Below are 56,247 nucleotides of genomic sequence, written 5' to 3' on the forward strand. Positions count from 1 at the left end.
TGGGGTGCGGTGGTTGGCTGCCTACGATGGTTGAGAGTGGTGGCAGTCCCAGCACGAAGCGTTTGGCGGTCGAACGCAGCTCCCGGACATTGCCCAGCCATGGGTGGCACAGCAGCTGTTGCAACAGTCCGCCAGAAGGAGGCGGTGCAGTGCAGTTGAATTGTTCGGCCTCCTGCTGAACCATCTCCTTGAACAGCGGGATGATGCGCTCGCGTCGATCCCGCAAGGTCGGGAGTTGCATACTGACCACGTTCAGGCGGAAGTAAAGATCGCGCCGGAAAGCGCCTTGCTCGACCATGATGTGCAGCGACTGCTGAGCCGACGCTATGACGCGCATATCCACGGAAATGAAGCGGGTCGAGCCCAAGCGCTCTACGCCACGCGACTCTAGTACGCGTAATAGTTTGGCCTGCAGGCTCAAGGGCATGCTGTCGATCTCGTCGAGGTACAGGGTGCCCAGGTGGGCAGCTTCGACAAAGCCGGCCCGTGATTGCATCGCCCCGGTATAGGCACCGCTGTTGACACCGAACAACTGGCTTTCGGCCAGACTTTCTGGAATAGCGGCGCAGTTAACGGCGACAAAGTTGCCTCTGCGTCCCGATAAGCGATGAATTCGTTGCGCCAACGTATCTTTACCGGTGCCGGTCTCACCCAGTAATAAAATGTCAACGTTGAGGGTTGCAGTGCTGTTAAGCGTGTTTTCTATCTCATGGCCTTCGATGAGTGAGACGTCTGTTTTACTATCCGTATGGACGGAGGCCGACATCGACTGGTACTCCATGTTCACTATTGCTTCACTGTTTAAAAGCGCAGTGTTTGAGCGCCAGTCAAGTAGAGCGCAGAATATAAAAGTTGTCATGCTTTCTTGATGCAGGATAAGTACCAAAATGGTGTGAGAGCATGACTGTTGTTTAATGATATGGAATTACATATTTTTTTGAGCTTGAATGCGATTAAGTAAATAAGAATAGTCTGAATGGGGGTTCAGCTTTGATGGTTTTTTTTTGGATTATTATTTAAGTTGCCGCCCGCAAAAAAGCCGATGCAGTGCATCGGCTTTTTGATTACTTAGGGTGTTGCAAGTGATACTTACACGTTAAAGCGGAAGTGCATCACATCGCCATCCTTGACGATATATTCCTTACCTTCCAGGCGCCACTTACCGGCTTCCTTGGCACCGGCTTCACCCTTGTACTGGATGAAATCGTTGTAGGCGATCACTTCGGCACGGATAAAGCCTTTTTCGAAGTCGGTGTGGATCACGCCAGCGGCTTGTGGCGCTGTGGCACCGACCTTGACAGTCCAGGCACGGACTTCTTCGACACCGGCGGTGAAGTAAGTCTGCAGGTTGAGCATTTCATAACCGGCGCGGATCACGCGGTTCAGGCCAGGCTCTTCCAGGCCCAGGGCCTCAAGGAACATGTCTTTTTCTTCGCCGTCATCAAGCTCGGCGATTTCCGCTTCGATCTTGTTGCACACCGGAACCACGATGGCGCCTTCTTCGTCGGCGATGGCCTTGACGACATCGAGCAACGGGTTGTTCTCGAAACCGTCTTCGGCAACGTTGGCGATGTACATCACAGGCTTGGTGGTCAGCAGATGGAAGCCCTTGACCACGGCCTTCTCGTCAGCGCCCATGGTCTTCATCAGGCTGCGTGCCGGCTTGCCCAGGGTGAAGTGGGCGATCAACTGTTCCAGCAGGCCTTTCTGGACCACTGCGTCCTTGTCGCCACCCTTGGCGTTGCGCGCGACTTTCTGCAGTTGTTTCTCACAGCTGTCGAGGTCGGCGAAGATCAGTTCCAGGTCGATGATCTCGATGTCGCGTTTCGGGTCGACGCTGTTGGAGACGTGAATCACGTTCTCGTCTTCAAAGCAGCGGACCACGTGGGCGATGGCATCGGTTTCGCGGATGTTGGCCAGGAACTTGTTGCCCAGGCCTTCACCTTTCGACGCGCCGGCTACCAGGCCTGCGATGTCGACGAATTCCATGGTGGTCGGCAGGACGCGCTTGGGATTGACGATGGCTGACAGTGCATCCAGGCGCGGATCCGGCATCGGCACGATACCGCTGTTGGGTTCGATGGTGCAGAAGGGGAAGTTCTCCGCCGCAATACCGGACTTGGTCAAAGCGTTGAACAAGGTGGATTTGCCGACGTTGGGCAGGCCGACGATGCCGCAATTGAATCCCATGGTGTTTCCCCTCGGAAAAAAGTCAGGCCTTCTGGCTGTGCAGGTTTTTCATCGCGCGGTTCCATTCACCGGCGAAGATATCCGGCAGCACGCCGAGGGCAAAGTCGATGCTGGCATCGAGTTTTTCCTGTTCGGCGCGTGGCGCACGACCCAGGACGAAATTTGAAACCATACTGGCGACACCTGGGTGGCCAATGCCGAGCCGCAGGCGGTAAAAATTATTCTGATTGCCCAACTGCGCGATGATGTCGCGCAGGCCATTGTGCCCGCCATGCCCGCCGCCGAGCTTGAGCTTGGCAACGCCGGGTGGCAGGTCCAGTTCGTCATGGGCCACCAGGATTTCTTCGGGTTTGATCCTGAAGAAGCCCGCAAGCGCCGCGACAGCCTGGCCGCTGCGGTTCATGTAGGTGGTGGGAATCAACAGACGAACATCCTGACCCTGATGCGAGAAGCGTCCGGTCAGGCCAAAATATTTGCGATCGGCCACCAGGTTTACACCTTGGGCGTGGGCGATGCGCTCAACAAAAAGGGCCCCCGCGTTATGCCGGGTCTGTTCGTATTCGGCGCCTGGATTTCCCAGGCCAACGATCAGTTTAATGGCAGTCACGACAGGGGCCCTTCCTTTGGAGTTGTGGATAACATCGTCTGACCTGAGTGCGGCGAAAGTGGACGACAGGAGCTAACTTATCCAGAGATAAACTTCGCGTTATCGCCCGCTTTCTCGCTACGTTTCGGTCCGCGATGTTTCCTCAAGCTCCGGCAATACAGAGTGAATTACTCTGCAGCGCCTTCTTCAGCTTCTGGAGCAACGCGTGGAGCGTGTACGTTTGCAACAGCTTTGTCATCACCGTGAGCCAGTGCGACAAACTCAACGCCTTTAGGGGCCTTGAGGTCGGACAGGTGGATGATTGTGCCGATTTCCAGAGCCGACAGGTCGACTTCGATGAACTCAGGCAGATCTTTCGGCAGGCAAGTCACTTCGATTTCGTTCAGGACGTGAGAGATCTCGCCGCCTTTCTTGATCGGAGCTTCTTCACCAACAAAGTGCACAGGCACGATAGCGGTCAGTTTCTGGCCGGCTACGACGCGTACGAAGTCAGCGTGCAGAACGTGACCCTTGGACGGGTGACGTTGCAGAGCTTTGATGATCACGTTTTGCTTAGTGCCACCAACGTTCAGTTCGATAACGTGGCTGTAGGCAGCATCGTTTTCGAGCAGCTTGGCAACTTCTTTAGCCAGCATGCTGATGGATTCAGGGGCTTTTTCGCCACCGTAAACTACAGCTGGAACCAGGCTTGCGAGACGACGCAGGCGGCGGCTCGCACCTTTCCCCAGGTCGGAACGCACTTCAGCATTCAGAGTAAAATCGTTCATGTTGTATCTCCAAAATAACCACATTCGCCCCAGCGTTTGCGACCAGCGCTAAAGGCGATATGGGCAAAAAAGCCCCGCCCCAACAGTATGCTGGGGCGGGGCGCTTTTCGTCAGTGAGGTGTTCCGAAGGTTTGACCCTTAGCGGAACATCGCGCTGATCGATTCTTCGTTGCTGATGCGGCGAACCGCTTCGGCAACTACCGGTGCGATATCCAGTTGACGGATACGCGCACAGGCTTGAGCTGCTGCGGACAACGGGATGGTGTTAGTCACCACCAGTTCGTCCAGCACGGAATTCTCGATGTTCTCGATCGCTCGGCCCGACAGCACAGGGTGTGTGCAGTAGGCGAAGACTTTAGCTGCACCGTGCTCTTTCAAGGCTTTGGCCGCGTGGCACAGGGTGCCGGCGGTGTCGACCATGTCATCAACCAGAATACAGGTACGCCCTTCGACATCACCGATGATATGCATCACTTCAGAGTGATTGGCTTTCTCGCGGCGTTTGTCGATGATCCCGAGGTCCACGCCCAGGGATTTGGCAACCGCCCGTGCACGCACGACGCCACCAATGTCCGGGGACACGATCATCAGGTTTTCAAAGCGCTGGTCTTCGATGTCATCCACCAATACTGGGGAGCCGTAGATGTTATCTACTGGAATATCGAAGAACCCCTGGATTTGGTCAGCGTGCAGGTCAACCGTGAGAACACGGTCAATGCCTACCACGGTCAGCATGTCAGCAACGACTTTCGCGCTGATAGCCACACGTGCGGAACGCGGACGGCGATCCTGACGGGCATAACCAAAGTAAGGGATTACAGCTGTGATTCGAGTCGCTGAGGAGCGGCGGAAGGCATCAGCCATCACGACGAGTTCCATCAGGTTATCGTTGGTCGGAGCGCAGGTCGGCTGAATAATGAAGACGTCTTTACCGCGGACGTTTTCATTGATCTCGGCTGTAATTTCGCCGTCGGAGAACTTACCGACAGAGATGTCACCGAGAGGGATATGCAGCTGACGTACGACACGTCGAGCCAGATCGGGGTTGGCGTTCCCCGTAAAGACCATCATCTTGGACACGCGCAGTACCTAGAGGCTGAGGGTAACCTGGATGAGTATTAGAAAATGGCAGGGGCGGCTGGATTCGAACCAACGCATGGCAGGATCAAAACCTGCTGCCTTACCGCTTGGCGACGCCCCTGTATCTGTTGCAACGAGTACCCAGTACTCGATTCCTTTTAGAGCAGACTTTGCAGCTTGCGATGCAACATCGAAACGTTGCTTCCCTTTGCTACAAACCCTGTAAGGGTCTCTGTAAGAAGGGCCGAGACTTTATCAGCTTCAGCTTTGCTTGGGAAGCCCCCAAACACACAACTTCCAGTTCCGGTTAATTTTGCTTCGGTAAATTTACCTAACAAATTCAAAGCGTTACGTACCTCTGGATAACGCCTTGCTACAACCGGTAAGCAGTCATTTCGACTGTTTCCCTTGGGAACGGGGCGCACTTTAATGGGAGGAGAGTTACGTGTCAACAGTGGATCTGAAAAAATTTCTGCTGTACTTACAGATACTTGCGGGACAAGCACGACATACCAAGGCTCTTCGGGGTATTCCGGGGTGAGTTTTTCCCCCACGCCTTCAGCAAAAGCGGCGTGTCCATGCACGAAAACCGGGACGTCGGCGCCCAGCGTGAGGCCCAGCGCAGCCAGGCGATCATGGTCCCAACCCAGTTGCCACAAGTGGTTCAGCCCCAGCAGTGTGGTCGCGGCATTTGAACTGCCACCCCCGATTCCGCCCCCCATGGGCAAAATTTTATCGATCCATATATCGATGCCCTGCGAACAATCGGACTGCTCCTGAAGTTTTTTGGCCGCCCTCACGATCAGATTGTTGTCGTGGGGCACGCCTTCGAATTCAGTGTGCAGCTGGATCACACCATCGTCGCGTAGGGCGAAGGTGAGCTCATCGCCGTAGTCGAGAAATTGAAACAGTGTCTGCAGTTCGTGGTAGCCGTCTTCACGGCGACCGAGAATGTGCAGCATCAGATTGAGTTTGGCAGGTGAGGGCAGGGTCAGTTTTTCTACGGTCACGTTATTGCCCCAGCTTGCGCGGTTGCCAGTCCTTGATTACCAGCGTGACGTCCAGGTCGGTGCCGTGCAGCTTGATGCGCTCTGGTAGCCAATAGCCGCCCTGTTCCACGTAGCTGAGGTACTCCACCTGCCAGCCATCTTGTTCCAGGGTGGCCAGGCGGCTGTCACCGTTAAGGCTCAGGCGGCTCTTGCTGTCCGGTGCGGGCAAGCCACGGACCCACCACACCAGGTGCGAGACCGGCAGTTTCCAGCCAATCTGCTCTTCCAGCAGTGTTTCGGGCGAGGTGGCCTCATAGCGGCCCTGATTGGCCACTTCGAGGCTGACTTGTCCCGGGCGACCGGTCAGGCGGGCGGCGCCACGGCCCAAAGGGCCGGACAAGCGAATGTCGTAGTAGTCCTGGCGTTGCAGCCAGAACAAGGTGCCGCTGCCGGAGTCTTTCGGCGCGCGCACACCCACTTTGCCTTCGATCTGCCAGCCGTCGATGCTGGCGAGCTGATCCTTGTGCTGCTTCCATTGCGCCGGGTTGCCCTGGCCTTCAACGGATTCACGGCTGCCTATGCCCGCGCAACCGGCGAGCAGGGCGATAAGACTGAACACTACAACGTGGCGCAAGAACATAAGCTTAAAGGGTCTCGGATCCGGTCAGGCGCTTGATGGTGCCGCGCAGGATGGGGCTTTCGGGTTGTTCCTTGAGGAATTTTTCCCAGATTTGGCGGGCTTCGCGCTGCTTGCCATTGGCCCACAGCACCTCGCCCAGGTGTGCAGCGACTTCCTGATCGGGGAAGCGCTCCAGCGCCTGGCGCAGCAAGCGTTCGGCTTCGTCGAGGTTGCCCAGGCGATAGTTCACCCAGCCCAGGCTGTCGAGTACGGCCGGGTCTTCCGGGTTGAGCTTGTGCGCTTGTTCGATCAACACCTTGGCTTCGTCGTAACGCGTGGTGCGGTCGGACAAGGTGTAGCCCAAGGCATTCAGGGCCATGGCGTTGTCCGGGTCGCGCTTGATGATCAGGCGCAGGTCTTTTTCCATCTGCGCCAGGTCATTGCGTTTTTCCGCCTGCATGGCGCGGGTGTACAGCAGGTTCAAATCGTCGGGGTATTGCAGCAAGGCTTGTTGCAGTACCTTCCAGGCGCGCTCACCCTGATTATTGGCGGACAAGGTCTCGGCCTGGATCAGGTAAAGCTGTATCGCGTAGTCCGGTTCCGCATCCCGTGCAGCGGCCAGGCGTTTTTCTGCCTCGTCGGTGCGACCGTTGCTCATCAGGATGTCGGCCTGGCGCAGTTGGGCCGGCAGGTAGTCGTTGCCTGGGCCGACTTGTGCGTATTCGAGCAGGGCGGCCTGTGGGTCGCTGCGTTCTTCTGCGATGCGGCCCAGGTTCAGGTGTGCCGAGTCGACATGACTTTCACGCTCGATCAGCTCTTCCAGATAACCCTTGGCCTCGTCCCAGGCCTTGGCTTCCAGGCACACCAGCGCCAGGGAGTAACGCAGTTCATCGTCATCCGGGTATTGCTGGAGCAGGTTGGCGAACTGCACTTTGGCGTCCTCCATGCGGTCCTGCTCCACCAGCGTGCGTGCATAAGTCAGGCGCAGGCGCTTGTCGTCCGGGTATTTCTTGATGCTTTTTTCCAGCAGTGGAATTGCTTCCTTGCCGCGATTGAGGTTCTGCAGCAGGCGCGCGCGCAGAAGAATCGGCGCGATCTCGCCCTCTTCCGGCGGGTTCTGTTCCAGCAGCTTCAGTGCGGCTTCGGCTTCATCATCCTGTTGCAGTAGCAGGGCCTTGCCGAATACCAGTTGGCTGTTCTTCGGGTGTTTTTGCAGCAGGCGGTCGAAACTCTTCATCAAACCGTTGCGCGTGTCCTGGTCGGTGTCGGCAGCCGACAGCGCAAGAAAGTCGAAATGGGTGTCGCCCTTGCCTTGCAGGACTTTCTCCATATAGACCATGGAGTCGTCATAACGCCCGGCCCGCGCCAATTGGATGGCTGCGGCCCGCTGGGCTTCCAGATCGTCCGGCGCGTTCTTCGCCCAGATCAGCGAGGTGTCCAGCGCGGCCTGATCGGCCCCCAAATACTCGGCAATGCGGAACGCCCGCTCGGAAATTCCCGGGTCTTGAGTGTTGATAGCCTGGGTTACATAGTTATCCAGCGCAATATCGAAGCGATTGCGCTGGCCAGCCAGTTCGGCGCTCAGCAGGCTGAAGATCGTTTCTTCACTGAACGAGGAATAAACCTTGGGCTTTTCAGGGGCGGGAGTACTGTCTTCCACCGGCGGCGTACCGTCCGGCGACGCGGGGGCCAAGGCCTGGCAGCCGCTGAGGAAGACAAAAGCAAGGAGCAACGCGGAGGATCTATTCATATAGGAAGAGGACGACTAACCTGCGGTCGGATCATCATGACACAAGCCTTCGGCCAAACATAACCGTGTAGGCGCGAGCTTGCTCGCGAAAAGCCTGAGGACAACGCGTTTTCTCAGGAGGCCGCGTCATGGTTCACGACCATCGCGAGCAGGCTTGCGCCTACAGATGGCCTTTTTATAGGCATAAGCTACTAGGACAATAGACGACGGTGGTTGTTCTGAATCTTTCGAAGTAGGACAATTGTCGGCTTCCCGACATCATCAGCGATATTGAATGGCCTTCCTCGCACTCGGTATTAACCACAAGACTGCCTCCGTAGACGTGCGCGAGCGCGTGGCGTTTACGCCAGAGCAGTTGGTTGAGGCCTTGCAGCAGCTCTGCCGTCTCACCGACAGCCGCGAAGCTGCGATCCTTTCGACCTGCAATCGCAGTGAGCTTTATATAGAGCAGGAACATCTTTCAGCGGATGTCGTACTGCGCTGGCTGGCTGATTATCACCATTTGAGCCTCGAAGACCTGCGCGCGAGCGCCTATGTGCATGAAGACGATGCGGCAGTTCGTCACATGATGCGTGTGGCATCCGGTCTCGATTCGCTGGTGTTGGGCGAGCCGCAGATCCTGGGCCAGATGAAATCCGCCTACGCCGTGGCGCGCGAGGCCGGCACCGTCGGTCCGCTGCTGGGCCGTCTGTTCCAGGCCACCTTCAATTCCGCCAAGCAGGTGCGCACCGACACCGCCATCGGTGAAAACCCGGTGTCCGTGGCGTTTGCCGCCGTCAGCCTGGCCAAGCAGATTTTCAGCGACTTGCAGCGCAGCCAGGCGCTGTTGATCGGCGCCGGTGAGACCATCACCCTGGTGGCTCGCCACCTGCATGACCTGGGCGTGAAGCGCATCGTGGTCGCCAACCGTACCCTGGAGCGCGCCAGCATCCTCGCCGAGCAATTCGGCGCCCATGCGGTGCTGCTGTCGGACATCCCGGCCGAACTGGTACGCAGCGATATCGTCATCAGCTCCACTGCCAGCCAGCTGCCAATCCTCGGCAAGGGCGCAGTCGAAAGCGCGCTGAAACTGCGCAAGCACAAGCCGATCTTCATGGTCGATATTGCCGTTCCCCGGGATATCGAGCCCGAAGTCGGCGAGTTGGACGACGTTTACCTCTACAGCGTCGACGATCTCCATGAAGTGGTTGCCGAAAACCTCAAGAGTCGCCAGGGCGCTGCCCAGGCTGCTGAAGAGATGGTCAGCATCGGCGCCGACGAATTCATGGTGCGCCTGCGCGAACTGGCGGCGGTGGACGTGCTCAAGGCGTATCGTCAGCAGGGCGAACGCCTGCGTGATGAAGAGTTGATCAAGGCCCAGCGCCTGCTCGCCAACGGCAGCAGCGCCGAGGAGGTGCTGATGCAACTGGCCCGCGGCCTGACCAACAAGTTGCTGCATGCGCCCAGCGTACAATTAAAAAAACTTACCGCCGAAGGCCGCCTCGATGCGCTGGCCATGGCCCAGGAACTCTTTGCCCTCGGTGAGGGCGCGCCCAGCTCTTCGGATAAAAAATCGCAATGAAAGCGTCACTGCTCAATAAACTGGACGTGCTCCAGGACCGTTTCGAAGAACTGACCGCCTTGCTCGGCGACGGTGAGGTCATCTCCGATCAGACCAAATTCCGTGCCTATTCCAAGGAATACGCCGAAGTTGAGCCCGTGGTGGCTACCTACACGAACCTGCTGAAAGTGCAGGCCGACCTCGAAGGTGCCCAGGCGCTGCTCAAGGACAACGACCCGGACATGCGTGAAATGGCCGTGGAAGAAGTCCGCGAAGCCAAGGAAAAGTTGGCCGAGCTGGAAGGCGACCTGCAACGCATGCTGCTGCCCAAGGACCCGAACGACGGTCGCAATGTGTTTCTCGAAATCCGTGCCGGCACCGGCGGCGACGAAGCGGCGATTTTCTCCGGCGACCTGTTCCGCATGTATTCGCGTTATGCCGAGCGTCGCGGCTGGCGGGTCGAGATCCTGTCCGAGAACGAAGGTGAGCACGGCGGCTATAAAGAAGTCATTGCGCGGGTCGAAGGCGACAACGTCTACGGCAAGCTGAAGTTCGAGTCCGGTGCCCATCGCGTGCAGCGCGTTCCTGCGACGGAATCCCAGGGCCGCATCCACACCTCGGCATGCACCGTGGCCGTGTTGCCCGAGCCGGACGAGCAGGAAGCCATCGAGATCAACCCGGCCGACCTGCGGGTCGACACCTACCGCTCGTCGGGCGCCGGTGGTCAGCACGTCAACAAGACTGACTCGGCGATCCGCATCACCCACTTGCCGTCGGGCATCGTGGTGGAGTGCCAGGAAGAGCGCTCCCAGCACAAGAACCGTGCGCGGGCCATGTCCTGGCTGTCGGCCAAGCTCAATGACCAGCAGACCAGCGCCGCCGCCAACGCGATTGCCAGCGAGCGCAAATTGCTGGTGGGCTCGGGCGACCGCTCCGAGCGCATCCGTACCTACAACTTTGCCCAGGGCCGGGTCACCGACCACCGGGTCAACCTCACCCTTTATTCCCTGGACGAGATTCTCGCCGGTGGCGTGGACGCGGTGATCGAGCCATTGCTCGCCGAATACCAGGCCGATCAACTGGCGGCGATAGGTGAATAAATGACCATCATCGCCAGCCTGCTGCGCGCCGCCGACCTGCCCGACTCGCCCACCGCGCGCCTGGATGCCGAGTTACTGCTGGCGGCGGCCTTGGGCAAGTCCCGCAGCTACCTGCACACCTGGCCGGAAAAAATCGTCAGCAGCGAACACGCCCTGGCTTTTGCTGGCTACCTGCAACGCCGCCGCGCCGGTGAGCCGGTGGCCTATATCCTCGGCCAGCAAGGTTTCTGGAAGCTGGACCTGGAGGTTGCACCCCACACGCTGATCCCGCGTCCGGACACCGAGCTGCTGGTGGAAGCGGCCCTGGAATTGTTACCGGCCACACCGGTCAAGGTCCTCGACCTCGGCACCGGCAGCGGCGCCATCGCCCTGGCCCTGGCCAGCGAGCGTCCGGCCTGGCACGTCACGGCCGTCGATCGCGTGCTGGAGGCCGTGGCACTGGCAGAACGCAATCGCCAGCGCCTGCACCTCAATAACGCCACGGTGCTCAACAGCCATTGGTTCAGCGCCCTGGCAGGTCACGCCTACGACCTGATCATCAGTAACCCGCCCTACATCGCCGACAACGATCCGCACCTGGTGGCGGGCGATGTGCGTTTCGAGCCGGCCAGCGCCCTGGTGGCAGGCCATGATGGTTTGGACGACCTGCGCCTGATCATCGCCCAGGCCCCAGCCCATCTGAACGCTGCGGGCTGGCTGCTGCTGGAGCACGGTTACGACCAGGCTGGCGCGGTGCGCGACCTGTTGCTGAGCCAAGGCTTCGAGCAAGTGCACAGCCGTATTGACCTGGGCGGTCATGAGCGCATCTCCGTGGGACGCCGGCCGTGCTGACCGATCAGGAGCTGTTGCGCTATAGCCGACAGATTCTGTTGCAGCATGTCGACATCGATGGCCAATTGCGCCTGAAAAACGGCCGTGCGTTGATCATCGGCCTCGGTGGCCTGGGCGCCCCGGTGGCCATGTACCTGGCCGCCGCTGGCGTCGGCGAATTGCACCTGGCGGATTTCGACACCGTCGACCTCACCAACCTGCAACGCCAGATCATCCATGACACCGACAGCGTCGGCCAGGCCAAGGTCGACTCGGCCATCCATCGCTTGAGCGCCCTCAACCCCGAAGTCAAATTGGTCGCCCATCGCGTCGCGCTGGATGCCGATACCTTGGCGGCGGCGGTGGCAGGCGTGGACGTGGTGCTCGATTGCAGCGACAACTTCTCCACCCGCGAGGCGGTCAATGCCGCCTGCGTGGCGATGGGCAAGCCATTGATCAGCGGCGCGGCGATTCGCCTCGAAGGGCAACTGTCGGTATTCGATCCGCGTCGCGCCGAAAGCCCGTGCTATCACTGTCTATACGGGCACGGCAGCGACACTGAACTGACCTGCAGCGAAGCGGGCGTGGTCGGCCCTCTGGTGGGCCTGGTCGGTAGCCTGCAAGCCCTGGAAGCCTTGAAGTTGCTGGCGGGTTTCGGCGAGCCGCTGGTGGGGCGCTTGCTGCTGATCGACGCATTGAGCACACGCTTTCGCGAATTGCGGGTCAAGCGTGATCCCGGTTGCAGTGTCTGCGGGACGCGACATGGGTAAGGACGCGCCGATCGGTGTGTTCGATTCCGGCGTCGGCGGCTTGTCGGTGCTGGATGAGATTCAGCAATTGCTGCCCCATGAGTCACTGTTGTACGTGGCCGATTGCGGGCATATCCCCTATGGCGAGAAAACCCCGGCGTTCATTCTTGAGCGTTCCCGTTCGGTTGCCGAGTTTTTCCGCGAGCAGGGCGCCAAGGCTTTTGTGATTGCCTGCAACACCGCAACCGTGGCGGCCGTCGCGGATTTGCGCCAGGACTACCCCGACTGGCCGTTGGTGGGTATGGAGCCCGCGGTCAAACCCGCTGCCGCTGCCACTCGCAGTGGCGTGGTCGGGGTGCTCGCCACCACCGGCACCCTGCAAAGCGCCAAGTTCGCCGCGTTGCTCGACCGTTTTGCCACCGATGTGCGGGTGATCACCCAGCCGTGCCCGGGCCTGGTGGAGCTGATTGAAACCGGTGACCTCGACAGCCTGGCCCTGCGTCATTTATTGCAGGGCTATATCGACCCGCTGCTCAGCGCCGGTTGCGACACCATCATCCTCGGCTGCACCCACTATCCTTTCCTCAAGCCGCTTCTGGCGCAGATGCTGCCCCCCAGCATCATCCTCATCGACACCGGCGCTGCCGTCGCGCGGCAGCTCAAGCGTTTGCTGGGCGAGCGCGATCTGCTGGCCCTAGGCGATCCTGAGCCTGCACAGTTCTGGACCAGCGGCGATGTGTATCACCTAAGAAATATCCTACCGACACTATGGAAACATTCTGGAGTTGTGCGAAGCTTCGGGTCGTGAAAATTTCGTGAAATGTCGCTGAACTTCTGAATGTGCGTCAGCTTCTATAGCGAGATGGCCTGTAAAAAATCATACAACTTCGTTTTCAAAGGACTGTTTCTTATGAAGCGCTTGTTCTGTTTAGCCGCGATTGCGGCTGTAGTGGTGGGACACTCTGTTTCGACCCAGGCCGCAGGCCTGGAATTTGGGGTGGGCAGTACCAGCGATTCGACGTTGACCTATCGACTGGGCTTGACCTCGGATTGGGACAAAAGCTGGATGCAGAGCGACGTCGGTCGCCTGACCGGCTACTGGAGCGGCGCCTACACCTATTGGGACGGTGATGAGCGTGCAGGTGCCAGCAGCCTGTCGTTCTCGCCGGTATTTGTGTATGAGTTTGCCGGCCAGTCGGTCAAGCCCTACATCGAAGCCGGGATCGGCGTGGCGGTGTTTTCCCGTACCAAGCTGGAAGACAACAACATCGGCCAGGCTTTCCAGTTCGAAGACCGCCTGGGTTTCGGCCTGCGCTTCACCGGTGGGCATGAAGTGGGCATTCGCGCCACGCACTACTCCAATGCCGGGATCAGCAGCAGTAACGACGGTGTAGAAAGCTACTCGCTGCACTACACCATGCCGCTGTAATTCCCAGGAACGCTGCAGAACAATGTGGGAGTGGGCAAGCCCCTCCCACATTTTGATCGTCATCAGTCTTTAGATCAGCGGTAGGCCGTGGCGATTCCTTCGCGTTCGGTCAGGCACTCCGGTGCGCCCATCTCGAACTCCCGGCAAATCAGCGGCCGACGCTCGTAGATCGTGCACATCATCGTGTCGCGATCCAGCGCCGCGCACCAGCCGTCGTCCAGGCGCAGCATCACTTCACCGCCCCAATCGTCAGTGTCGATATAGCGCTCCGGCACGCCGGTGTCGGTGATCAGCATCACTTCCAGCTGGCAGCAGCAGGCCGCGCAGGTCGAGCAGGTGACGGCGGGTTCGGTGATTTGAATGTGGGGGATGTTGGTCATGGGCGGCAGCTTCAAGCTTTAAGCTGCAAGCTGCAAGTAGAAGCCGACCAGCTTCATCTTTTGCCGGTCGCGGCGCGTGCCAGGAGTGAGAACACTACGGTCCAGAGAACGGCCAGCCCGGCCATTGTCGGGCCCAGGCCATAGCCAAACTGTACGCCGGCCAATTGGCTGCCAGCGTAATAGGACAACGGCCCACCCACCGCGCCCAGTAGTGCGGCGCGCCACCAGGGCCGGGCGCTCCAGGCCAAGCAATGGCGCAAAGTAGTCGCCAGCAGCCCCCACAGCAGCATCAGCCAGAACGGAATCAATGGCCCCGGTTCGCTGAACTGGAAAACCCCTGCGGCGCGCAACAGCGTGTCCAACGCCGTGCCCGCCAGTATTACGCTGATGATCAGCGCGCCGTCCTGGGCCCACGAACTTATCCACAGCAGGTGGATTGCCAGCACCGCCAGCCCCACCAGCAACCAGGGGCTATCGCCACCGAGTACGCAGGCAAACCACCCGCACTGGAACAGTATGGCGTTGGCCAGTGGTTTAAGCACTGAAGCGCCCGAGCAACGGAGGGTTGATGGCCGACGGTTTGGCCAGCAGCAATTGCGCAGTGCCAATGGTGCGCTCCATAAAGCCACCCTCGCAGTAGCACAGGTAAAACTCCCACAGCCGCAGGAAATATTCGTCGTAGCCCAACTCCGTCAGGCGGCCGTGGGCGTGGCGAAAGTTCTCGTGCCACAGGCGCAAGGTTCGCGCGTAGTGCAGGCCGAAATCCTCCATGTGCAACAGGTTCATGTCGGTGTCGCGGCTGACGATGTGCAGCATGTTCTGCACACTCGGCAGGGCGCCGCCGGGGAAGATATAGCGCTGGATAAAGTCGACGCTGTTCTTCGCCTGCTCAAAGCGTTGCTCACGGATGGTGATGGCTTGCAGCAACATCAGGCCATCGCGCTTGAGCAGGTGCGCGCACTGTTTGAAGTAGGTCGGCAGGAAGCGATGGCCCACCGCTTCGATCATCTCGATGGACACCAGCTTGTCGTACTCGCCGGTCAGGTCGCGGTAGTCCTGCAGCAACAACGTGACCTGGTCTTGCAAGCCCAGGGCCGCGATGCGTTTTTCGGTGTAGGCGAACTGCTCTTTGGACAAGGTCGTGGTGGTGACCTTGCAGCCGTAATGCTGCGCGGCATACAGGGCCATGCTGCCCCAGCCGGTGCCGATCTCCAGCAAGTGGTCGGTAGGTTTGAGCGCGAGCTTCTGGCAGATGCGTTCCAGTTTGTTCAGTTGCGCCTGTTCCAGGGTGTCGTCGGGCGTCAGGAACTGCGCGGCCGAATACATCATGGTCGGGTCGAGGAATTCTTCGAACAGGTCATTGCCGAGGTCGTAGTGGGCGGCGATGTTTTTCTGCGAGCCCTTGCGCGTGTTGCGGTTGAGCCAGTGCAGGCCTTGGGTGAACGGCCGCGCCAAGCTCGCCAGGCCACCCTCCATTGCGTCGAGCACATCCAGGTTACTCACCATCACCCGCACCACCGCCGTCAGGTCCGGGCTGGTCCAATAACCGTGGATAAAGGCTTCGCCCGCGCCGATGGAACCGTTGGCCGCCACCAGGCCCCAGACCGCCGAATCGACAATCTGGATTTCCCCCAGCAAGTGCGCTTCCCGTGCGCCGAATACCTGGCGCTCGCCGTCCTCGATCACTACCAACTGGCCATGGCGCAGTTGGCTGAGTTGGCGCAGCACACCCTTGCGCAGCAGCGCACTGGTCATGCCGTTGACGTTCAGGCGGTTGGTCTTGACCGATAAGCTAGGGGATTTCATGGCGACGATCCTTGGTGTACCCGACAGCTGTGCGAGAGGCGCCGTCGGCGGCCTGATGGGAAAAAATCGGTGTGCGCTTGAGCAACAGGCGCAGGGCCTGCCAATAAATGGCCAGGCAGGTCTTGGCGGTCATCCACGGAAAGCGCCACAGGTAACGGTGCAGGCTGGCGCGGTTGAGCGTTTCTTTGTGCAGGCTCAAGGTGGCGTCGAAGACTTTCACGTCGCCCTGCCAATCGGCCATGTGCACGCCGAGCTTGGCGGCGGGCGGGCTGAAGCTCATGCGGTATTCCAGGTCGCGCGGCAAAAACGGCGACACGTGAAACGCCTTGGCCACGGCGAAGTGCTGGTGCTCATCCGGGCCGAGGGCCTGGGCCGGCAGCACGTAGTGATAGCGCTCGCGCCATGGGGTGTTGGTCACTTCGCACAGGATCGCGGCCAGTTGCCCATCGGCCTCGAAGCAGTAGAAGAAACTCACTGGGTTAAAAGCCAGGCCCCAACTGCGGGCCTGGGTCAGCAGGCAGATAACGCCCAGGGGTGTATGCCCCAGGGCCTTGCCGACTTCCTGGCGCACGGCATCGGTCAAGCTCATGCCGTGGCGCGTGAATTCACGCAGGTAGTCCTGCTGGCGAAAACCGAAGGGTGCCAGGCGACTCGCGCCGGCCAGGGGCGAGAGCCCGAGCACTTCGTCTTGTTCGCTGAGGTCCAGGTACAGCAGGCCGATGCGGTAGCGAAAGGCGTGGGCCTTGGGTGCAAACCGTCGATGGGCGATCCAGCCGCTGTACAGGGCGCTGTTCACAGGCTTTCCCCAAAGGCTTCGGCCACGCGCAGGGCGCTGACGACACCATCTTCATGGAAACCGTTGGCCCAATAGGCACCGCAATACCAGGTATGTCGGGTGCCGTTCAATTCTTCCCAGCGTGCTTGCGCGGCCACGGCGGCCAGGCTGTATTGCGGGTGGGCGTAGGTGTAGCGCGCGAGGATCTTCAGCGGGTTGATCATCGGCGTCTGGTTGAGGCTGACGCAGAAAGTGGTGGCACTGTCGATGCCTTGCAGGATGTTCATGTCATAGGTGACAGCGGCCTGGGTCTGCGCGTCGCCGCTGAGCCGGTAGTTCCAACTGGCCCAGGCCAGTTCGCGGTCGGGCAGCAGGCGTGTGTCGGTGTGCAGCACCACGTCGTTGTCGGCATAGGGCAGGGCGCCGAGGATCTCCTGCTCGGCCTGGCTCGGGTCGCCGAGCAAGGCGAGTGCCTGGTCGCTGTGGCAGGCGAACACCACCTTGTCGAAAGCTTCGGTGCCGGCGGCGCTGTGAATGATCACGCCCTCTGCGTCGCGCTCGACCAGGTGCACGGGGCAGTCGAGGCGGATGTGCTCACGAAAGCTGCGGGTCAGCGGTTCGATATAACGGCTGGAACCGCCCTCGATCACGCACCACTGCGGCCGGTTGTTCACCGAGAGCAAGCCGTGGTTCTTGAAGAAGCGCACAAAGAATTGCAGCGGAAAGTCCAGCATGTCCGCCAGGGACATCGACCAGATCGCCGCCCCCATCGGGACGATGTAATGCCGGATAAATCGCGGCCCGTAACCCCCGGCTTCGAGGTAGTCACCCAAGGTCATCTCGGCGCTGATGCGCTGCTCTTGCAGGTCCAGCGGTGCCTGGCGATTGAAGCGCAGGATGTCACGCAGCATGCCCCAGAAGCCCGGCGACAGAATATTGCGGCGCTGGGCAAACAGGCTGTTGAGGTTGTTGCCGTTGTACTCGAAGCCGCTGCTCTGGTCGCACACCGAAAAGCTCATTTCGGTGGGTTTGAAGGTGACGCCGATCTGCCCCAGCAGGCGAATGAAGTTGGGGTAGGTCCAGTCGTTGAACACGATGAAGCCAGTGTCCACCGCATAGGGTTTGCCCTCGACGGTGACGTTGACCGTGTGGGTATGCCCGCCGATACGGTCGCCCGCCTCGAACAGCGTGATGTCGTGACGGCGGCTGAGCAGGTAGGCGCTGGTCAGCCCGGCGATGCCGCTGCCGATAATGGCGATCTTCACAGGTCGTCCTTCTTCGGTGGCGGGCTGCGCAACATGCGTTTGCCGATGATCAATTGCGCGCGGCTCGGCAGTTTCGACAGCGGCCACAGCGTGGCGATAAACACCGCCGGGAAGGCGATCTCCAGCGGGCGTTTTTCCAGCTTGGCGAAGATATGCCGCGCGGCCTTGTCGGCCGGCCAGCTCAGGGGCATCGGGAAGTCATTGCGTTCGGTGAGCGGGGTGTCGACGAAGCCCGGGCTGATCACCGTGACATCGATGTTCTCGGGCGACAGGCTGATGCGCAGGGATTCGAACAGGTAGCGCAGCCCGGCCTTGGACGCGCCATACGCTTCGGCCCGTGGCATCGGCAGGTAGGTCACGGCGCTGGCGACGCCCACCAGGTGTGGCGTGCGCCCGGCGCGCAACAACGGCAGCGCCGCTTCAATGCAGTAACTGCTGGCCAGCAGATTGGTGCGCACCACGTGTTCGATAATCGAGGAATCGAATTGCTTGGCGTCGACATATTCACAGGTGCCGGCGTTGAGGATGACGGTGTCGACCGAACCCCAGGCCGCGCCGATGTGTTCACCGATCTCGCGCACTGTCTGGCTATTGGTCAGGTCGCCGGCCACCACCAGCACCTGGCCGGGGTACCGTTGGGCGAGCGCTTCCAGCGGGCCTTTGCTGCGCGAACTGAGGGCCACGTGGGCACCGCTGTTGAGCAACTCCACGGCCAATGCGGCACCGATGCCACTGCTGGCACCGGTCAGCCAATAACGACGGGGCGGCAGTGCGTTCATCCCACTCTCCTTTTCAACCAACTGACGACCCCACCCAGCACGGGAAGGTGTTCGTACAACAGGGCGCCGGCATCGAAGTAATCGCGGTGGCGGTACACCTTGTCATGCCACATCAAATGCGAGCAGCCCTCCACGCGGATAACCTTGCCTTTGCCCAGGCGCGGGTGGCAGAAACTCATTTTCCAGCGCAGGTAACCTTCGCCCTCGGCCACCTGGTCGAAACCGTGGAAGTCGAAGCGCAGCTGGCTGACGTTGCTGTACAGCTCGGCGAAATACGTGTGCAGCGCAGTCAGGCCATGGATTTCATGCAGTGGGTCGGTGAACGCGATGTCCTTGCTGTAGAGGCTGTCGAGCAGCTGCAGGTTGTGCTTGTCCAGCGAGGCAAAGGTCTGGGCAAAGCGGCGCAGGAAGTCACTCATGTTCGGCGACCTCCTGGCGTGAAGGCAGGTTGCGAAAGGCCGCCAGGGCGCGTTCGCGGGATTTTTTCAGGTCGACAATCGAGCGCGGGTAATCCGCCACGCCAAACAAACCGCCAAGCGCTTGCGGGTTGTGCACTTCCTTCTTGTTCAGCGTGGCCAGTTCCGGCAGCCAGTGCTTGATAAATACGCCTTCGCTGTCGAATTTTTCCGACTGGCTCAGCGGGCTGAAAATCCGGAAATACGGCGCCGAATCGGTGCCGGTGGATGAACTCCATTGCCAGCCGCCGTTGTTGGCCGCGAGGTCGCCGTCGATCAGGTGACGCATGAAGAAGCGCTCGCCTTCGCGCCAGTCAATCAACAGGTTCTTGGTCAGGAACATCGCCACCACCATGCGCAGGCGGTTATGCATCCAGCCGGTTTCCAGCAGTTGGCGCATCGCGGCATCAATGATCGGCAGGCCGGTTCGGGCTTGCTGCCAGGCGGCGAGATCCCTGGGCGCATCACGCCAGGCCAGGGCTTCGGTCTCGGGACGGAAAGCGCGGTGACGGGAGACCCGTGGGTAGCCGACCAGAATGTGTTTGTAGAACTCACGCCACAGCAGTTCGTTGATCCACGTGATAGCGCCGATGTCGCCGCTTTCGAACTCGCCCTGGTTGGTTTGCAGTGCGGCGTGCAGGCATTGGCGCGGCGAAACCACGCCGGCGGCCAGGTAGGCGGAGAGCTGGCTGGTGCCGGGCTTGGCCGGAAAGTCGCGTTCGTCTTTGTAGTAGCTGATCTGCTGGTCGGCGAAGGCATCAAGGCGGCGGCGGGCTTCGTCTTCGCCGGCGGGCCAGAGGGCGCGCAGGGTCTCGCTGGGTGGTTCGAAGCCTTCGACCTGTTCGGGAATCGGATCGCGCTTGAGCGTGAACGGGGCTTGGGCCTTGGGCGTTGCGACCAGGCGCGGCAAGGCGCTGTGCAGGCGCGCGTAGCAGACCTTGCGGAACTGGCTGAACACCTGGAAGTAGGTACCGGTCTTGGTCAGCACGCTGCCCGGTTGGAAAAACAGTTGGTCCAGGTAGCGGTGGAACGTCACGCCGTCGGCTTCCAATACCTGGGCGACGGCGGTATCGCGACGGCTTTCGTTGATGCCGTATTCCTCGTTGACGTGCACCGACTCCATGGACAGTTCCCGGCACAATTGGCTCAACACGGCGGGGGCTTGGTCCCAGGTGGCGGCGTGGCGGATCAGCAAGGGAATGTTCAGTGCGCCCAGGGCCTGACTCAAGTGCTGCAGGTTGCGCAGCCAGAAATCCACTTTGCACGGCGCATCGTCGTGGGCCAGCCATTGCTCCGGCGTGATCAGGTACACGGCCGCCACCGGGCCGCGCTGGCAGGCGGCGGCCAGGGCGGTGTTGTCGTGAAGGCGCAAGTCGGTGCGCAGCCAGATCAAGTGCATTTAAATAAGTCCACGTTGGATCAGTAGCTGGTGGGCCGACAACGGGTCTTCGGCCACGAACAATTGCGCAATGTCTTGGGTTAATACGGCCAGCTCGGCCTGGTGGATGCATACCGTCGGTCCGACGATCAGTTTTGCGCAACCGACCCCGCCCAGCAGCTTGGTAAGTGCCGGCAATTGCAGGGCCTTGCTCGAGTACAGGAGCACGGCGCGCGGTTGCAGGTGTTCCGCCGCCAGGGCCAACTCGCCGGCGGGCAGCGGCCAGTCGAAGACTTCCACCGGGCAATCGGCACTGCTGGCCAGCCAGGCGCTGAGCCACAGGTGCGGCTCCAGGGGCAGGTCGGAGTGGTTGACCAGCAACAACGGCGCGCCGTGCAACTGACGATTATTGTGGTAGATACGTGCACCGAACTTGCTGCGCAGCCAGGACAGGAAAAACACCCGCTCCATCTGTGCGCCAAACTGGCCTTGCCAGCGTTGCTCCAACTCCTGCAGCAACGGCAGCAGCAGCTGCTCACACAGGGTGCGCGGCGGGTACAGCGCCATGGCCTGGTTGAATACATCGTCCACCCGGCGTTCGGCCAGCTCGCTGACGGCCTGTACCAGGTTCTGGCGCAAGGCTTGCCACTCGTTCTCTACCGAGTCGGGAAGGGCTTGGGCAGAATCGAGCAGGCCTTTGACCTGGCTGACCGGTACGCCGCGATTGAGCCAGGTGAGGATGGTGTGGATACGTTGTACATGCTCGGCGCTGAACAGCCGATGACCCTTGGGCGTGCGCTGGGGCACGATCAGGCCATAACGGCGTTCCCAGGCGCGCAGGGTCACGGCGTTGACGCCGGTCTGGCGCGCCACTTCACGAATCGGCAGCCAGCCGTCTTCGAGGGCTTGGGCGATGTCTGCGCCGGATTCGTCTTGCAAGACAGCGGTCATGACGCTTTTCATGGTTTAGATCGCATTACGCAGGCTGAGATTTTCCGGGTGCGGCTGCAAGTAGGCCTGCTGCGCGATGTAGCGATCCGGGTGTTGGCGAAAGTGATGCTTGAGCAGGGTCAACGGCACTACCAGCGGCACGATGCCCTGCTGGTACTGGCCGATGACCGTCTGCATTTCCTGTTTGTCATCGGCGCTGATGGCCTGCTTGAGATAGCCACTGATGTGTTGCAGCACGTTGGTGTGGGTGCCGCGGGTGGCGCACTTTTTCAGGCCGGTCATCAGGTCGCTGAAATAGCAGGCGGCCAACTCGTCGAGATTGACGTCCTTGGCCATGCTGCCGAGGCGGTGGCCCAGGCTCTTGTAATGCATCAGGCTGTGGGCCATCAGCAAATACTTGTAGCGCGAGTGAAAAGCCAGCAAGCGGTGGCGGGTCAGGCCCTCGGCCAACAGTTGTTGCCAACTGGCGTAGACGAAGACGCGGGTCAGGAAGTTTTCCCGCAGTACCGGGTCATTCAGGCGGCCATCTTCTTCAACCGGCAGGTTCGGGTGACGCGCGCAGAACGCCTGGGCGTAGATGCCACGCCCGCCGCCATCCACCGGCGCTCCGTTTTCACGGTAGACCTTGACGCGTTCCAGGCCACAGGACGGCGACTTCTGCATGAAGATGTAGCCGCACAGGTCGGTGTGCTCGGCGGCCATTTTGCGACCGTATGCATCCAGTGGCGCGGTGACATTCAGCTCGCGGTGCACGGTGCCAACGGCCTGGGGCTGTTCGGCGTCGCCCACCAGGCGAATGGTTTCACGGGGAATACCCAGGCCGATCGCCACTTCCGGGCACAGCGGCACGAAGTCGAAATACTCGGCGAGTACCTCGCTGCATAGCTGGGATTGCTTGTGACCGCCATTGAAGCGCACGTTCTCGCCCAGCAGGCAGGCGCTGATGCCAATCTTCGGCTTGATGGGCGGTGTGGTGGGCATGGCCAAACCTCTGCAAGATTCCTGTACAAGATTTAAAATCTGTACAACTAAGTCTCATCATAGGTTTGATGCTGTACAAGTCAAATGTTTTGTATAGGTATTTGCGAGGAGGCTATTTCCAGCCGATTTGCCAATCCTCGGCATTTTGCAGGGTTTGCCAGGCCAGGCGTTCAGCGCGCCTGGTCATCACGGCTTGCAACTCGATCTCCAGCAGAGTGCCTTCCTCGTCACGAAACAGCTCGGTCACCAGGAAGTGTTTTTCTTTATTGCGGGGCCGGGCTGCCGTCCACTTCGACAGCAGCAATTTGGCGGGGTTGATGCGGTTCATTGCAGGTGCTCGATCAACCGTCGCGCGGCTTCCTGGCCACTGAGCCATGCCCCTTCCACCCGGCCCGAGAGGCACCAGTCGCCGCACACGTAAAGGCCCAGGTCGGCGTCGGCCAGCACACCGAATTCATGGGCGCTGGAGGGGCGTGCGTAGAGCCAGCGGTGCGCCAGGCTGAAGGACGGTGCGGGCATGGCGCTGTGCAGCAATTCGGCGAAGGCCCCGTGCAGGTGTTCGATCACCGCTTCCTTGGACAGGTCCAGGTGGGCCTTGCTCCAGGTGCTGGTGGCGTGCAGCACCCAGGTGTCGAGGGTGTTGTCGCGCCCGGGTTTGCTGCGGTTGCGCGCCAGCCAGTCGAGCGGGCTGTCTTGCACGAAGCAGCCTTCCATTGGCGTATCCAGGGGCTTGTCGAAGGCCAGGGCAATGGCCCAGGTCGGGTCCATCTTCACGCCGGCGGCAGCACTCGCCAATTTGGGCGCTGCCGCCAGCAGCGCAGTGGCCTGGGGGGCAGGCGTGGCGACGATCACATGGCTGAACGGGCCGTGATTGCCGCCGTCGGCATCCAGCAGGTTCCAGTGTTGCTTGCCTTGGAACACTTCGGTGATGCGGCAACCGAACTCCACCGGCAGGTCGTCGAGCAGTGCGCGGGTGATTGCGCTCATGCGTGGCGTGCCGACCCAGCGGATTTGTTCATCGGGGGAGGGCGTGAGCTGGCCGGACTTGAAGTTGTACAGCTGCGGCTTCCATTGCTCGGCCCAGCCGTTGTTTTGCCAGCGCTGCACTTCGTTGACGAAGCGTCGGTCGCGGGCGGTGAAGTATTGAGCGCCCATGTCCAAGGCGCCAGCATCGCTGCGCTTACTGGACATGCGGCCGCCGCTGCCGCGGCTTTTATCGAACAGTTGTACAACGTGCCCGGCGTCTTGTAACGCTCGGGCGGCGGAGAGACCGGCGATGCCGGTGCCGATGATCGCGATGGGGACAGTCATGGGAGGCCTCGTTTTACCGTTGGGTACAGACTACGCCGACACCAATAGCTGTACAATATTGTTTTTTGGTATAAGTTTTGGCGTACCTGATCGCTTGGCGTGGCCTATGGTTAACCATGAGGCTTAAACAAAAGTCACGCCCGATTACAAATTGATCCCTGCTTATAAAATAGACTAGTGATCGGCGGCGAACGTTACATGAGGAGCGTCCCATGCATATTTTGCTGACCGGCGGTACCGGACTGATCGGTCGCCAACTCTGCCAACACTGGATTGCCGAGGGGCATCGCCTGACGGTGTGGAGTCGCCATCCTGAAGACGTCGCCCGGTTGTGCGGTGCCACGGTGCAGGGTGTTGGCCGTCTGGAGGACGTGACCGACGCGGTGGACGCGGTGGTCAACCTGGCTGGCGCGCCGATCGCTGACCGTCCCTGGACCCACAAACGCAAGGCGTTGTTGTGGAGCAGCCGCATCGGCTTGACCGAAACCCTGTTGGCCTGGCTCGACGGCCTGGCGCAAAAACCGGCGGTGCTGGTTTCCGGTTCGGCGGTGGGTTGGTACGGCGACGGTGGCGAGCGCGAACTGACCGAGGCCAGCGGCCCGGTACAGGACGATTTCCCCAGCCAACTCTGCATCGCCTGGGAAGAAACCGCCCAGCGCGCCGAAGCGATGGGCATTCGCGTGGTGCTGGTGCGTACGGGGTTGGTGCTGGCGGCCGAGGGCGGCTTTTTGTCGCGCCTGTTGCTGCCGTTCAAACTCGGGCTGGGCGGGCCTATCGGCAAGGGGCGGCAGTGGATGCCGTGGGTGCATATCAAGGATCAAATCGCCCTGATTGATTTTCTTCTGCACAAGGATGACGCCAGCGGTCCTTATAATGCCTGCGCGCCGCACCCGGTGCGTAACCGCGAGTTCGCCAAGACATTGGGCCAGATGCTGCACCGCCCGGCGTTCATGCCGATGCCGGCCTTTGCATTGAAGGTGGGTTTGGGCGAGTTATCGGGGCTGTTGCTGGGCGGGCAGAAGGCGATCCCCGAACGCTTGATGGCCGCCGGTTTCATTTTCCAGTTCACTGAGTTGCATGCGGCTTTGGATGACTTGTCCAGCCGCCTCTAAGAGATAGGAAGTTGCATGACGGATCACGCGTTGTTACTGGTCAACTTGGGTTCACCGGCCTCCACTTCGGTGGCCGATGTGCGCAGCTACCTCAATCAGTTCCTGATGGACCCTTATGTAATCGACCTGCCGTGGCCGGTGCGGCGCTTGCTGGTGTCGTTGATCCTGATCAAGCGCCCTGAGCAATCTGCGCATGCCTACGCCTCTATATGGTGGGACGAGGGTTCGCCGCTGGTGGTGCTCAGTCGTCGCCTGCAACAGCAGATGGCCGCGCAGTGGACCCAGGGGCCCGTGGAGTTGGCGATGCGTTATGGCGAGCCTTCCCTGGAAACGACGCTCACGCGGTTGGCCGCCCAAGGTATTCAGAAAGTGACTCTGGCGCCCCTGTACCCGCAGTTTGCCGACAGCACCGTGACCACGGTGATTGAAGAAGCCAAGCGGGTAGTGCGCGAGAAAAAGCTCAACGTACAGTTCTCGATCCTGCAGCCGTTCTACGACCAGGCGGAATACCTCGACGCGTTGGCAGCCAGCGCCCGACCTTATATAGATGCGCATTACGATCACTTGCTGCTGAGTTTCCACGGCTTGCCCGAGCGCCATCTGAAAAAGCTCGACCCTACGGGCGCGCATTGTTTCAAGGATGCGGACTGTTGCAAGAACGCCTCGCCTGAGGTGCTCGCTACCTGCTACCGCGCGCAATGCTTCAGCGTCGCCCGGGATTTCGCCGCGCGCCTGGGCTTGCCCGACGACAAATGGTCAGTGGCGTTCCAATCGCGCCTGGGCCGCGCGAAGTGGATCGAACCCTACACCGAGGCACGCCTGGACGCGCTGGCCCGGCAAGGGGTGAAAAAGCTGCTGGTGATGTGCCCGGCGTTTGTTGCCGATTGCATCGAGACCCTGGAAGAGATCGGTGATCGTGGTCGGGAGCAATTCCGCGAGGCGGGCGGTGAGGAGCTGGTGCTGGTGCCGTGTTTGAATGACGATCCACAGTGGGCAGCGGCGCTCAATGCTCTCTGCGAAAGAGCACCGCTGTCACTGTAGGAGCGAGGGGGACGCCTAGTTCTTGCTCGCGAAGGTCGTTAACGATAACGCAGTGCATCTGGGGTAACGCGGCGCTCTCAGGTGCTTCGCGAGCAAGGGGGGATTAGAGGTTGAGAGTCAGGCTGACGGTGAGATTGCGCGGTTCGCCGGGATTGACCCAGTAATTGCTGTAGGACCGCTCGTAGTACTTTTCATCGAACAGGTTGTTGAGGTTCAGGCCCACGGTGACGTTCTGCGTGGCCTTGTAATGGGCCAGCAAGTCGACGGTGTGGTAGGCGGGCAGTTCAAAGCGGCTGCCCGCTTCACCCGAGCGATCCCCTACATAGGTGAACGCCGCGCCCAGGTCTGAACCGCGTAACGCACCTTCCTGGAATTCATACACCCCCAACAGACTGCCGCTGCGCTTGGCCACGCCGAGAATGCGGCTGCCCGCCGGAATGGCTTTATCACCCTTGGTCACTTCGGCATCGATGTAGGCAAAAGCGCCGATTATCCGTACGGCATCCGTTAGCTGTCCTGTCAGTTGCAGGTCGAAGCCCTGGCTGCGTGCCTTGCCCATGGCGCGGTTGGTATTGGTGGCCGGGTCCAGGGCCAGCACGTTTTCCTTTTCGATATGGAAGGCGGCTAGGGTGGCGCTGAGTCGGTCGTCGAACAGCTCGCTCTTGATCCCCACCTCATAGCCCACGCCTTCTTCGGGCTTGAAGGTTTTACCGGTGGCGTCCAGGCCGCTGTTGGGCTTGAACGAGGTGGAGGCGTTGGCGAACACCCCTACCTCAGGTGTCAGTTGGTAGAGCAGGCCAGCGCGCTGGGTGAGTGCGTCGTGGGTTTGCCGACTCTTGGCGTGGTTGCGGGTGAAGTCGTCGGTGCTTTGTTCGAAGTGCTCGAGGCGCGCGCCGACCATGCCGCGCAGGCGGTCGGTGAAGATGATCTGGTCTTGCAGGTTCAGCGCCTGGCTTTTGGTCTGTTCGAAGAAGTCGGTGCCGGAGCTTGCGCCATTGGGTTTGGGCTGGCCGTAGACCGGGTTGTAGAGGTCGATGGCGTAGGGGCTGCCGGCAATGGCGGTGACGCGTTCTTTCTTGCGGTAATCCTCGTACTCGGTGCCGACCAGCAGTTCGTGCTGCCAACTGCCAATGTCGAACAGACCGCGCAGTTCCAACTGGGTGATGCTGTCGTGCCAACCCATGGAGCGTTCGCGGTAACGGCGGTCGAGGGTGTGGCCGTCAGCGTTCAGTGCGCGGTTTTCCGAGGCGTCGCCCCACAGGCTGCCCTGTTTGTAATGGCTGGCCAGGCGCAGTTTCCAGGCGTCGTTGAGGTGATGCTCAAGGGTGGCCTGGATGCGGTTGTTGTGGTTATCAATATCACCGTCGTTGGGCTCGCCGAGGAAGGTGGCGCGCGATACGCCTGGGGCGTCGACGATGCCCCGGTCGAAGGTGGAGCTGTGGCGTACGAATTCGCTTTCCACCAGCAGGCGGGTGTCCGGGTCCAGCTGCCAGCTGAAGGAGGGCGCGACAAATACGCGCTTGCTCTCGACGTGGTCGCGGAAGCTGTTGTTGTCCTCCACCGCCAGGTTGACCCGTGACAGCAGGTTGCCCTCACTGTCCAGCGGCGTATTGACGTCGACGGCAGTGCGATAACGGTCCCAACTGCCGGCGCTGGTTTGCAGGGTGGTGAAGGCTTCAGGCTGAGGCTTTTTGGTGACGATATTCACGGTGCCGCCGGGATCGCCACGGCCGTAAAGGCTGGCGGCCGGGCCTTTGAGCACTTCGATGCGTTCGATATTGGCCGCGTCCGGCGTGCTCGGGTAGCCCCGGTTGGCGCTGAAGCCGTCCTGGTAGAACTCCGACGTGGTGAAGCCGCGCACGCTGTATTCGTAGAGCGTGAGGCCGCCAAAGTTGTTCTGCTTGGACACGCCGCCGGCAAACTCCAGGGCGCGTTCCACGTTGGTGCTGCCCAGGTCCGTGAGTACCGAGGCAGGAATCACGCTGATGGACTGTGGGATGTCGCGCAGGGCGGTGTCGGTTTTGGTCGCACTGGCAGAGCGCGTGGCGCGGTAGCCTTTGACCGGGTCGGTGGCCGATTCATAGGCGTCGGTGGTGACGCTGATGGCGTCCAGCTCAACGGTGTTGTCTTCGGCAAAGGCGGGGTCCAGCAGCAAACCCAAGGCCAGGCCAGCCAAGGGGGCAAACTTTCGAGACGGCATGATAGAGCGTTCCAATAACGATATTGAAACAATATAACATGTCTAATGAGAATGAATTTGCTTTGAAATATGAGCTTACAGGTACCCGCAAACGGGTACCTGGCGCGGTGGTTTATTCTTCTTCCTTGACCGGTGCAGGCGGTGGACGCAGGCCGATTTCCGCCAGCAGCTTGATTTCTTTACCGTTGCGCATCACCTGGATCGCCACCTTGTCGGTCGGCTTGATCCGCGCCACTTGGTTCATCGATTTGCGACCATCACCGGCCGGTTCGCCGTTGATGCTGAGGATCACATCCCCCAATTGCAGGCCGGCTTTCTGCGCCGGGCCATCGCGGAAGATCCCGGCGACCACGATGCCAGGGCGCCCGGTCAGGCCAAACGATTCGGCCAGTTCCTTGGTCAACGGCTGTACTTCAATCCCCAGCCAGCCGCGAATGACCTGGCCGTGCTCGATGATCGACTTCATCACTTCCATCGCCAGCTTCACCGGGATCGCAAAACCGATGCCCTGGGAACCGCCGGACTTGGAGAAAATCGCCGTGTTGATACCGGTCAGGTTGCCATTGGCATCCACCAGCGCACCGCCGGAGTTGCCCGGGTTGATCGCCGCGTCGGTCTGGATGAAGTCTTCGTAGCTGTTAAGCCCCAGCTGGTTACGCCCGGTCGCGCTGATGATGCCCATGGTCACCGTCTGGCCCACCCCGAACGGGTTGCCGATGGCCAGTGCCACATCACCCACCCGCAGCCCATCGGAGCGGCCGAGGGTGATGGACGGCAGGTTTTTCAAATCGATCTTCAGTACCGCGAGGTCGGTTTCCGGGTCGCTGCCCACCACACGGGCCAGGGTCTCGCGGCCATCGCGCAGGGCCACCACAATCTGGTCGGCGCCGGTGGTCACGTGGTTATTGGTGAGGATGTAGCCTTCGGGGCTCATGATCACCCCGGAACCCAGGCTGGACTCCATGCGGCGCTGCTTGGGCCCATTGTCACCGAAATAGCGGCGGAACTGCGGGTCTTCAAACAACGGATGCGCCGGCTTGTTGATGACCTTGGTGGTGTACAGGTTGACCACGGCCGGAGCGGCGATGACCACCGCGTCCGCGTAAGTCACCGGGCCTTGCACCACCGCGCTGGTCTGCGGCGCCTGTTGCAGGTTGACATCAAGGCTGGGTAAGCCCACCAACTGGGGATAACGCTGAATAATCAGCATCGCGATCAGCACGCCAGCCAGCAATGGCCATCCAAAAAAACGCAGTGCCTTGAGCATCAAGTAAGTCCTGACAGGTTGCAGGGGGCGGGAGAGCGCCCATAATGTCGCGCATTATACGAGGCTGCGAGCGCCTCGGAACGGGATATTTAGGAGTCTTTTATGGCCGTCCCCCTTACCACCCTCGTCGAGGAAGCGGACCGCTACCTTGGCAGCGCAAAAATTGCCGATTATTGCCCCAATGGCCTGCAGGTCGAGGGCCGGCCGCAAGTGATGCGCATCGTCAGCGGCGTTACCGCAAGCCTTGCCCTGCTGGACGCGGCCGTCGAAGCCCAGGCCGATTTGATCCTGGTGCACCACGGTTATTTCTGGAAAGGCGAAAATCCCTGCATCACCGGCATGAAGCAACGCCGCCTGAAAACCCTGCTCAAACACGACATCAGCCTGCTGGCCTACCACCTGCCACTGGACCTGCACCCTGACGTTGGCAATAACGTGCAACTCGCCCGCCAGCTGGACATCACCGTCGAAGGTCCGCTAGACCCGAGCAACCCCAGGATCGTCGGCCTGGTTGGCTCGCTCGCCGAACCGCTGTCACCCCGCGACTTCGCCCGCCGCGTACAGGACGTGATGGGCCGCGAGCCGCTGCTGATCGAAGGCAGCCAGATGATCCGCCGCGTCGGCTGGTGCACCGGCGGTGGCCAGGGTTACATCGACAACGCCATCGCCGCCGGTGTCGACTTGTTCCTGAGTGGCGAAGCTTCCGAGCAAACCTTCCACAGCGCGCGCGAAAACGACATCAGCTTTATCGCCGCCGGCCACCACGCCACCGAGCGCTACGGCGTACAGGCGCTGGGCGATTACCTGGCGCGGCGCTTTGCCCTGGAGCATCTGTTCATCGATTGCCCCAACCCGATTTGACTGCCAAACCTTGGGGCATATTGATATACCGTTTCGATCTAGATGGCGCCCTGAATAGAAGCAGGTGCTGTGCTAGCATGCCCCGCTCGAACACGGCCCGCTGGCCGTCCATAAGATCGTTTTTCCGTGAGTAACCATGGTCGACAAACTGACGCATCTGAAACAGCTGGAGGCGGAAAGCATCCACATCATCCGCGAGGTCGCCGCCGAGTTCGATAACCCGGTGATGCTCTACTCGATCGGTAAAGACTCCGCCGTGATGCTGCACCTGGCGCGCAAGGCCTTCTTCCCGGGCAAGCTGCCGTTCCCGGTGATGCACGTCGACACCCGCTGGAAATTCCAGGAGATGTACAAGTTCCGCGACAAGATGGTCGAAGAACTGGGCCTGGACCTGATCACCCACGTCAACCCGGACGGTGTGGCGCAGGGCATCAACCCGTTCACCCACGGCAGCGCCAAGCACACCGACATCATGAAGACCGAAGGCCTCAAGCAGGCCTTGGACAAGCATGGTTTCGACGCTGCCTTCGGCGGTGCCCGTCGCGATGAAGAGAAATCCCGTGCCAAAGAGCGCGTGTACTCGTTCCGCGACAGCAAGCACCGCTGGGACCCGAAGAACCAGCGCCCGGAGCTGTGGAACGTCTACAACGGCAACGTCAACAAGGGTGAGTCGATCCGTGTGTTCCCGCTGTCCAACTGGACCGAGCTGGACATCTGGCAGTACATCTACCTGGAAGGCATCCCGATCGTGCCGCTGTACTTCGCCGCCGAACGCGATGTCATCGAGAAGAACGGCACGTTGATCATGATCGACGACGACCGCATCCTCGAGCACTTGTCCGACGAAGACAAAGCCCGAATCGTCAAAAAGAAAGTACGTTTCCGTACCCTTGGCTGCTACCCGTTGACGGGCGCGGTGGAGTCCGAAGCCGAGACGCTGACGGACATCATTCAGGAAATGCTCCTGACGCGAACTTCCGAGCGCCAGGGCCGTGTCATCGACCACGATGGTGCAGGCTCGATGGAAGATAAAAAACGTCAAGGCTATTTCTAAGGGGCTGTCATGTCGCATCAATCTGATTTGATCAGCGAGGACATCCTCGCCTACCTGGGCCAGCACGAGCGCAAGGAAATGTTGCGCTTCCTGACCTGCGGCAACGTCGACGACGGCAAGAGCACCCTGATCGGGCGCTTGCTGCACGACTCCAAGATGATCTACGAAGATCACCTGGAAGCCATCACCCGCGATTCGAAGAAGTCCGGCACCACTGGTGACGACATCGACCTGGCGTTGCTGGTCGATGGCCTGCAGGCCGAGCGTGAGCAGGGCATCACCATCGATGTCGCCTACCGCTACTTCTCCACCGCCAAGCGCAAATTCATCATCGCCGACACCCCCGGCCATGAGCAGTACACCCGCAACATGGCCACCGGTGCCTCCACCTGTGACCTGGCGATCATCCTGATCGACGCCCGCTACGGCGTGCAGACCCAGACCCGTCGCCATAGCTATATCGCCTCGTTGCTGGGCATCAAGCACATCGTGATCGCCGTCAACAAGATGGACATCAATGGCTTTGACCAAAGCGTGTTCGAGTCGATCAAGGCGGATTACCTGAAGTTCGCCGAGGGCATCGCCTTCAAGCCGAGCACCATGGCATTCGTGCCGATGTCGGCGCTCAAGGGCGACAACGTGGTGAACAAGAGCGAGCACTCGCCCTGGTACACCGGCCAGTCGCTGATGGAGATCCTCGAGACCGTCGAGATCGCCAACGACCGCAACTACACCGACCTGCGCTTCCCGGTGCAGTACGTCAACCGTCCGAACCTGAACTTCCGTGGGTTTGCCGGCACCCTGGCCAGCGGCATCGTGCACAAGGGCGATGAAGTCGTGGTGCTGCCGTCGGGCAAGAGCAGCCGCGTCAAATCCATCGTCACATTCGAAGGTGAGCTGGAGCACGCCGGCCCAGGCCAGGCCGTGACCCTGACCATGGAAGACGAGATCGACATCTCCCGTGGCGACCTGTTGGTGCATGCCGACAACGTGCCGCAAGTGACCGACGCCTTCGACGCCATGCTGGTGTGGATGGCCGAAGAGCCGATGCTGCCGGGCAAGAAATACGACATCAAGCGCGCCACCAGCTATGTGCCGGGTTCCATCACCAGCATCGTGCACCGTGTGGACGTGAACACCCTGGCCGAAGGCCCGGCGAGTTCGCTGCAGTTGAACGAGATCGGCCGGGTCAAGGTCAGCCTCGACGCCGCCATCGCGTTGGATGGCTATGACAGCAACCGCACCACCGGTGCGTTTATCGTCATCGACCGCTTGACCAACGGCACCGTGGGCGCCGGCATGATCATCGCACCGCCGGTCACTCACGGCAGTGCGGCCCATCACGGCAAGTTGGCCCATGTCGCCACCGAAGAGCGCGCCCAGCGTTTCGGCCAGCAACCGGCCACTGTGTTGTTCAGCGGCCTGTCGGGCGCGGGCAAGAGCACCTTGGCCTACGCGGTCGAGCGCAAGCTGTTCGACATGGGCCGCGCGGTGTTTGTGCTGGATGGCCAGAACCTGCGTCACGACCTGAATAAAGGGTTGCCCCAGGACCGTGCCGGGCGTACCGAGAACTGGCGTCGTGCCGCTCACGTAGCGCGTCAGTTCAACGAAGCCGGCCTGCTGACCCTGGCCGCGTTCGTCGCTCCGGATGCCGAAGGCCGTGAACAGGCCAAGGCGCTGATTGGCAGCGACCGCCTGCTGACCGTGTACGTGCAGGCCTCGCCGCTGGTGTGTGCCGAGCGTGATCCGCAGGGCTTATACGCTGCCGGTGGGGACAACATCCCTGGCGAATCCTTCCCGTACGACGTGCCGTTGAATGCCGATCTGGTGATCGACACCCAGGCCCTGTCGCTGGAAGACAGCGTCAAGCAAGTGCTGGAACTGTTGCGTCAGCGCGGCGCGATCTAAACCTCGCGGCCACAAAAAAGCCCGCCCCCGAGTGATCGGTGGCGGGCTTTTTTACATCTTCAAGATCGGGCTCGGTCAAATGTGGGAGGGGGCTTGCCCCCGATAGCGGTGGATCAGTAACAGATGTGCTGACTGACACACTGCTATCGGGGGCAAGCCCCCTCCCACATTTTGGTCATCGTTTGCCTGGGAAGTCTGTGTGCAGCTTGTCCAGCAACGCATCCTTGGCTTCCCACAGTTGGTTAATCCACCCCTGGAACGCCAACCGATATTCCCCATCCTGTTCATAATTCTTACCGATAAACTCGGTCGGAATCTGCACCTCTTCAAACTGCACCACCACGTCCTGCACGTTCCCGCACAGCAAATCCCAATACCCTGGGCGTCCGCCAGGGTAGTGAATGGTCACGTTGACCAGTGATTTCAGCTGTTCCCCCATGGCGTCCAGCACAAACGCGATACCACCCGCCTTGGGCTTGAGCAGGTAGCGAAACGGCGACTTCTGCTGTGCGTGCTTGTCCGGCGTAAAGCGCGTGCCTTCGGCAAAGTTGAAAATCCCCACCGGATTGTCGCGAAACTTCGCACAGGTCTTGCGGGTGGTTTCCAAGTCTTTGCCTTTCTTCTCCGGGTGTTTTTCCAGGTAGGCCTTGGTGTAGCGCTTCATGAAGGGAAAGCCCAGCGCCCACCACGCCAAGCCAATCACCGGCACCCAGATCAACTCCTGCTTGAGGAAGAACTTCAGCGGGCGAATGCGTCGATTGAGCACGTATTGCAGGACCATGATGTCAACCCAGCTCTGGTGGTTGCTGGTCACCAGGTACGAATGCTGGTAGTCCAGGCCTTCAAGGCCTTTAAGGTGCCAACGGGTGCTGCGCACCAGGTTCATCCAACCCTTGTTGTTGGTGACCCAGGCTTCATGGGTGTGGTTCATCAGCCATTCGCTGAAGCGCTTGGCGAAGGGCAGGGCCTTGAACAGCGCCACGATGAACAGGAATGAGCACAGCAGGATCGTGTTCAGCGCCAGCAACAAGGACGCGATCACCCCGCGCACGGCGGCAGGTAGAAAATCCAGCATTTAGATATCCATAGGTCGGTTGGCGGCTTGGATCGCAGTCAGTGCGATGGTGTACACGATGTCGTCGACCTGGGCGCCGCGTGGCAGGTCGTTGACCGGTTTGCGCAGGCCTTGGAGCATCGGCCCCAGGCTGACGCAATCGGCACTGCGTTGCACGGCCTTGTGGGTGGTATTGCCGGTGTTCAGGTCCGGGAACACAAACACAGTGGCTTTGCCGGCGACCAGGCTGTCGGGGGCCAGTTGGCGGGCGACGGTTTCGTTGGCGGCGGCGTCGTATTGCAACGGGCCGTCGATCAGCAGCGAGCTTTGCTGTTCGTGAGCGAGCAGGGTGGCTTCGCGGACTTTTTCCACTTCTTCACCGCTGGCTGAATCGCCACTGGAGTAGCTGATCATCGCCACGCGCGGGGTGATACCGAAGGCGGCGGCCGAGTCGGCGCTTTGCAAGGCGATTTCCGCCAGCTCGGCGGCGCTTGGGTGCGGGTTCATCACGCAGTCGCCGTAGACCAGCACCTGCTCGGGGAACAGCATGAAGAACACCGACGACACCAGGGTGCAGCCCGGCGCGGTCTTGATCAGCTGCAGGGCCGGGCGAATGGTGTTGGCGGTGGAGTGGATAACCCCGGAGACCAAGCCGTCCACTTCATCCAGTGCGAGCATCATGGTGGCGATCACCACGGTGTCTTCCAGTTGCTGCTCGGCCATCGGCGCATTCAGGCTCTTGCTCTTGCGCAGGGCGACCATGGGCTCCACGTAGCGCTGGCGAATCAGGTCCGGGTCGAGAATCTCCAGGCCCTCGGGTAATTCGATGCCTTGGGCGCGCGCGACGGCTTCCACGTCAGCCGGCTTGGCCAGCAGCACGCAGCGCGCGATACCCCGGGCCTGGCAGATGGCGGCGGCTTGCACGGTCAGCGGCTCACTGCCCTCGGGCAGCACAATGCGTTTGTTGGCGGCCTGGGCGCGTTGGATCAACTGGTAGCGGAACACCGCCGGCGACAGGCGCATCTCCCGTGGCGTGCCGCAGCGCTGGTGCAGCCAGCGCGCATCGAGGTGGCTGGCGACGAAATCGGTGATGATCTCCGCGCGCTCGCGGTCATCGATCGGGATTTCCTTGTTGAGGTTGTTGAGCAGGTTGGCGGTTTCGTAGGAACCGGTACTTACCGACAGCACCGGCAACCCGGCCTGGAACGCGCCGCGGCACAGATCCATGATGCGCGGGTCGGGCAGGGTATCGCTGGTCAGCAGCAGGCCGGCCAGGGGCACGCCGTTGATCGCGGCCAGGCTGACGGCGAGGATGATGTCGTCACGGTCGCCAGGGGTCACCACCAGCACGCCGGGCTTGAGCAGTTCCACGGTGTTACGCATGGTGCGGGCGCAGATGATGATCTTGGTCATGCGCCGGGTTTCGTAGTCGCCGGCGTTGAGGATCTGCGCGCCCATCAGGTCGGCCACGTCGCGGGTGCGAGGGGCGTTGAGTTCCGGCTGGTAAGGAATGCAGCCGAGCAGGCGGAAATCGCCGCTGCGCAGCAAGGGCGAATGCTCCTTGAGGCGTGCCGAGAAGGCTTCCATGCTTTCGTCGGTGCGCACCTTGTTCAGGATCACACCGAGCACTTTCGGGTCTTTCGGCCCGCCGAACAGTTGGGCCTGCAGTTCCACGCGGCCGGAGAGTTCGGTGAGCACTTCGTTTTCCGGGGCCGAGACCAGGATCACTTCCGCATCCAGGCTCTTGGCCAGGTGCAGGTTGACCCGTGCCGCATAGCTGGCGCTGCGGGTCGGTACCATGCCTTCGACGATCAGCACGTCCTTGCCCACGGCGGCTTGCTGATAAAGGGTGATGATTTCTTCGAGCAGTTCGTCGAGCTGGCCGTCGCCGAGCATCCGCTCCACGTGAGCCAGGCCTAGGGGCTGTGGCGGCTTGAGGCCATGGGTGCGAGCCACCAGCTCGGTGGAACGCTCGGGGCCGGTATCGCCAGGATGTGGCTGGGCAATCGGCTTGAAAAAACCGACTTTCAGGCCGGCTCGCTCAAGGGTGCGCACCAGCCCAAGGCTGATGGAGGTCAGACCCACACCAAAATCGGTGGGCGCGATAAAAAAAGTCTGCATGCGAATTCTCTGGAGGTGCATGGCTTCGGTGGCGCTCTATGGTTGAGTGTCTACCGGGAATCAGGCGCCAAGGTTATCGTTATTCGGGCGCTTGCGCACACCAGCCGCAGGCAAAGGGCTGACCTATTTTTTCCAGGCGCTGCGCGGCGTCGAGTACCCAGGCGCGCGACTGCCACGGCGGCAGGTGGCGCAGGTGCTGGGTATGGCCGCAAGACAGCGCGGCAACCCAGTGACCCTCCTCGTCCTGGTGGAAACCGATGATCAAGGATGCCGTTGATCGGCCCCGTCCGTCCGGGTTCTGTTCGCTTTCGGGCAAATCCTTGTTTAGACTTGTCCGTTCTTCATTCTTATGCAAAAGGTCTCGCCCCATGACGATCGCCGCTAACAAGGCTGTCTCCATCGACTATACCCTGACCAACGACGCTGGTGAGGTCATCGACAGCTCAGCCGGCGGCGCGCCGCTGGTCTACCTGCAAGGCGCGGGTAACATCATCCCAGGCCTGGAAAAGGCTCTGGAAGGCAAGGCTGTCGGCGATGAGCTGAAAGTGTCCGTAGAACCTGAAGATGCCTACGGCGAATACTCCGCCGAGCTGGTCAGCACCCTGAGCCGCAGCATGTTCGAAGGTGTTGATGAGTTGGAAGTGGGCATGCAGTTCCACGCTTCCGCGCCGGACGGTCAAATGCAGATCGTCACCATCCGTGACCTGGACGGCGACGATGTCACCGTCGACGGCAACCACCCTCTGGCTGGCCAGCGCCTGAACTTCCAAGTGAAGATCGTTGCCATCCGCGACGCTTCCCAGGAAGAAGTGGCCCACGGTCATGTCCACGGTGAAGGCGGTCATCACCATTGATTGATGTTTTGATCAAGTGGTAGCAAAAACGCCCCGACTGGTTCGGGGCGTTTTTTTGGGTCTGAAAATGTGGGAGCAGTGGTGTTTTTCAGGCACAAACAAAAATGCCCCAGACCTTTCGGTATGGGGCATTTCTTAACTGTTTCGCAACCGGGGTTGCGTTGCAGTTGCTACCACTTAGGCTGCAGCAGGAACGCTCAGAGCCTTGATGTGGCCATTCAGGCGGCTCTTATGACGAGCGGCCTTGTTCTTGTGGATGATGCCTTTATCGGCCATACGGTCGATAACTGGCACAGCCAGAACGTAAGCTGCTTGAGCTTTTTCAGCGTCTTTGGTGTCGATGGCTTTAACTACATTCTTGATGTAGGTACGAACCATGGAACGCAGGCTGGCGTTGTGGCTGCGACGCTTCTCAGCCTGTTTTGCACGTTTTTTGGCGGAAGGTGTGTTGGCCACCGTCGAGCTCCTCGAAAGACTTTTTAGGAAATAGCAAACAAAATAGGCCGCGAATCATGCCGATGACTTGATGTGTTGTCAAGGCCGGCTGATGCGAACTGCTGAGTGGTCGATCTGAAGAGGCGGGTGATTTATTTCCGGCGCTTGACCTGTAAACTCGCGAGCTTTGGCGCTGTGCTGTTGCAGGCGCGCAGTATCGCATAAGTGGGCGCTTAGTTCGCCTGCTCTTTATCTATAGGCGCAAACTCTTTCAATGAATCTGCTCAAATCGTTGGCTGCCGTCAGCTCTATCACGATGATCTCCCGGGTTTTGGGGTTTGTGCGTGACACCCTGCTGGCGCGTATTTTTGGCGCGAGCATGGCCACGGATGCGTTCTTTATTGCGTTTAAACTGCCGAACCTGCTGCGGCGGATCTTTGCCGAGGGCGCATTTTCCCAGGCGTTCGTGCCAATTCTGGCCGAGTACAAGACCCAGCAGGGGGAGGAGGCGACCCGTACTTTCATCGCCTACGTCTCGGGCCTGCTCACCCTGGTGTTGATGCTGGTGACCATCGTCGGCATGTTCGCCGCGCCTTGGGTGATCTGGGCCACGGCGCCGGGTTTTGCCAATACCCCGGAAAAATTCGCGCTGACCACTGATCTGTTGCGGGTGACCTTTCCTTATATATTACTGATCTCGCTGTCATCCCTGGCGGGTGCGATCCTCAACACCTGGAACCGTTTCTCGGTACCGGCGTTCGTGCCGACGCTGCTTAACGTCAGCATGATTATCTTTGCGCTGTTCCTGACCCCTTACTTCGATCCGCCGGTCATGGCCCTTGGCTGGGCCGTGCTGGCCGGTGGCCTGGCGCAGTTGCTCTACCAGCTGCCGCACCTGAAAAAGATCGGCATGCTCGTATTGCCGCGCCTGAACCTCAAGGACACCGGCGTCTGGCGCGTGATGCGCAATATGCTGCCGGCGATCCTTGGCGTATCGGTGAGCCAGATTTCCCTGATCATCAACACCGCGTTCGCCTCGCTGCTGGTATCCGGCTCGGTGTCATGGATGTATTACGCGGACCGCCTCATGGAGTTACCGTCCGGTGTGCTGGGCGTGGCCCTCGGCACCATTTTGCTGCCGACGCTGGCGCGCACCTATGCCAGCAAGGATCGCCAGGAATACTCGCGCATCCTCGATTGGGGGCTGCGCCTGTGCTTCGTCCTGGTATTGCCGTGCGCACTGGCCTTGGGGATCCTGGCCGAGCCGCTGACAGTGTCGCTGTTCCAATACGGGCAATTCGATGCACATGATGCGTTGATGACCCAGCATGCGCTGGTGGCTTATTCCGTCGGCCTGCTCGGCATTATCGTGATCAAGGTGCTGGCGCCTGGTTTTTATGCCCAGCAAAACATCCGCACGCCGGTAAAGATCGCGATCTTCACCCTGATCGTCACGCAACTGCTCAACCTGGTGTTTATCGGCCCGCTGGCCCACGCCGGCCTGGCCCTGGCCATCAGTGCTGGTGCGTGCATTAATGCCGGCCTGCTGTTTTATCAGTTGCGCAAACAACAGATGTTCCAGCCTCAGCCTGGCTGGGGCATGTTCGCCCTCAAGTTGCTGGTGGCCGTTGCAATGATGTCGGCGGTACTGCTCGGCCTGATGCATTTCATGCCTGCCTGGGATGAAGGTCATATGCTGGAGCGCTTCATGCGCCTGGGCGCTCTGGTTGTGGCCGGTGTGGTGGTGTACTTCGGGATGTTGCTGCTACAAGGCTTCCGCCTGCGGGATTTCAATCGCAAGTCATTGAGTTAGAGAGTTTGCCGCGATAAAACGGTTGTTTTATCGATTCGATCCATTTGCCCTGCGCTGTTGCCTGTCGTCCGGGGCCGGGTGTGGTTATAATCGACCACTTTATGAGCAAGAAGCGCGTTATGCAGCTGGTTCGAGGTCTCCACAACCTGCGCCCTGAACATCGGGGCTGCGTCGCCACTATTGGCAACTTTGACGGTGTTCACCGTGGCCACCAGGCTATCCTGGCCCGGCTGCGCGAGCGTGCGGTCGAGTTGGACGTACCTAGCTGCGTGGTGATTTTTGAGCCACAGCCGCGGGAATATTTCACCCCGGAAACGGCGCCGGCACGTCTGGCCCGCTTGCGGGACAAACTGCAACTGCTGGCTGAAGAAGGTGTGGACCGAGTCCTCTGTCTGGCTTTCAACCAGCGTTTGCAGAGTCTCAGTGCCGCCGAGTTCGTTGATCGTATCCTCGTCGATGGTCTCGGCGTACAGCACCTGGAGGTCGGCGACGACTTCCGTTTCGGGTGCGACCGCGTAGGCGATTTCGATTTCCTGCAACAGGCTGGTATCCAGCAGGGGTTTACCGTCGAAGCCGCACAAACCGTCGAACTCGATGGCCTGCGCGTGAGCAGCACCCAGGTGCGTAACGCCCTGGCCGCTGCCGACTTCGCCTTGGCCGAGCGCTTGCTCGGTCGCCCGTTCCGCATTGCCGGGCGGGTATTGCATGGCCAGAAGCTGGCGCGCCAACTGGGCACGCCAACCGCCAACGTGCAACTCAAGCGCCGTCGTGTACCGCTGACCGGGGTTTACCTGGTGAGTGTCGACATTGACGGCCAGCCGTGGTCGGGAGTCGCCAATATAGGCGTCAGACCCACGGTTGCAGGTGATGGCAAGGCCCACCTGGAAGTTCACCTTTTGGATTTTGCCGGTGATCTGTATGACCGGCGTTTGACGGTGGTTTTCCACCAGAAGCTGCGTGAAGAGCAGCGTTTCGCCTCGCTTGAGGCGTTGAAAACGGCGATCAATGCGGATGTCGCCGCCGCCCGTGCACTAGCCGCACCTAGCGCCCATCGCTAACCGAAGAGCCTTAAATGACCGACTATAAAGCCACGCTAAACCTTCCGGACACCGCCTTCCCAATGAAGGCCGGCCTGCCACAGCGCGAACCGCAGATCCTGCAGCGCTGGGACAGTATTGGCCTGTACGGAAAGTTGCGCGAAATTGGCAAGGATCGTCCGAAATTCGTCCTGCACGACGGCCCTCCTTATGCCAACGGCACGATTCACATCGGTCATGCGCTGAACAAGATTCTCAAGGACATGATCCTGCGCTCGAAAACCCTTTCGGGCTTCGATGCGCCTTATGTCCCGGGCTGGGACTGTCACGGCCTGCCGATCGAACACAAGGTCGAAGTGACCTACGGCAAGAACCTGGGCGCCGATAAAACCCGCGAACTGTGCCGTGCCTACGCTGCCGAGCAGATCGAAGGGCAGAAGTCCGAGTTCATCCGCCTGGGTGTGCTGGGCGAGTGGGACAACCCCTACAAAACCATGAACTTCAAGAACGAGGCCGGTGAAATCCGTGCCTTGGCCGAAATCGTCAAGGGCGGTTTCGTGTTCAAGGGCCTCAAGCCCGTGAACTGGTGCTTCGATTGCGGCTCGGCCCTGGCTGAAGCGGAAGTCGAATACGAAGACAAGAAGTCTTCCACCATCGACGTAGCCTTCCCGATTGCCGACGACGCCAAGCTGGCCCAGGCGTTCGGCCTGGCAAGCCTGAGCAAACCGGCTGCCATCGTGATCTGGACCACCACCCCGTGGACTATCCCCGCCAACCAGGCGCTGAACGTGCACCCGGAATTCACCTACGCCCTGGTGGACGTCGGTGATCGCCTGCTGGTGCTCGCCGAGGAAATGGTCGAAGCGTGCCTCGCTCGCTACGAACTGCAAGGTTCGGTGATCGCCACCACCACCGGTTCCGCGCTGGAGCTGATCAACTTCCGTCACCCGTTCTATGACCGTCTGTCGCCGGTGTACCTGGCTGACTACGTTGAATTGGGTTCGGGTACTGGCGTGGTTCACTGCTCGCCCGCCTATGGCGTGGACGACTTTGTGATCTGCAAGAAGTACGGCCTGGTCAACGATGACATCATCAACCCGGTGCAAAGCAATGGCGTTTATGTGCCTTCGTTGGAGTTCTTCGGCGGCCAGTTCATCTTCAAGGCCGACCAGCCGATCATCGACAAGCTGCGTGAAGTCGGTGCGCTGATGCAAACCGACACCATCAAGCACAGCTACATGCACTGCTGGCGCCACAAGACTCCGCTGATCTACCGTGCCACGGCGCAGTGGTTCATCGGCATGGACAAAGCGCCAACCAGCGGCGACACCCTGCGTGTGCGCTCGCTCAAGGCCATCGAAGACACCAAGTTCGTCCCGGCCTGGGGCCAGGCGCGCCTGCACTCGATGATCGCCAACCGTCCGGACTGGTGCATCTCCCGTCAACGCAACTGGGGTGTGCCGATCCCGTTCTTCCTTAACAAGGAAAGCGGCGAGCTGCACCCACGCACCGTCGAGCTGATGGAAGTGGTGGCCCAGCGTGTTGAACAGGAAGGCATCGAAGCCTGGTTCAAGCTGGACGCCGCCGAGCTGCTGGGCGACGAAGCACCGCTGTACGACAAGATCAGCGACACCCTCGACGTGTGGTTCGACTCGGGCACCACCCATTGGCACGTACTGCGCGGCTCGCACCCAATGGGTCACGAGACCGGCCCGCGTGCCGACCTGTACCTGGAAGGCTCCGACCAACACCGTGGCTGGTTCCATTCCTCGTTGCTGACCGGTTGCGCCATCGACGACCACGCCCCGTACCGCGAGCTGCTGACCCACGGCTTCACCGTCGATGAGACGGGCCGCAAGATGTCCAAGTCGCTGAAGAACGTGATCGAGCCGAAAAAGATCAACGACACGCTGGGCGCCGACATCATGCGCCTGTGGGTGGCCTCGACCGACTACTCGGGCGAGATCGCTGTGTCGGACCAGATCCTGGCCCGTAGCGCCGATGCCTACCGCCGTATCCGTAATACCGCGCGCTTCCTGCTGTCGAACCTGACTGGTTTCAACCCGGCTACCGATATCCTGCCGGCCGAGGACATGCTCGCCCTGGACCGTTGGGCCGTGGACCGTACCCTGTTGCTGCAGCGCGAGTTGCAAGAGCACTACGGCGAATACCGCTTCTGGAACGTGTACTCGAAGATCCACAACTTCTGCGTGCAGGAACTGGGTGGTTTCTACCTCGACATCATCAAGGACCGCCAGTACACCACCGGCGCCAACAGCAAGGCCCGCCGTTCGGCGCAGACCGCGCTGTACCATATCTCCGAAGCGCTGGTGCGCTGGATCGCCCCGATCCTGGCCTTCACCGCCGACGAACTGTGGGAATACCTGCCGGGCGAGCGTAACGAGTCCGTCATGCTTAACACCTGGTACGAAGGCTTGACCGAACTGCCGGCCGACTTCGAACTGGGCCGCGAGTACTGGGAAGGCGTCATGGCCGTCAAGGTTGCGGTGAACAAGGAGCTGGAAGTTCAGCGTGCGGCCAAGGCCGTCGGTGGCAACCTCCAGGCCGAAGTCACCCTGTTTGCGGAGGAAGGCCTGACTGCCGACCTGACCAAGCTGAGCAACGAGCTGCGCTTCGTGTTGATCACGTCCACTGCGAGCCTGGCACCGTTTGCACAGGCACCGGTGGACGCCGTGGCCACCGAAGTACCGGGCCTCAAGCTCAAAGTGGTCAAGTCGGCCTTCCCTAAGTGCGCCCGCTGCTGGCACTGCCGTGAAGACGTCGGGGTGAACCCTGAGCATCCGGAAATCTGCGGTCGTTGCGTCGACAACATCTCCGGTGAAGGCGAGGTTCGCCACTATGCCTAATGCCGCCAGTCGTTTCGGACGTCTGGGCTGGCTCGTACTGAGCGTGCTGGTCCTGGTCATCGACCAGGTCAGCAAGGCTCACTTCGAGGGCTCCCTGGAAATGTTCCAGCAAATCGTGGTGATCCCGGATTATTTCAGCTGGACCCTGGCCTATAACACCGGCGCCGCTTTCAGCTTCCTGGCTGACGGTGGTGGCTGGCAGCGCTGGCTGTTCGCCCTGATCGCCGTGGTGGTCAGTGCGGTGCTCGTGGTCTGGCTCAAGCGCCTGGGCCGCGATGACACCTGGCTGGCCATCGCCTTGGCCTTGGTGCTGGGCGGCGCGCTGGGCAACCTGTACGACCGCATTGCCCTGGGCCATGTGATCGACTTCATCCTGGTGCATTGGCAGAACCGCCATTACTTCCCGGCGTTCAATTTTGCCGACAGCGCCATCACCGTCGGCGCAATCATGCTGGCGCTGGACATGTTCAAAAGTAAGAAAACCGGAGAGACCGTCAATGACTGATCAGGTATTGGCTGAGCAACGCATCGGCCAGAACACGGAAGTCACCTTGCATTTCGCACTGCGCCTGGAGAATGGCGACACGGTCGACAGCACGTTCGACAAAGCCCCGGCGACCTTCAAGGTCGGCGACGGCAACCTGCTGCCGGGTTTCGAAGCGGCCCTGTTCGGTTTCAAGGCCGGCGACAAGCGCAACCTGCAGATCCTGCCGGAAAACGCTTTCGGCCAGCCCAACCCGCAAAACGTGCAGATCATCCCGCGTTCGCAGTTCCAGGACATGGACCTGTCGGAAGGCTTGCTGGTGATTTTCAACGATGCGGCGAATACCGAGCTGCCCGGTGTGGTCAAAACCTTCGATGACGCGCAAGTGACCATCGACTTCAATCACCCGTTGGCCGGTAAAACCTTGACGTTCGACGTTGAAATCATCGACGTTAAAGCACTTTGATCAACGCCCCGATCTAAAATGTGGGAGCGGGCTAGTGTGGGAGGGGGCAAGCCCCTCCCACCTTCGATCTCTATTGTCAGTTCAGAAGCATCAACTCTGACCCAAGCGCCAGACACGAGGCACAGCATGCAAATCAAACTCGCCAACCCCCGTGGCTTCTGCGCCGGCGTGGACCGGGCGATCGAAATCGTCAACCGCGCCCTGGAAGTCTTCGGGCCGCCGATTTATGTGCGCCATGAAGTCGTCCACAACAAGTTCGTGGTCGAAGACCTGCGTGCACGTGGCGCCATCTTTGTCGAAGAGCTGGAGCAGGTGCCGGACGACGTTATCGTTATCTTCAGCGCCCACGGTGTTTCCCAGGCCGTGCGGACCGAAGCGGCTGGGCGCGGCCTGAAAGTATTCGACGCCACCTGTCCGCTGGTCACCAAGGTACATATCGAAGTCGCGCGCTACAGCCGTGACGGTCGTGAATGCATCCTGATCGGCCATGCCGGGCACCCGGAAGTCGAAGGCACCATGGGCCAATACGACGGCAGCAATGGTGGCGCCATCTACCTTGTGGAAGACGAAAAAGACGTCGCCAGCTTGCATGTGCACAACCCTGAGCGTTTGGCGTTTGTGACCCAGACCACCTTGTCCATGGACGACACCAGCCGCGTCATCGACGCGCTGCGCAGCCGCTTCCCTGCCATCGGCGGGCCACGCAAGGACGACATCTGCTATGCCACCCAAAACCGCCAGGATGCAGTCAAGCAACTGGCCGATGAATGCGATGTAGTGCTGGTGGTCGGCAGCCCTAACAGCTCCAACTCCAACCGTTTGCGCGAGTTGGCCGAACGCATGGCTACACCGGCGTACCTGATCGACGGTGCTGAAGATATGCAGCGCAGCTGGTTCGATGGCGTCGAGCGTATTGGCATCACGGCGGGCGCTTCGGCCCCGGAAGTCCTGGTGCGCGGCGTCATCCAGCAGTTGCATGCGTGGGGGGCTACGGGCGCCGATGAGTTGGCCGGTCGTGAAGAGAACATCACTTTCTCCATGCCCAAGGAGCTGCGGGTTCGCTCGCTGCTCTGAATACCAGGGTGCCGGAGTAACTCCGGCACAACGCCTGTTCGGTTCTATCGCTGCGCAGGCTGATGCGTCCACTGGGCGCCAGCACCACCTGGTGCAGGCTCTGTACCGAGTCCGTGGCGCATATGTGTACAGTGCCAGCACGAAAACCTCCCCCAGCAAATACCGGCTCTCCCAGCCCGCTGAAGCGTACCTGGCTTTTGACCGGTCCATTTCCGACTATCGCTACGCGACCGCTGCCCTGGCGCTCCAGTAACACCGGGTTGTCGTCGTCCAGATGGCCGCGCCCGCTTACATCCAATACGACCCGCCAACCCTGGCTCCAGTCATCGTCCAGTGCGTGGATGACCACCGCTCGGTTACGCGTGATGGCTTCAGTGCGTGCGAAGCGAAGCCCGTTCGTCAGTGATTGCGCCGCGCTTTGTTGCTGCTGTGACTCCAGCAGTCCCATGAAGTTGGGTGTGGCCAGGTGCGCCAGGATGCCGCTCACGATCAGCCCGAGCAGCAGTTCGATCAGGGTGAAACCTCGTTGTTCCATAGGCCGTCCCTCCGTGGACGTGCGTAGATAGCAGGTTGAGACATAGGTATAGCGTCCGGCTCGGAGTGTCGAATGATGGCCTTTATGTCCAAAGTATTTCCCTTTGTTCCGTGACCAGCGCCGGATAAAAACCGCCGCTAGTCTTGGGTCGCCCCGCAGGGTTTTCCTGCTTTTTTTCGGCCTTCGACACGGATGACGCCGGTAATGCTTGTTTGCCTGAAAACCTGTTTCCCCCCGACTTTTCCTCGGTACCAAATCGGCATGACGTTGATCGAAGTGCTGGTGGCGGTGCTGATTCTCGCCGTCGGCCTGTTGGGCGCGGTGACGCTCCAACTCAACGCCCTCAAGTACACCGACAGTTCGAGGATGACCAGCCAGGCCAGTTTCATCGCCTACGATATGCTCGACCGAATTCGCGCCAATTCCGGTGCCGACTACTCATCGCTCCGTGGCGCTCGGGCGCCGGCCGGTACCACGACCACCAGCGTACGTGACCAGGACCTGCATGATTTCGAGGCCAATATTCGCGGTTTTGCCGGGGAGAGCGCCAAAGGCTCGGTGGCGGTCAGTGCAGATGAAGTAACTGTCAGTATCAGTTGGGATGACAGCCGGGGTGCAAACATGCCTGGCGCGCGGGAAACCTTCACCCTGACCAGTCGCATCGACAATGAACCTGGGGTGACGCAATGAAGCATCGGGGTAGAGGTTTCAGCCTGGTGGAATTGTTGCTGGCCCTGGCCGTTGGTTTGGTGCTGGTGCTTGGTGGGAGTCAGGTGCTGATCAGCTCCCGCACGACCCACGCCAGCCAGCAGGCGGCCATGTTGCTGCAGGATGATGCGCGGTTTGTGCTGGGCAAGATGATTCAGGACATTCGCCAGGCGGGTATGTTTGGCTGCTTGGCCACGGCCTTTATCGAGAACGCCCCGCCCGCCTTTGAAAGACCTGTCAGTTGGAATGCCGGGGGCAGTTCAAAGTCGCTGACGCTGGTCACTACCGATGTCGGCGTAGGGGGTGGCAAGCCTGATTGGACGGTGCTCTCCGACTGCACTTCTACCGCTCAAGCCTATGCAGGTAACTCACCTTCGCCTGCTCCTGGGCAGATTCGTTTTGCGATTCGGCAACTGACCTACACCTTCGAGGCGGGCCAGTTGAAGGTCAGCACGCTTGCCGCGCCGGCCAGGACTGTGTTGGTGGATAACGTACGTGCTTTCGATGTCAGTTTCGGCGTGGCTGCCAGGCCGGCATCAGCACAGGTTGTGCGCTATGACGCCATCCCAACCGATGAATCCTTGATCCGCAGCGTACGCATCCGCATGACGCTGCAAGACCCGACGGGACGTGTAAAAGATCAAACCTACAGCGTCGTGGCGGCGTTGCGAAACCGTGTGGGGTAGGGCGGACATGGTGCTTGCTCAGGGTGTTTTTCTGCGGCAGAGGGGGATGGTCCTGCTGATAAGCCTGGTGTTTTTGCTGCTGTTGTCGTTGATCGGCCTGTCTTCGATACAGGGGGCTGTAAGCCAGCAAAAGATCGCCGCTAGCCTGTGGCATCGCAACCAGTCGCTGCAAACCGCAGAAAGTGGTTTGAGGCTGGGAGAGCAAGGTGTGAGGCGAAAGGGGGTTGCTCTGCCGCAATGCCATTCGATCGTCGCCTGTGGGCCACCGGATGAGGCGTCTTCGGTGGTGGGCGCCGGTACCAATCCAGTGTCATCGGTTAACTGGGTTGCCATCAAGGGTGGGCTCTACGGTATCCAATCCCTGGGTCCTGGCGTAGGGCTGCCGCATGTGCCACCGCAAAGCCTGGCAACGTTGTACCGGGTGACAGCGGTCGGGCTCAGTGGCCAATCGCGCACAGTTTTGGAGAGTGTGTATGTGCGGGTAGAGGAGGAAAGTGGCTCGCGTTTTCGGCGGGTTTCGTGGCGGCAACTTCAATAAGGAGCAATGGAATGGGCATGGACAGCCAGGGTTTTACCCTGATCGAGCTATTGATCGCCGTGGCGATTATCGCGTTTCTGGCCGGAATCGCTTACCCCGGGTACACCGGCCATGTGAAAAAGGTCTATCGCGCGGAAATTGTCGCGCTGTTGACTGAGCAAGCTCAGCACCTGGAGCGGTTTTATATGAGGAACGGCACTTTTATTGACGCCAGCGGCGTCAGTACGGGCAATGATCGCTATAGAATCACCGCAGCGTTGAACCCTCAGGATTTCTACCTGGTCGCTACGCCGGGTGCTGATTCGACGATGGCCGGTGACCCTTGCGGTGACTTCAGCTTGGGCAGCAGCGGTGCGCGTGGCAATCCGGGGGCGGCCCCCGAAATGTCGCGCCAGGCATGCTGGGGTCAATGATGAGGGTGCTGGATGATTGGGCGCCCGGTGCGCTTGTTCCTATTTATCGACTGGATCAAATGATGGCTAAGCAACAGCAAGTGGTGATTGTCGGTGGCGGAGTCATCGGCTTGTTGACGGCGTTCAACCTGGCGACCCAGGGGCAGGCTGTGATCCTGTTGGAGCGCGCCGGTGTCGGGCAGGAGTCGTCATGGGCGGGCGGAGGCATTGTTTCGCCACTGTATCCGTGGCGCTATAGCCCGGCGGTCACAGCGTTGGCCCATTGGTCCCAGGATTTTTATCCGCAATTGGCTGAGCGGCTGTTTGCCGCCACCGGTGTCGACCCGGAGGTTCATACCACGGGCTTGTACTGGCTGGACCTGGACGACGAAACCGAGGCGCTGGAGTGGGCCGCTCGTGAAGGCCGGCCTCTGAGCAAAGTGGATGTGTCTGCCGCCCATGATGCGGTTCCTGTCTTGGGGCGTGGGTATTCCCAGGCGATCTATATGGCCAACGTGGCCAACGTGCGCAACCCGCGCCTGGTCAAATCCCTGAAGGCCGCGCTATTGGCTCTGCCTGCCGTGACCGTTCACGAACAGTGCGAAGTGACCGGTTTTATCCTGGATGGCGGCAATGTAGTGGGCGTGGATACGGCCGAGGGGCCGATTCTGGGGGATCAGGTGGTGCTCGCAGCGGGGGCGTGGAGCGGCGAGTTGCTCGGTACGTTGGGCCTGGCGCTGCCGGTGGAGCCGGTCAAGGGGCAGATGATTTTGTACAAATGCGCCTCGGACTTTCTGTCGAGCATGGTCCTGGCCAAAGGGCGTTATGCGATCCCCCGGCGCGACGGCCACATCCTCATCGGCAGCACCCTGGAACATGAGGGGTTCGACAAGACGCCCACCGAAACTGCGCTGGAAAGCCTCAAGGCCTCGGCTGTGGAATTGATTCCCGCCCTGGCCGACGCTGAAGTGGTGGGGCATTGGGCCGGTCTGCGGCCCGGTTCGCCGGAAGGCATTCCCTACATCGGCCGGGTACCCGGCCTCAACGGGCTGTGGCTCAACTGCGGGCATTACCGCAACGGGCTGGTCCTGGCCCCGGCATCGTGTCAGTTATTTGCCGATTTGCTACTGGAGCGTGCGCCGATTATCGACCCGGCACCCTATGCGCCCGAAGGTCGGATCAACGCTGGATAGACTTCGGTCCTTGCTCCAGATGCGCCTGGGTGCAATACCACTCCTCGCGCGAACTTAAGGCGCGATCCTGTGGCAAGTGCACGCCGCAGTGTGCACAACGCACCATCAATGCCGCACCGGGCTCGCTGGTGCGTTGTTGCCTGGCGGTCGGGCTTTTGAATTTGCGCCAGAACCATACCGCGGCAGCAATAACGGCAATCCAGAACAGAAGACGAAGCATGATGGGCGGTTTCTCGATAAGGAATGCGCCAGTTTAGCCAAGGACGTGGCAGGCGCACAGCGCAATAATGCCTACCCATAAAAAAGGAGCCCCGAGGGGCTCCTTTTTTGCGTTGCGTCGGCAGACTCAGTCGAACACGCCGAAGGTCATATAGCTGAACCACGAGCGGTCCTGGTTGTTGCCCAGGGCCTGTGGCTCTTCCTCTTCGATCACGTCGCCGTTCTCGTCGTGCGGCTTGAGGTCCGAAGGAATGGCTTCCTTGGCATCCTGGAATTGCTTCATCACGTCCTGGTTGGCGCGGGTTTCGCCCGGCGGCAACGGTGGGCGCGACTCGATCAGGCCCAGGGTGTACTTGCTCAGCCACGAACGGTTGTCCGCTTCGGCAACCTGAGGCACGAACTGGCCGTCTTTGAGGCTCGGGTGATCAGGGTAGTTGAGCTTCAGGGTTTCCAGGCTGGTGGTGGCCAGCTCGTCCAGGTGCAGACGCTGGTAAGCCTCGGTCATCACCGCCAGGCCGTCACCCACCGAAGGGGTTTCCTGGAAGTTCTCTACGACATAACGACCACGGTTGGCGGCCGCTACATACGCCTGACGCGTCAGGTAGTAGTGGGCCACGTGGATTTCGTAGGAAGCCAGCAGGTTGCGCAGGTAGATCATGCGCTGCTTGGCGTCCGGCGCGTAACGGCTGTTTGGGTAGCGGCTGGTCAGCTGGGCGAACTCGTTGTAGGAGTCGCGGGCAGCGCCCGGGTCACGCTTGGTCATGTCCAGCGGCAGGAAGCGCGCCAGCAGGCCAACATCCTGGTCGAACGAGGTCAGGCCCTTCAAATAGTAGGCATAGTCGACGTTCGGGTGTTGCGGGTGCAGGCGGATGAAACGCTCGGCGGCGGACTTGGCAGCTTCCGGTTCGGCGTTCTTGTAGTTGGCATAGATCAGCTCAAGCTGGGCCTGGTCGGCGTAGCGCCCGAACGGATAGCGCGACTCCAGTGCCTTCAGCTTCGCTGTGGCGCTGGTGTAGCTATTATTGTCCAAGTCTTTCTGTGCCAGTTGGTACAGCTCGACTTCGCTCAGGTTTTCGTCGACGACTTCCTTTGTTGACGAGCAAGCAGCAGTCATGGCGAGGATGGCGATCAGCAGCAGGTGTTTCACTTGCATGGCGGCTTGCGTCCCTATGACGGCCGCTGTCTTGGGCGGGGCCGTCCTGTTATGATGAGCGCCCCGTTGAAAGCCTCGGGGCAAAAGACGCCGTATTTAACCACAAGCGCGCAGCCGAAACCAAAGGCTGTGCCACGCCTAGTCTGAGCATGTCCGATAAAATTGAACTTCGCGCAGAGGTGCCGTCCGAATTGGGCGGCCAACGCCTCGATCAAGTCGCCGCACAATTATTCGCTGAGCACTCGCGCTCGCGCCTTTCCGCCTGGATCAAAGACGGCCGCCTGACTGTGGATGGAGCGGTTATCCGCCCGCGAGACACAGTCCATGGCGGTGCGATTCTTGAGCTGACTGCCGAGCAGGAAGCCCAGGGAGAATGGGTCGCACAGGACATCGAGCTGGACATCGTCTATGAAGACGACGACATCCTGGTCATCAACAAACCCGCAGGCCTGGTGGTTCACCCGGCGGCCGGGCACGCTGATGGCACCTTGCTCAATGCCCTGTTGCACCACATCCCCGACATTATCAACGTACCGCGTTGCGGCATCGTGCACCGTCTGGACAAGGACACCACCGGCTTGATGGTGGTGGCCAAGACCATTCAGGCGCAGACGCAACTGGTTACGCAATTGCAGAGCCGCAGCGTCAGCCGTATCTACGAATGCATCGTGATCGGCGTGGTCGTGGCGGGTGGCAAGATCAACGCCCCGATCGGTCGCCACGGCCAGCAGCGCCAGCGTATGGCGGTGATGGAAGGTGGTAAGCAGGCGGTGAGCCACTACCGTGTGCTCGAGCGTTTCCGTTCCCACACCCATGTGCGGGTCAAGCTGGAAACCGGTCGTACCCACCAGATTCGTGTGCATATGGCCCACATCAACTTCCCGTTGGTGGGCGATCCTGCCTACGGTGGCCGTTTCCGCATTCCTCCAGCGGCGAGCCAGACCATGGTCGAGTCGCTCAAGACGTTCCCGCGCCAGGCGTTGCATGCACGTTTCCTGGAGCTGGACCATCCGACGAGCGGTAAGCGCATGAGTTGGGAATCGCCGCTTCCAGACGATTTCGTCTGGCTGCTGTCGCTGCTCAAGCAGGATCGCGAGGCGTTTGTCGGATGAATGACTGGCTGATTCCTGACTGGCCCGCGCCTGTCGGGGTGAAAGCCTGTGTGACTACCCGTACGGGCGGCGTCAGCCTGGCGCCGTTCGACAGCCTCAACTTGGGCGATCACGTCGAGGACAGCCTTGAGGCCGTCCTTGAGAATCGCCGTCGCCTTACCGAAGCCTTCGATATTCAGCCGGCCTGGCTGAGCCAGGTCCATGGTGTGGCCGTGGTCGAGGCCGACCCTGGCCGCGTGGCTGAAGCCGATGGCAGCTGGACCAGCACCCCCGGCATTGCCTGCACCGCGATGACCGCCGATTGCTTGCCCGCATTGTTCTGCAATCGTGTCGGCACGCGGGTCGCCGCAGCCCATGCCGGTTGGCGTGGGCTGGCGGCTGGTGTGTTGGAAGCCGCTTTTGAACGCCTGGATGCCGAGCCTGCCGACGTACTGGTCTGGCTGGGCCCGGCGATTGGCCCGCAAGCCTTCGAAGTCGGCCCGGAAGTGCGTGAAGCCTTCATGCAGCAACTGCCGACAACTGCCGAAGCCTTTGTGCCAAGCAGCAATCCCGGCAAGTTCATGGCCGACATCTATCAGTTGGCACGCCTGCGCCTTGCTGCGCGCGGCATCACCGCTGTTTATGGTGGTGGCTTCTGTACCGTGACCGACCCACGCTTCTTTTCGTACCGGCGCAGCCCTCGCACCGGACGTTTTGCCTCCCTTATCTGGCTTGAGCGCTAGACTCTGCTGATCTGGGTCAATGCTGATCCATATCAACCGCCGCTTGCTTGAATCTTCCAGAATCCACCCCATCTATAAGGGCATCTGGCAGGTTTCTTCATTCAGGATGTTTTATAGCTCCGGCCTGCTCAAAAGGAAGGTGACTAATGCGTATTGATCGTTTAACCAGCAAATTGCAGTTGGCCTTATCGGACTCCCAATCCTTGGCGGTGGGTCTTGATCACCCGGCCATTGAGCCTGCGCACTTGATGCAGGCGCTCCTGGAACAGCAAGGTGGTTCTATCAAGCCCTTGCTGATGCAGGTGGGCTTTGATGTCAGCAGCCTGCGCAAGGAGTTGAGCAAAGAGCTCGACCAACTGCCGAAAATCCAAAACCCAACCGGCGACGTGAATATGTCGCAGGACTTGGCGCGCCTGCTCAACCAGGCCGATCGCCTGGCCCAGCAAAAGGGTGACCAGTTCATCTCCAGCGAACTGGTGCTGCTCGCCGCCATGGACGAGAACAGCAAGCTTGGCAAGTTGCTGCTCGGCCAGGGTGTGAGCAAGAAAGCCCTGGAAAACGCCATCAACAACCTGCGGGGCGGTGACGCGGTTAACGATCCTAATCACGAGGAGTCGCGCCAGGCCCTGGACAAGTACACCGTCGACCTGACCAAGCGCGCCGAAGAAGGCAAGCTTGACCCGGTGATCGGTCGTGATGATGAAATTCGTCGCACCATCCAGGTCCTGCAGCGTCGCACCAAGAACAACCCGGTGTTGATCGGTGAACCTGGCGTGGGTAAAACCGCGATTGCCGAAGGCTTGGCCCAGCGCATCATCAATGGTGAAGTGCCGGACGGTCTTAAAGGCAAGCGCCTGCTGTCCCTGGATATGGGGTCGTTGATCGCCGGTGCGAAGTTCCGCGGTGAGTTCGAAGAGCGCCTGAAATCCCTGCTTAATGAACTGTCGAAGCAGGAAGGGCAGATCATTCTGTTTATCGACGAATTGCACACCATGGTCGGCGCCGGTAAAGGCGAGGGCTCCATGGACGCTGGCAACATGCTCAAGCCAGCCTTGGCGCGGGGCGAGTTGCATTGCGTGGGTGCTACCACGCTTAACGAATATCGCCAGTACATTGAGAAGGACGCGGCCCTTGAGCGTCGTTTCCAGAAAGTCCTGGTGGAAGAGCCGAGCGAAGAGGACACCATCGCGATCCTGCGGGGCCTGAAAGAGCGTTACGAGGTCCACCATAAAGTGGCGATCACCGACGGTGCGATCATTGCGGCGGCCAAATTGAGCCATCGCTACATCACCGACCGTCAATTGCCGGACAAGGCCATCGATTTGATCGACGAAGCGGCCAGCCGCATTCGCATGGAGATCGACTCTAAGCCGGAAGTGCTCGACCGCCTGGACCGTCGCCTGATTCAACTGAAAGTCGAATCCCAGGCCCTTAAGAAAGAAGAGGACGACGCCGCCAAGAAACGCCTGGAAAAACTTCAGGAAGAAATCGTCCGTCTGGAGCGTGAGTATTCGGACCTCGAAGAAATCTGGACCTCGGAAAAGGCCGAAGTACAGGGCTCTGCGCAGATCCAGCAAAAGATCGAGCAGTCGCGCCAGGAGCTGGAAGCCGCACGTCGTAAAGGCGACCTGAACCGTATGGCCGAGTTGCAGTACGGGGTGATCCCGGACCTGGAACGCAGCCTGCAAATGGTCGACCAGCACGGTAAGGCTGAAAATCAGCTGTTGCGCAGCAAGGTGACCGAGGAAGAAATCGCCGAAGTCGTCTCCAAATGGACCGGTATCCCGGTGTCGAAAATGCTCGAAGGCGAGCGTGACAAGCTGCTGAAGATGGAGCACCTGTTGCATCAGCGCGTGATCGGCCAGGAAGAGGCGGTCGTGGCGGTGTCCAACGCGGTACGGCGTTCCCGGGCCGGTTTGTCTGACCCGAACCGTCCGAGCGGCTCGTTCATGTTCCTCGGCCCGACCGGCGTGGGTAAGACCGAGCTGTGCAAGGCATTGGCCGAGTTCCTCTTTGATACTGAAGAGGCCATGGTGCGGATCGATATGTCCGAATTCATGGAGAAGCACTCGGTGGCTCGCCTGATAGGTGCTCCACCAGGCTATGTGGGCTACGAGGAGGGCGGCTACCTGACCGAAGCCGTGCGGCGTAAGCCTTACTCGGTGATCCTGCTGGATGAGGTCGAGAAGGCTCACCCGGACGTGTTCAACATCTTGCTGCAAGTGCTGGAAGATGGGCGGCTCACGGACAGCCACGGGCGTACGGTGGACTTCCGCAACACGGTGATAGTGATGACCTCCAACCTGGGCTCGTCGCAGATCCGGGAGCTGGTAGGTGATCGTGAGGCCCAGCGTGCTGCTGTAATGGATGCGCTGACCACGCACTTCCGCCCGGAATTCATCAACCGGGTCGACGAAGTGGTGATCTTCGAGCCATTGGCGCGGGATCAGATCGCGGGTATCACCGAGATCCAGCTGGGCCGTCTGCGCGGTCGCCTGGCGGAACGCGAGTTGTCGCTGGAACTGAGTCGCGAGGCGTTGGACAAGCTGATCGCGGTCGGCTACGACCCGGTGTATGGCGCACGGCCTTTAAAACGTGCGATCCAGCGCTGGATCGAGAACCCGCTGGCGCAGTTGATCCTGTCGGGCAGTTTTATGCCGGGCACCAGCGTCGAGGCGACTGTGGAAAACGACGAAATCGTCTTCCACTGAGCCCGGATTGCACTGCAATAAGAGAAGGCCCTGCATCGCAGGGCCTTTTTTTTCGATAGGGCGTTGAACTGTAAGGCAAAGGCTTGTAAAGTGCGCCCCGCAGCATCGTCAGCCCACGGGTTTCTTCTCCCCAAGAAGAAATCAGAAAGAAGCGCAAATCATTGTCTTAAAAGCAATTTAAAGGGTTGACAGGGGTTTTTAAGATTGTAGAATAGCGCGCCTCAGAGACGCTAACGTAGCGATACGGACAGGGTCGAAGAGAAGGTTGCATCGCAGTAAAAGTTGTACATTTGAAATATGTAGTTCCGTGATAGCTCAGTCGGTAGAGCAAATGACTGTTAATCATTGGGTCCCAGGTTCGAGTCCTGGTCACGGAGCCAATTTCAAACCGGGGTATAGCGCAGTCCGGTAGCGCGCCTGCTTTGGGAGCAGGATGTCGGGAGTTCGAATCCCCCTACCCCGACCATATTTGGGTCGTTAGCTCAGTTGGTAGAGCAGTTGGCTTTTAACCAATTGGTCGTAGGTTCGAATCCCACACGACCCACCATTTTTGAGACCAGTTAACGCTGGAATCGAATCTTAAGATCAGAGGCCAAAAGCGCTGATCGAAGAAGGCGACTGAAAGGTCGCCTTTTTTTTCCGGGGTATAGCGCAGTCCGGTAGCGCGCCTGCTTTGGGAGCAGGATGTCAGGAGTTCGAATCCCCTTACCCCGACCATATTAAAAATCCTCGTATCGAAAGATACGGGGATTTTTTTTGTCTGAAATTATCTTAAATCCAATAAAAAACTAATGTGGGAGGGAGCAAGTCCCTTCCCACATTGAACGGGGCCCGTCAGGGGCCCTGTTGTCAGTGAAGTTTCAGGCGCGGTTCAGTCCCGCGTCCAATCTTGCTGCCCAGCATCAGCATCGCCGTTCGG

General features: G+C 60.3%; 56 protein-coding genes and 5 tRNA genes (2 of these 61 cut by a window edge). 30 read left to right on the forward strand and 31 right to left on the reverse strand.

Features of this window, described 5'->3' with window-relative positions:
* From FIV39_RS00295 to FIV39_RS00335, 9 genes are all read right to left on the reverse strand, one after another.
* Positions 1–766, reverse strand: partial view of a sigma 54-interacting transcriptional regulator gene (locus tag FIV39_RS00295; protein ID WP_090409651.1) — the 5' portion only. 158 nt of this gene lie to the left of the window's left edge; 766 of the gene's 924 nt are visible here — the first part of the coding sequence; the start codon lies at positions 764–766; its stop codon lies beyond the left edge, outside the window.
* A 323-nt stretch (positions 767–1,089) separates the two neighbouring features.
* Entirely contained in the window at positions 1,090–2,190 is a 1,101-nt protein-coding gene (gene ychF / locus FIV39_RS00300; RefSeq protein WP_090409649.1) for a redox-regulated ATPase YchF, read from the reverse strand.
* 22 nt (positions 2,191–2,212) lie between these two features.
* Positions 2,213–2,797, reverse strand: coding sequence for an aminoacyl-tRNA hydrolase (gene pth, locus FIV39_RS00305; protein WP_010213318.1), 585 nt, complete (start codon positions 2,795–2,797; stop codon positions 2,213–2,215).
* 167 nt (positions 2,798–2,964) lie between these two features.
* On the reverse strand, positions 2,965–3,564 hold the full coding sequence (locus tag FIV39_RS00310) for a 50S ribosomal protein L25/general stress protein Ctc (RefSeq protein WP_090409647.1): 600 nt from the start codon (positions 3,562–3,564) through the stop codon (positions 2,965–2,967).
* Between the two features lie 138 nt (positions 3,565–3,702).
* Positions 3,703–4,644 (reverse strand): ribose-phosphate pyrophosphokinase, encoded by a 942-nt coding sequence (locus FIV39_RS00315; RefSeq protein ID WP_003171603.1) that lies wholly within the window; start codon positions 4,642–4,644, stop codon positions 3,703–3,705.
* 46 nt (positions 4,645–4,690) lie between these two features.
* A tRNA-Gln gene (locus FIV39_RS00320) sits at positions 4,691–4,765 on the reverse strand.
* A 37-nt stretch (positions 4,766–4,802) separates the two neighbouring features.
* Positions 4,803–5,606, reverse strand: a complete 804-nt coding sequence (ispE, locus tag FIV39_RS00325) for a 4-(cytidine 5'-diphospho)-2-C-methyl-D-erythritol kinase (RefSeq protein ID WP_244176499.1) — start codon at positions 5,604–5,606, stop codon at positions 4,803–4,805.
* A gap of 49 nt (positions 5,607–5,655) precedes the next feature.
* Positions 5,656–6,273: a lipoprotein insertase outer membrane protein LolB gene (gene lolB, locus FIV39_RS00330; RefSeq protein WP_090409643.1), complete on the reverse strand. Its 618-nt coding sequence runs from the start codon at positions 6,271–6,273 to the stop codon at positions 5,656–5,658.
* 4 nt (positions 6,274–6,277) lie between these two features.
* Positions 6,278–8,002 (reverse strand): tetratricopeptide repeat protein, encoded by a 1,725-nt coding sequence (locus FIV39_RS00335; RefSeq protein ID WP_090409642.1) that lies wholly within the window; start codon positions 8,000–8,002, stop codon positions 6,278–6,280.
* A 274-nt stretch (positions 8,003–8,276) separates the two neighbouring features.
* Here FIV39_RS00335 and hemA point away from each other — a divergent pair, with 274 nt between their 5' ends.
* The 6 genes from hemA to FIV39_RS00365 all read left to right on the forward strand — a co-directional run bounded on the left by hemA (position 8,277) and on the right by FIV39_RS00365 (position 13,630).
* Entirely contained in the window at positions 8,277–9,563 is a 1,287-nt protein-coding gene (gene hemA, locus FIV39_RS00340) for a glutamyl-tRNA reductase (protein ID WP_090409641.1), read from the forward strand.
* Positions 9,560–10,642: a peptide chain release factor 1 gene (gene prfA / locus FIV39_RS00345; protein ID WP_090409639.1), complete on the forward strand. Its 1,083-nt coding sequence runs from the start codon at positions 9,560–9,562 to the stop codon at positions 10,640–10,642. Before hemA ends, prfA begins: the two co-directional genes overlap by 4 nt.
* Positions 10,643–11,473 (forward strand): peptide chain release factor N(5)-glutamine methyltransferase, encoded by an 831-nt coding sequence (prmC, locus tag FIV39_RS00350; RefSeq protein ID WP_090409637.1) that lies wholly within the window; start codon positions 10,643–10,645, stop codon positions 11,471–11,473. It begins immediately after the preceding gene.
* A complete protein-coding gene (locus tag FIV39_RS00355; protein ID WP_090409635.1) occupies positions 11,467–12,222 on the forward strand; it encodes a molybdopterin-synthase adenylyltransferase MoeB in 756 nt (251 codons plus the stop codon). The genes prmC and FIV39_RS00355 overlap by 7 nt, the downstream gene beginning before the upstream one ends.
* A complete protein-coding gene (gene murI, locus FIV39_RS00360) occupies positions 12,215–13,009 on the forward strand; it encodes a glutamate racemase (RefSeq protein ID WP_090409633.1) in 795 nt (264 codons plus the stop codon). Before FIV39_RS00355 ends, murI begins: the two co-directional genes overlap by 8 nt.
* Before the next feature lie 102 nt (positions 13,010–13,111).
* Positions 13,112–13,630, forward strand: coding sequence for an acyloxyacyl hydrolase (locus tag FIV39_RS00365; RefSeq protein ID WP_090409631.1), 519 nt, complete (start codon positions 13,112–13,114; stop codon positions 13,628–13,630).
* Positions 13,631–13,704: 74 nt separating this feature from the next.
* Here FIV39_RS00365 and FIV39_RS00370 read toward each other — a convergent pair whose 3' ends face one another.
* From FIV39_RS00370 to FIV39_RS00425, 12 genes are all read right to left on the reverse strand, one after another.
* Positions 13,705–14,010 carry a YkgJ family cysteine cluster protein gene (locus tag FIV39_RS00370; RefSeq protein ID WP_027606879.1) on the reverse strand — a complete coding sequence of 102 codons (306 nt, stop codon included), beginning with the start codon at positions 14,008–14,010 and terminating at the stop codon, positions 13,705–13,707.
* Between the two features lie 53 nt (positions 14,011–14,063).
* Positions 14,064–14,552: a DUF2878 domain-containing protein gene (locus FIV39_RS00375; protein WP_090409629.1), complete on the reverse strand. Its 489-nt coding sequence runs from the start codon at positions 14,550–14,552 to the stop codon at positions 14,064–14,066.
* Positions 14,545–15,816: an SAM-dependent methyltransferase gene (locus FIV39_RS00380; protein ID WP_090409627.1), complete on the reverse strand. Its 1,272-nt coding sequence runs from the start codon at positions 15,814–15,816 to the stop codon at positions 14,545–14,547. The genes FIV39_RS00375 and FIV39_RS00380 overlap by 8 nt, the downstream gene beginning before the upstream one ends.
* Positions 15,803–16,612, reverse strand: coding sequence for a DUF1365 domain-containing protein (locus FIV39_RS00385; protein WP_090409625.1), 810 nt, complete (start codon positions 16,610–16,612; stop codon positions 15,803–15,805). Before FIV39_RS00385 ends, FIV39_RS00380 begins: the two co-directional genes overlap by 14 nt.
* A complete protein-coding gene (locus tag FIV39_RS00390; RefSeq protein ID WP_090409623.1) occupies positions 16,609–17,856 on the reverse strand; it encodes an NAD(P)/FAD-dependent oxidoreductase in 1,248 nt (415 codons plus the stop codon). The genes FIV39_RS00385 and FIV39_RS00390 overlap by 4 nt, the downstream gene beginning before the upstream one ends.
* Positions 17,853–18,635, reverse strand: a complete 783-nt coding sequence (locus FIV39_RS00395; RefSeq protein ID WP_090409622.1) for an SDR family NAD(P)-dependent oxidoreductase — start codon at positions 18,633–18,635, stop codon at positions 17,853–17,855. Before FIV39_RS00395 ends, FIV39_RS00390 begins: the two co-directional genes overlap by 4 nt.
* Positions 18,632–19,054 carry a nuclear transport factor 2 family protein gene (locus FIV39_RS00400; protein ID WP_090409620.1) on the reverse strand — a complete coding sequence of 141 codons (423 nt, stop codon included), beginning with the start codon at positions 19,052–19,054 and terminating at the stop codon, positions 18,632–18,634. The genes FIV39_RS00395 and FIV39_RS00400 overlap by 4 nt, the downstream gene beginning before the upstream one ends.
* On the reverse strand, positions 19,047–20,489 hold the full coding sequence (phrB, locus tag FIV39_RS00405; protein ID WP_090409618.1) for a deoxyribodipyrimidine photo-lyase: 1,443 nt from the start codon (positions 20,487–20,489) through the stop codon (positions 19,047–19,049). Before phrB ends, FIV39_RS00400 begins: the two co-directional genes overlap by 8 nt.
* Positions 20,490–21,419 (reverse strand): MerR family transcriptional regulator, encoded by a 930-nt coding sequence (locus FIV39_RS00410; protein WP_090409616.1) that lies wholly within the window; start codon positions 21,417–21,419, stop codon positions 20,490–20,492. It abuts the gene before it with no gap.
* 15 nt (positions 21,420–21,434) lie between these two features.
* A complete protein-coding gene (locus tag FIV39_RS00415) occupies positions 21,435–22,400 on the reverse strand; it encodes a YbgA family protein (RefSeq protein ID WP_090409614.1) in 966 nt (321 codons plus the stop codon).
* A 112-nt stretch (positions 22,401–22,512) separates the two neighbouring features.
* Entirely contained in the window at positions 22,513–22,728 is a 216-nt protein-coding gene (locus tag FIV39_RS00420; protein WP_090409612.1) for a TIGR02450 family Trp-rich protein, read from the reverse strand.
* The gene (locus tag FIV39_RS00425) at positions 22,725–23,711 is read right to left on the reverse strand and encodes an NAD(P)/FAD-dependent oxidoreductase (protein WP_090409610.1); all 987 of its coding nucleotides are present in this window, start codon (positions 23,709–23,711) and stop codon (positions 22,725–22,727) included. Before FIV39_RS00425 ends, FIV39_RS00420 begins: the two co-directional genes overlap by 4 nt.
* Before the next feature lie 212 nt (positions 23,712–23,923).
* Between FIV39_RS00425 and FIV39_RS00430 the strand changes: the two genes are divergently transcribed.
* Positions 23,924–24,823 carry a TIGR01777 family oxidoreductase gene (locus FIV39_RS00430; RefSeq protein ID WP_090409607.1) on the forward strand — a complete coding sequence of 300 codons (900 nt, stop codon included), beginning with the start codon at positions 23,924–23,926 and terminating at the stop codon, positions 24,821–24,823.
* A gap of 15 nt (positions 24,824–24,838) precedes the next feature.
* Entirely contained in the window at positions 24,839–25,864 is a 1,026-nt protein-coding gene (hemH, locus tag FIV39_RS00435) for a ferrochelatase (protein WP_090409606.1), read from the forward strand.
* 103 nt (positions 25,865–25,967) lie between these two features.
* On the opposite strand, the gene FIV39_RS00440 is transcribed toward hemH, so the two are convergent.
* Positions 25,968–28,064 carry a TonB-dependent siderophore receptor gene (locus FIV39_RS00440; protein WP_090409603.1) on the reverse strand — a complete coding sequence of 699 codons (2,097 nt, stop codon included), beginning with the start codon at positions 28,062–28,064 and terminating at the stop codon, positions 25,968–25,970.
* A 112-nt stretch (positions 28,065–28,176) separates the two neighbouring features.
* Entirely contained in the window at positions 28,177–29,331 is a 1,155-nt protein-coding gene (gene algW / locus FIV39_RS00445) for a Do family serine endopeptidase AlgW (RefSeq protein WP_090409601.1), read from the reverse strand.
* 102 nt (positions 29,332–29,433) lie between these two features.
* Between algW and FIV39_RS00450 the strand changes: the two genes are divergently transcribed.
* The 3 genes from FIV39_RS00450 to cysN all read left to right on the forward strand — a co-directional run bounded on the left by FIV39_RS00450 (position 29,434) and on the right by cysN (position 33,154).
* Positions 29,434–30,192 carry a Nif3-like dinuclear metal center hexameric protein gene (locus FIV39_RS00450; protein ID WP_074843669.1) on the forward strand — a complete coding sequence of 253 codons (759 nt, stop codon included), beginning with the start codon at positions 29,434–29,436 and terminating at the stop codon, positions 30,190–30,192.
* A 136-nt stretch (positions 30,193–30,328) separates the two neighbouring features.
* Complete coding sequence (cysD, locus tag FIV39_RS00460; protein ID WP_017137614.1) at positions 30,329–31,246, forward strand: sulfate adenylyltransferase subunit CysD; 918 nt, start codon at positions 30,329–30,331, stop codon at positions 31,244–31,246.
* A gap of 9 nt (positions 31,247–31,255) precedes the next feature.
* On the forward strand, positions 31,256–33,154 hold the full coding sequence (gene cysN, locus FIV39_RS00465; RefSeq protein ID WP_090409599.1) for a sulfate adenylyltransferase subunit CysN: 1,899 nt from the start codon (positions 31,256–31,258) through the stop codon (positions 33,152–33,154).
* 175 nt (positions 33,155–33,329) lie between these two features.
* On the opposite strand, the gene FIV39_RS00470 is transcribed toward cysN, so the two are convergent.
* From FIV39_RS00470 to FIV39_RS00480, 3 genes are all read right to left on the reverse strand, one after another.
* Positions 33,330–34,229: an acyltransferase gene (locus FIV39_RS00470; RefSeq protein ID WP_090409597.1), complete on the reverse strand. Its 900-nt coding sequence runs from the start codon at positions 34,227–34,229 to the stop codon at positions 33,330–33,332.
* Positions 34,230–36,329, reverse strand: coding sequence for a phosphate acetyltransferase (gene pta, locus FIV39_RS00475; RefSeq protein WP_065924069.1), 2,100 nt, complete (start codon positions 36,327–36,329; stop codon positions 34,230–34,232). It abuts the gene before it with no gap.
* Positions 36,330–36,408: 79 nt separating this feature from the next.
* Entirely contained in the window at positions 36,409–36,699 is a 291-nt protein-coding gene (locus FIV39_RS00480) for a DUF3565 domain-containing protein (RefSeq protein WP_315337482.1), read from the reverse strand.
* Between FIV39_RS00480 and FIV39_RS00485 the strand changes: the two genes are divergently transcribed.
* Positions 36,698–37,183 (forward strand): FKBP-type peptidyl-prolyl cis-trans isomerase, encoded by a 486-nt coding sequence (locus FIV39_RS00485; RefSeq protein ID WP_090409593.1) that lies wholly within the window; start codon positions 36,698–36,700, stop codon positions 37,181–37,183. The two genes, FIV39_RS00480 and FIV39_RS00485, sit on opposite strands and share 2 nt — an antisense overlap.
* A gap of 177 nt (positions 37,184–37,360) precedes the next feature.
* Here FIV39_RS00485 and rpsT read toward each other — a convergent pair whose 3' ends face one another.
* Positions 37,361–37,639 (reverse strand): 30S ribosomal protein S20, encoded by a 279-nt coding sequence (gene rpsT / locus FIV39_RS00490; RefSeq protein ID WP_003188401.1) that lies wholly within the window; start codon positions 37,637–37,639, stop codon positions 37,361–37,363.
* Positions 37,640–37,892: 253 nt separating this feature from the next.
* On the opposite strand from rpsT, the gene murJ reads away from it, so the two are divergent.
* The 6 genes from murJ to ispH all read left to right on the forward strand — a co-directional run bounded on the left by murJ (position 37,893) and on the right by ispH (position 45,359).
* Positions 37,893–39,431 (forward strand): murein biosynthesis integral membrane protein MurJ, encoded by a 1,539-nt coding sequence (gene murJ, locus FIV39_RS00495; protein ID WP_090409590.1) that lies wholly within the window; start codon positions 37,893–37,895, stop codon positions 39,429–39,431.
* 119 nt (positions 39,432–39,550) lie between these two features.
* On the forward strand, positions 39,551–40,489 hold the full coding sequence (gene ribF / locus FIV39_RS00500; RefSeq protein WP_167361135.1) for a bifunctional riboflavin kinase/FAD synthetase: 939 nt from the start codon (positions 39,551–39,553) through the stop codon (positions 40,487–40,489).
* A 14-nt stretch (positions 40,490–40,503) separates the two neighbouring features.
* Positions 40,504–43,335, forward strand: a complete 2,832-nt coding sequence (gene ileS / locus FIV39_RS00505; RefSeq protein ID WP_090409585.1) for an isoleucine--tRNA ligase — start codon at positions 40,504–40,506, stop codon at positions 43,333–43,335.
* Positions 43,328–43,840, forward strand: coding sequence for a signal peptidase II (lspA, locus tag FIV39_RS00510; protein WP_027606854.1), 513 nt, complete (start codon positions 43,328–43,330; stop codon positions 43,838–43,840). Before ileS ends, lspA begins: the two co-directional genes overlap by 8 nt.
* A 7-nt stretch (positions 43,841–43,847) precedes the next feature.
* On the forward strand, positions 43,848–44,285 hold the full coding sequence (gene fkpB, locus FIV39_RS00515; protein ID WP_186731498.1) for an FKBP-type peptidyl-prolyl cis-trans isomerase: 438 nt from the start codon (positions 43,848–43,850) through the stop codon (positions 44,283–44,285).
* Between the two features lie 126 nt (positions 44,286–44,411).
* Complete coding sequence (ispH, locus tag FIV39_RS00520; protein ID WP_090409581.1) at positions 44,412–45,359, forward strand: 4-hydroxy-3-methylbut-2-enyl diphosphate reductase; 948 nt, start codon at positions 44,412–44,414, stop codon at positions 45,357–45,359.
* Here ispH and FIV39_RS00525 read toward each other — a convergent pair.
* On the reverse strand, positions 45,313–45,894 hold the full coding sequence (locus FIV39_RS00525) for a GspH/FimT family pseudopilin (RefSeq protein ID WP_090409579.1): 582 nt from the start codon (positions 45,892–45,894) through the stop codon (positions 45,313–45,315). The genes ispH and FIV39_RS00525 overlap by 47 nt on opposite strands.
* 204 nt (positions 45,895–46,098) lie before the next feature.
* Here FIV39_RS00525 and pilV point away from each other — a divergent pair, with 204 nt between their 5' ends.
* The 5 genes from pilV to thiO all read left to right on the forward strand — a co-directional run bounded on the left by pilV (position 46,099) and on the right by thiO (position 49,411).
* Positions 46,099–46,584 (forward strand): type IV pilus modification protein PilV, encoded by a 486-nt coding sequence (gene pilV / locus FIV39_RS00530; protein ID WP_090409576.1) that lies wholly within the window; start codon positions 46,099–46,101, stop codon positions 46,582–46,584.
* Entirely contained in the window at positions 46,581–47,288 is a 708-nt protein-coding gene (locus FIV39_RS00535; RefSeq protein WP_090409574.1) for a prepilin-type N-terminal cleavage/methylation domain-containing protein, read from the forward strand. Before pilV ends, FIV39_RS00535 begins: the two co-directional genes overlap by 4 nt.
* 7 nt (positions 47,289–47,295) lie before the next feature.
* Positions 47,296–47,826, forward strand: a complete 531-nt coding sequence (locus tag FIV39_RS00540; RefSeq protein ID WP_090410150.1) for a PilX N-terminal domain-containing pilus assembly protein — start codon at positions 47,296–47,298, stop codon at positions 47,824–47,826.
* An 11-nt stretch (positions 47,827–47,837) separates the two neighbouring features.
* Positions 47,838–48,239: a type IV pilin protein gene (locus tag FIV39_RS00545; protein ID WP_090409572.1), complete on the forward strand. Its 402-nt coding sequence runs from the start codon at positions 47,838–47,840 to the stop codon at positions 48,237–48,239.
* A 62-nt stretch (positions 48,240–48,301) separates the two neighbouring features.
* Positions 48,302–49,411, forward strand: coding sequence for a glycine oxidase ThiO (gene thiO / locus FIV39_RS00550; RefSeq protein WP_090409570.1), 1,110 nt, complete (start codon positions 48,302–48,304; stop codon positions 49,409–49,411).
* Here thiO and FIV39_RS00555 read toward each other — a convergent pair.
* Positions 49,398–49,631, reverse strand: a complete 234-nt coding sequence (locus FIV39_RS00555; protein ID WP_090409568.1) for a PP0621 family protein — start codon at positions 49,629–49,631, stop codon at positions 49,398–49,400. The two genes, thiO and FIV39_RS00555, sit on opposite strands and share 14 nt — an antisense overlap.
* Positions 49,632–49,757: 126 nt before the next feature.
* The gene (locus FIV39_RS00560) at positions 49,758–50,783 is read right to left on the reverse strand and encodes an outer membrane protein assembly factor BamD (RefSeq protein WP_090409566.1); all 1,026 of its coding nucleotides are present in this window, start codon (positions 50,781–50,783) and stop codon (positions 49,758–49,760) included.
* 149 nt (positions 50,784–50,932) lie between these two features.
* On the opposite strand from FIV39_RS00560, the gene rluD reads away from it, so the two are divergent.
* The 7 genes from rluD to FIV39_RS00595 all read left to right on the forward strand — a co-directional run bounded on the left by rluD (position 50,933) and on the right by FIV39_RS00595 (position 56,045).
* The gene (gene rluD / locus FIV39_RS00565; protein ID WP_090409564.1) at positions 50,933–51,895 is read left to right on the forward strand and encodes a 23S rRNA pseudouridine(1911/1915/1917) synthase RluD; all 963 of its coding nucleotides are present in this window, start codon (positions 50,933–50,935) and stop codon (positions 51,893–51,895) included.
* Positions 51,892–52,617, forward strand: a complete 726-nt coding sequence (pgeF, locus tag FIV39_RS00570) for a peptidoglycan editing factor PgeF (protein WP_090409561.1) — start codon at positions 51,892–51,894, stop codon at positions 52,615–52,617. Before rluD ends, pgeF begins: the two co-directional genes overlap by 4 nt.
* Positions 52,618–52,763: 146 nt before the next feature.
* Positions 52,764–55,328, forward strand: a complete 2,565-nt coding sequence (gene clpB, locus FIV39_RS00575) for an ATP-dependent chaperone ClpB (protein ID WP_090409559.1) — start codon at positions 52,764–52,766, stop codon at positions 55,326–55,328.
* A 304-nt stretch (positions 55,329–55,632) separates the two neighbouring features.
* Positions 55,633–55,708: transfer RNA gene (locus FIV39_RS00580), tRNA-Asn, on the forward strand.
* Between the two features lie 9 nt (positions 55,709–55,717).
* Positions 55,718–55,794, forward strand: a tRNA-Pro gene (locus FIV39_RS00585).
* A gap of 5 nt (positions 55,795–55,799) precedes the next feature.
* Positions 55,800–55,875: transfer RNA gene (locus tag FIV39_RS00590), tRNA-Lys, on the forward strand.
* 93 nt (positions 55,876–55,968) lie between these two features.
* A tRNA-Pro gene (locus FIV39_RS00595) sits at positions 55,969–56,045 on the forward strand.
* Between the two features lie 132 nt (positions 56,046–56,177).
* On the opposite strand, the gene FIV39_RS00600 is transcribed toward FIV39_RS00595, so the two are convergent.
* Positions 56,178–56,247: the 3' portion of an NAD(P)/FAD-dependent oxidoreductase gene (locus tag FIV39_RS00600; protein WP_090409555.1), read on the reverse strand. 1,229 nt of this gene lie beyond the right edge of the window; 70 of the gene's 1,299 nt are visible here — the last part of the coding sequence; its start codon lies off the right edge, out of view — the gene reads right to left on this strand; the stop codon is at positions 56,178–56,180.

Source organism: Pseudomonas grimontii, from assembly GCF_007858185.1.
GTDB lineage: Bacteria > Pseudomonadota > Gammaproteobacteria > Pseudomonadales > Pseudomonadaceae > Aquipseudomonas > Aquipseudomonas grimontii.

Coding starts and splice junctions, on each gene's coding strand:
- ychF (WP_090409649.1), bottom strand. CDS start 2,190: ATGGGATTCAATTGCGGCATCGTCGGCCTGCCCAACGTCGGCAAATCC.
- FIV39_RS00310 (WP_090409647.1), bottom strand. CDS start 3,564: ATGAACGATTTTACTCTGAATGCTGAAGTGCGTTCCGACCTGGGGAAA.
- ispE (WP_244176499.1), bottom strand. CDS start 5,606: ATGCTGCACATTCTCGGTCGCCGTGAAGACGGCTACCACGAACTGCAG.
- lolB (WP_090409643.1), bottom strand. CDS start 6,273: ATGTTCTTGCGCCACGTTGTAGTGTTCAGTCTTATCGCCCTGCTCGCC.
- FIV39_RS00335 (WP_090409642.1), bottom strand. CDS start 8,002: ATGAATAGATCCTCCGCGTTGCTCCTTGCTTTTGTCTTCCTCAGCGGC.
- hemA (WP_090409641.1), top strand. CDS start 8,277: ATGGCCTTCCTCGCACTCGGTATTAACCACAAGACTGCCTCCGTAGAC.
- prfA (WP_090409639.1), top strand. CDS start 9,560: ATGAAAGCGTCACTGCTCAATAAACTGGACGTGCTCCAGGACCGTTTC.
- prmC (WP_090409637.1), top strand. CDS start 10,643: ATGACCATCATCGCCAGCCTGCTGCGCGCCGCCGACCTGCCCGACTCG.
- murI (WP_090409633.1), top strand. CDS start 12,215: ATGGGTAAGGACGCGCCGATCGGTGTGTTCGATTCCGGCGTCGGCGGC.
- FIV39_RS00365 (WP_090409631.1), top strand. CDS start 13,112: ATGAAGCGCTTGTTCTGTTTAGCCGCGATTGCGGCTGTAGTGGTGGGA.
- FIV39_RS00370 (WP_027606879.1), bottom strand. CDS start 14,010: ATGACCAACATCCCCCACATTCAAATCACCGAACCCGCCGTCACCTGC.
- FIV39_RS00380 (WP_090409627.1), bottom strand. CDS start 15,816: ATGAAATCCCCTAGCTTATCGGTCAAGACCAACCGCCTGAACGTCAAC.
- FIV39_RS00395 (WP_090409622.1), bottom strand. CDS start 18,635: ATGAACGCACTGCCGCCCCGTCGTTATTGGCTGACCGGTGCCAGCAGT.
- FIV39_RS00400 (WP_090409620.1), bottom strand. CDS start 19,054: ATGAGTGACTTCCTGCGCCGCTTTGCCCAGACCTTTGCCTCGCTGGAC.
- phrB (WP_090409618.1), bottom strand. CDS start 20,489: ATGCACTTGATCTGGCTGCGCACCGACTTGCGCCTTCACGACAACACC.
- FIV39_RS00410 (WP_090409616.1), bottom strand. CDS start 21,419: ATGACCGCTGTCTTGCAAGACGAATCCGGCGCAGACATCGCCCAAGCC.
- FIV39_RS00415 (WP_090409614.1), bottom strand. CDS start 22,400: ATGCCCACCACACCGCCCATCAAGCCGAAGATTGGCATCAGCGCCTGC.
- FIV39_RS00420 (WP_090409612.1), bottom strand. CDS start 22,728: ATGAACCGCATCAACCCCGCCAAATTGCTGCTGTCGAAGTGGACGGCA.
- FIV39_RS00425 (WP_090409610.1), bottom strand. CDS start 23,711: ATGACTGTCCCCATCGCGATCATCGGCACCGGCATCGCCGGTCTCTCC.
- FIV39_RS00430 (WP_090409607.1), top strand. CDS start 23,924: ATGCATATTTTGCTGACCGGCGGTACCGGACTGATCGGTCGCCAACTC.
- hemH (WP_090409606.1), top strand. CDS start 24,839: ATGACGGATCACGCGTTGTTACTGGTCAACTTGGGTTCACCGGCCTCC.
- FIV39_RS00440 (WP_090409603.1), bottom strand. CDS start 28,064: ATGCCGTCTCGAAAGTTTGCCCCCTTGGCTGGCCTGGCCTTGGGTTTG.
- algW (WP_090409601.1), bottom strand. CDS start 29,331: ATGCTCAAGGCACTGCGTTTTTTTGGATGGCCATTGCTGGCTGGCGTG.
- FIV39_RS00450 (WP_074843669.1), top strand. CDS start 29,434: ATGGCCGTCCCCCTTACCACCCTCGTCGAGGAAGCGGACCGCTACCTT.
- cysD (WP_017137614.1), top strand. CDS start 30,329: ATGGTCGACAAACTGACGCATCTGAAACAGCTGGAGGCGGAAAGCATC.
- cysN (WP_090409599.1), top strand. CDS start 31,256: ATGTCGCATCAATCTGATTTGATCAGCGAGGACATCCTCGCCTACCTG.
- FIV39_RS00470 (WP_090409597.1), bottom strand. CDS start 34,229: ATGCTGGATTTTCTACCTGCCGCCGTGCGCGGGGTGATCGCGTCCTTG.
- pta (WP_065924069.1), bottom strand. CDS start 36,329: ATGCAGACTTTTTTTATCGCGCCCACCGATTTTGGTGTGGGTCTGACC.
- FIV39_RS00485 (WP_090409593.1), top strand. CDS start 36,698: ATGACGATCGCCGCTAACAAGGCTGTCTCCATCGACTATACCCTGACC.
- FIV39_RS00480 (WP_315337482.1), bottom strand. CDS start 36,699: ATGGGGCGAGACCTTTTGCATAAGAATGAAGAACGGACAAGTCTAAAC.
- murJ (WP_090409590.1), top strand. CDS start 37,893: ATGAATCTGCTCAAATCGTTGGCTGCCGTCAGCTCTATCACGATGATC.
- ribF (WP_167361135.1), top strand. CDS start 39,551: ATGCAGCTGGTTCGAGGTCTCCACAACCTGCGCCCTGAACATCGGGGC.
- ileS (WP_090409585.1), top strand. CDS start 40,504: ATGACCGACTATAAAGCCACGCTAAACCTTCCGGACACCGCCTTCCCA.
- lspA (WP_027606854.1), top strand. CDS start 43,328: ATGCCTAATGCCGCCAGTCGTTTCGGACGTCTGGGCTGGCTCGTACTG.
- ispH (WP_090409581.1), top strand. CDS start 44,412: ATGCAAATCAAACTCGCCAACCCCCGTGGCTTCTGCGCCGGCGTGGAC.
- FIV39_RS00525 (WP_090409579.1), bottom strand. CDS start 45,894: ATGGAACAACGAGGTTTCACCCTGATCGAACTGCTGCTCGGGCTGATC.
- pilV (WP_090409576.1), top strand. CDS start 46,099: ATGCTTGTTTGCCTGAAAACCTGTTTCCCCCCGACTTTTCCTCGGTAC.
- FIV39_RS00535 (WP_090409574.1), top strand. CDS start 46,581: ATGAAGCATCGGGGTAGAGGTTTCAGCCTGGTGGAATTGTTGCTGGCC.
- FIV39_RS00540 (WP_090410150.1), top strand. CDS start 47,296: ATGGTGCTTGCTCAGGGTGTTTTTCTGCGGCAGAGGGGGATGGTCCTG.
- FIV39_RS00545 (WP_090409572.1), top strand. CDS start 47,838: ATGGGCATGGACAGCCAGGGTTTTACCCTGATCGAGCTATTGATCGCC.
- thiO (WP_090409570.1), top strand. CDS start 48,302: ATGGCTAAGCAACAGCAAGTGGTGATTGTCGGTGGCGGAGTCATCGGC.
- FIV39_RS00555 (WP_090409568.1), bottom strand. CDS start 49,631: ATGCTTCGTCTTCTGTTCTGGATTGCCGTTATTGCTGCCGCGGTATGG.
- FIV39_RS00560 (WP_090409566.1), bottom strand. CDS start 50,783: ATGCAAGTGAAACACCTGCTGCTGATCGCCATCCTCGCCATGACTGCT.
- rluD (WP_090409564.1), top strand. CDS start 50,933: ATGTCCGATAAAATTGAACTTCGCGCAGAGGTGCCGTCCGAATTGGGC.
- pgeF (WP_090409561.1), top strand. CDS start 51,892: ATGAATGACTGGCTGATTCCTGACTGGCCCGCGCCTGTCGGGGTGAAA.
- clpB (WP_090409559.1), top strand. CDS start 52,764: ATGCGTATTGATCGTTTAACCAGCAAATTGCAGTTGGCCTTATCGGAC.